Annotated in this window: 37 protein-coding genes and 1 pseudogene; 9 read left to right on the forward strand and 29 right to left on the reverse strand. The window is 58.3% G+C overall.

Annotation, left to right across the window (positions count from 1 at the left end):
• The coding region (gene uxuA / locus LJ738_RS19400; RefSeq protein WP_227788007.1) for a mannonate dehydratase at window positions 1–492 on the forward strand (492 nt) is incomplete at its 5' end.
• A gap of 84 nt (window positions 493–576) precedes the next feature.
• Here uxuA and LJ738_RS19405 read toward each other — a convergent pair.
• Both LJ738_RS19405 and LJ738_RS19410 read right to left on the reverse strand, forming a co-directional pair.
• Window positions 577–1,122, reverse strand: coding sequence for a DUF4890 domain-containing protein (locus LJ738_RS19405; RefSeq protein ID WP_227788008.1), 546 nt, complete (start codon window positions 1,120–1,122; stop codon window positions 577–579).
• Between the two features lie 91 nt (window positions 1,123–1,213).
• On the reverse strand, window positions 1,214–1,666 hold the full coding sequence (locus LJ738_RS19410; protein WP_227788009.1) for a hypothetical protein: 453 nt from the start codon (window positions 1,664–1,666) through the stop codon (window positions 1,214–1,216).
• A gap of 326 nt (window positions 1,667–1,992) precedes the next feature.
• Here LJ738_RS19410 and LJ738_RS19415 point away from each other — a divergent pair, with 326 nt between their 5' ends.
• Complete coding sequence (locus LJ738_RS19415) at window positions 1,993–3,570, forward strand: M28 family metallopeptidase (RefSeq protein ID WP_227788010.1); 1,578 nt, start codon at window positions 1,993–1,995, stop codon at window positions 3,568–3,570.
• Between the two features lie 111 nt (window positions 3,571–3,681).
• Here the strand turns inward: LJ738_RS19415 and LJ738_RS19420 are convergent, their stop codons facing one another.
• From LJ738_RS19420 to LJ738_RS19445, 6 genes are all read right to left on the reverse strand, one after another.
• Entirely contained in the window at window positions 3,682–3,954 is a 273-nt protein-coding gene (locus LJ738_RS19420; protein WP_227788011.1) for a hypothetical protein, read from the reverse strand.
• Window positions 3,955–4,031: 77 nt separating this feature from the next.
• On the reverse strand, window positions 4,032–4,889 hold the full coding sequence (locus LJ738_RS19425) for a dienelactone hydrolase family protein (protein ID WP_227788012.1): 858 nt from the start codon (window positions 4,887–4,889) through the stop codon (window positions 4,032–4,034).
• Window positions 4,890–4,937: 48 nt separating this feature from the next.
• Complete coding sequence (locus LJ738_RS19430) at window positions 4,938–5,369, reverse strand: ACT domain-containing protein (protein WP_227788013.1); 432 nt, start codon at window positions 5,367–5,369, stop codon at window positions 4,938–4,940.
• Window positions 5,370–5,374: 5 nt separating this feature from the next.
• Window positions 5,375–5,746, reverse strand: coding sequence for a cupin domain-containing protein (locus LJ738_RS19435; RefSeq protein WP_227788014.1), 372 nt, complete (start codon window positions 5,744–5,746; stop codon window positions 5,375–5,377).
• A 243-nt stretch (window positions 5,747–5,989) separates the two neighbouring features.
• The gene (locus tag LJ738_RS19440) at window positions 5,990–6,928 is read right to left on the reverse strand and encodes a GNAT family N-acetyltransferase (protein WP_227788015.1); all 939 of its coding nucleotides are present in this window, start codon (window positions 6,926–6,928) and stop codon (window positions 5,990–5,992) included.
• A gap of 14 nt (window positions 6,929–6,942) precedes the next feature.
• Entirely contained in the window at window positions 6,943–7,209 is a 267-nt protein-coding gene (locus LJ738_RS19445; RefSeq protein ID WP_227788016.1) for a Kazal-type serine protease inhibitor family protein, read from the reverse strand.
• A gap of 262 nt (window positions 7,210–7,471) precedes the next feature.
• On the opposite strand from LJ738_RS19445, the gene LJ738_RS21555 reads away from it, so the two are divergent.
• Both LJ738_RS21555 and LJ738_RS19455 read left to right on the forward strand, forming a co-directional pair.
• Window positions 7,472–7,909: a YtxH domain-containing protein gene (locus LJ738_RS21555; protein ID WP_317206813.1), complete on the forward strand. Its 438-nt coding sequence runs from the start codon at window positions 7,472–7,474 to the stop codon at window positions 7,907–7,909.
• A 174-nt stretch (window positions 7,910–8,083) separates the two neighbouring features.
• A complete protein-coding gene (locus tag LJ738_RS19455; RefSeq protein WP_227788017.1) occupies window positions 8,084–8,440 on the forward strand; it encodes a YtxH domain-containing protein in 357 nt (118 codons plus the stop codon).
• 429 nt (window positions 8,441–8,869) lie between these two features.
• Here LJ738_RS19455 and lysS read toward each other — a convergent pair whose 3' ends face one another.
• From lysS to LJ738_RS19485, 6 genes are all read right to left on the reverse strand, one after another.
• The gene (gene lysS / locus LJ738_RS19460) at window positions 8,870–10,420 is read right to left on the reverse strand and encodes a lysine--tRNA ligase (protein ID WP_227788043.1); all 1,551 of its coding nucleotides are present in this window, start codon (window positions 10,418–10,420) and stop codon (window positions 8,870–8,872) included.
• A gap of 195 nt (window positions 10,421–10,615) precedes the next feature.
• Window positions 10,616–11,704, reverse strand: coding sequence for a hypothetical protein (locus LJ738_RS19465; RefSeq protein ID WP_227788018.1), 1,089 nt, complete (start codon window positions 11,702–11,704; stop codon window positions 10,616–10,618).
• A 275-nt stretch (window positions 11,705–11,979) separates the two neighbouring features.
• Window positions 11,980–14,148: a carboxy terminal-processing peptidase gene (locus LJ738_RS19470; protein WP_227788019.1), complete on the reverse strand. Its 2,169-nt coding sequence runs from the start codon at window positions 14,146–14,148 to the stop codon at window positions 11,980–11,982.
• 235 nt (window positions 14,149–14,383) lie between these two features.
• Window positions 14,384–15,244, reverse strand: a complete 861-nt coding sequence (locus tag LJ738_RS21560) for a hypothetical protein (RefSeq protein WP_317206814.1) — start codon at window positions 15,242–15,244, stop codon at window positions 14,384–14,386.
• 168 nt (window positions 15,245–15,412) lie between these two features.
• Window positions 15,413–15,781, reverse strand: coding sequence for a hypothetical protein (locus LJ738_RS19480; protein WP_227788020.1), 369 nt, complete (start codon window positions 15,779–15,781; stop codon window positions 15,413–15,415).
• A gap of 191 nt (window positions 15,782–15,972) precedes the next feature.
• Complete coding sequence (locus tag LJ738_RS19485; RefSeq protein WP_227788021.1) at window positions 15,973–17,172, reverse strand: proline dehydrogenase family protein; 1,200 nt, start codon at window positions 17,170–17,172, stop codon at window positions 15,973–15,975.
• Window positions 17,173–17,317: 145 nt separating this feature from the next.
• Here LJ738_RS19485 and LJ738_RS19490 point away from each other — a divergent pair, with 145 nt between their 5' ends.
• Entirely contained in the window at window positions 17,318–18,445 is a 1,128-nt protein-coding gene (locus LJ738_RS19490) for a chorismate mutase (protein ID WP_227788022.1), read from the forward strand.
• 7 nt (window positions 18,446–18,452) lie between these two features.
• Here the strand turns inward: LJ738_RS19490 and LJ738_RS19495 are convergent, their stop codons facing one another.
• The gene (locus LJ738_RS19495) at window positions 18,453–18,863 is read right to left on the reverse strand and encodes a lipocalin-like domain-containing protein (RefSeq protein WP_227788023.1); all 411 of its coding nucleotides are present in this window, start codon (window positions 18,861–18,863) and stop codon (window positions 18,453–18,455) included.
• Between the two features lie 111 nt (window positions 18,864–18,974).
• Here LJ738_RS19495 and aroB point away from each other — a divergent pair, with 111 nt between their 5' ends.
• On the forward strand, window positions 18,975–20,021 hold the full coding sequence (aroB, locus tag LJ738_RS19500) for a 3-dehydroquinate synthase (protein ID WP_227788025.1): 1,047 nt from the start codon (window positions 18,975–18,977) through the stop codon (window positions 20,019–20,021).
• Between the two features lie 105 nt (window positions 20,022–20,126).
• The gene (locus LJ738_RS19505; RefSeq protein WP_227788027.1) at window positions 20,127–21,374 is read left to right on the forward strand and encodes a 3-phosphoshikimate 1-carboxyvinyltransferase; all 1,248 of its coding nucleotides are present in this window, start codon (window positions 20,127–20,129) and stop codon (window positions 21,372–21,374) included.
• Here the strand turns inward: LJ738_RS19505 and LJ738_RS19510 are convergent.
• The 14 genes and pseudogenes from LJ738_RS19510 to LJ738_RS19575 all read right to left on the reverse strand — a co-directional run bounded on the left by LJ738_RS19510 (window position 21,355) and on the right by LJ738_RS19575 (window position 42,736).
• Entirely contained in the window at window positions 21,355–22,158 is an 804-nt protein-coding gene (locus LJ738_RS19510) for an ABC transporter substrate-binding protein (protein ID WP_227788028.1), read from the reverse strand. The two genes, LJ738_RS19505 and LJ738_RS19510, sit on opposite strands and share 20 nt — an antisense overlap.
• Before the next feature lie 116 nt (window positions 22,159–22,274).
• A complete protein-coding gene (locus LJ738_RS19515) occupies window positions 22,275–23,345 on the reverse strand; it encodes a M42 family metallopeptidase (protein WP_227788029.1) in 1,071 nt (356 codons plus the stop codon).
• 119 nt (window positions 23,346–23,464) lie between these two features.
• Complete coding sequence (locus LJ738_RS19520) at window positions 23,465–25,033, reverse strand: acyl-CoA carboxylase subunit beta (protein ID WP_227788045.1); 1,569 nt, start codon at window positions 25,031–25,033, stop codon at window positions 23,465–23,467.
• Window positions 25,034–25,306: 273 nt separating this feature from the next.
• A complete protein-coding gene (locus LJ738_RS19525) occupies window positions 25,307–27,454 on the reverse strand; it encodes a S9 family peptidase (protein WP_227788030.1) in 2,148 nt (715 codons plus the stop codon).
• A gap of 137 nt (window positions 27,455–27,591) precedes the next feature.
• A pseudogene (locus LJ738_RS19530) lies at window positions 27,592–27,897 on the reverse strand (ATP-dependent Clp protease ATP-binding subunit); the annotation flags it as partial.
• A gap of 27 nt (window positions 27,898–27,924) precedes the next feature.
• Window positions 27,925–28,899 carry a glycosyltransferase family A protein gene (locus tag LJ738_RS19535; protein WP_227788031.1) on the reverse strand — a complete coding sequence of 325 codons (975 nt, stop codon included), beginning with the start codon at window positions 28,897–28,899 and terminating at the stop codon, window positions 27,925–27,927.
• On the reverse strand, window positions 28,817–29,776 hold the full coding sequence (locus LJ738_RS19540) for a polysaccharide deacetylase family protein (RefSeq protein ID WP_227788032.1): 960 nt from the start codon (window positions 29,774–29,776) through the stop codon (window positions 28,817–28,819). The genes LJ738_RS19535 and LJ738_RS19540 overlap by 83 nt, the downstream gene beginning before the upstream one ends.
• 59 nt (window positions 29,777–29,835) lie before the next feature.
• Window positions 29,836–31,440 carry a glycosyltransferase gene (locus LJ738_RS19545; RefSeq protein WP_227788033.1) on the reverse strand — a complete coding sequence of 535 codons (1,605 nt, stop codon included), beginning with the start codon at window positions 31,438–31,440 and terminating at the stop codon, window positions 29,836–29,838.
• A gap of 31 nt (window positions 31,441–31,471) precedes the next feature.
• Window positions 31,472–32,503, reverse strand: coding sequence for a glycosyltransferase family 2 protein (locus LJ738_RS19550; protein WP_227788034.1), 1,032 nt, complete (start codon window positions 32,501–32,503; stop codon window positions 31,472–31,474).
• Between the two features lie 164 nt (window positions 32,504–32,667).
• On the reverse strand, window positions 32,668–35,274 hold the full coding sequence (locus LJ738_RS19555) for an ATP-dependent Clp protease ATP-binding subunit (protein WP_227788035.1): 2,607 nt from the start codon (window positions 35,272–35,274) through the stop codon (window positions 32,668–32,670).
• Between the two features lie 179 nt (window positions 35,275–35,453).
• Window positions 35,454–36,128, reverse strand: coding sequence for a WbqC family protein (locus LJ738_RS19560; RefSeq protein ID WP_227788036.1), 675 nt, complete (start codon window positions 36,126–36,128; stop codon window positions 35,454–35,456).
• 304 nt (window positions 36,129–36,432) lie between these two features.
• Window positions 36,433–37,614 carry an efflux RND transporter periplasmic adaptor subunit gene (locus tag LJ738_RS19565; protein WP_227788037.1) on the reverse strand — a complete coding sequence of 394 codons (1,182 nt, stop codon included), beginning with the start codon at window positions 37,612–37,614 and terminating at the stop codon, window positions 36,433–36,435.
• 49 nt (window positions 37,615–37,663) lie between these two features.
• Complete coding sequence (locus tag LJ738_RS19570) at window positions 37,664–42,172, reverse strand: CusA/CzcA family heavy metal efflux RND transporter (protein WP_227788038.1); 4,509 nt, start codon at window positions 42,170–42,172, stop codon at window positions 37,664–37,666.
• Window positions 42,173–42,319: 147 nt separating this feature from the next.
• On the reverse strand, window positions 42,320–42,736 hold the full coding sequence (locus LJ738_RS19575; RefSeq protein ID WP_227788039.1) for a hypothetical protein: 417 nt from the start codon (window positions 42,734–42,736) through the stop codon (window positions 42,320–42,322).
• 189 nt (window positions 42,737–42,925) lie between these two features.
• On the opposite strand from LJ738_RS19575, the gene LJ738_RS19580 reads away from it, so the two are divergent.
• Entirely contained in the window at window positions 42,926–43,795 is an 870-nt protein-coding gene (locus LJ738_RS19580) for a hypothetical protein (RefSeq protein WP_227788040.1), read from the forward strand.
• Complete coding sequence (locus LJ738_RS19585; RefSeq protein WP_227788041.1) at window positions 43,792–44,694, forward strand: lysophospholipid acyltransferase family protein; 903 nt, start codon at window positions 43,792–43,794, stop codon at window positions 44,692–44,694. Before LJ738_RS19580 ends, LJ738_RS19585 begins: the two co-directional genes overlap by 4 nt.
• Window positions 44,695–44,875 lie beyond the last annotated feature (181 nt).

Consider the following 44,875-nt stretch of genomic DNA (forward strand, 5'->3'; position numbering starts at 1 on the left):
GTGGGCCTCCACCTGGCCATTCACCCCGACGACCCGCCGTATGCCATCCTGGGCCTGCCCCGGGTGGTGAGCACCGCCGCCGACGTGGCGGCCCTGGCCGCGGCCGTGCCCTCGCGCCACAACGGCCTGTGCTTTTGCACTGGCTCGTTCGGCGTGCGCCCCGACAACGACCTGCCCGCCATGGTGCGCCAGTTTGCCGACCGCATCCATTTCCTGCACCTGCGCAGCACCCAGCGCGACGCCGACGGCAACTTCTACGAGGCCAACCACCTGGAAGGCGACGTGGACATGTACGCCGTCATGCGCGAGCTGGTGCAGGTGATGCGCCAGCGCCAGGTGAGCCTGCCCATGCGCCCCGACCACGGCCACCAGATGCTCGACGACCTGCACAAGCGCACCAACCCGGGCTACTCCGCCATCGGCCGCCTGCGCGGGCTGGCCGAACTGCGTGGGCTGGAGCTGGGCATTACGCGCAGCCTTCCTGCCGCCTAAACCCCAGGCCATTCTTGAGCTGATTTTAAAACAAAAAAGCCCCTGCCAATCGGCAGGGGCTTTTTTGTTGCAGCGATGTGGAAATTACATGCTGGCTTTCTTAGCGGCTTTGGCCGCTTTCTTGTCGGCTTTGCTGGCCTTGATTTTTACTTTGTCGGCTTTCATCTTCACTTTGCCAGCCTCGGTGCCATCGGCTTGGCCGTAGCCACGTCCGCCTCCGCCACCGCGGTTCATGCGGTCGCCTTGCATGGTGGTGTACTTGGTGTACTGCTCGGGGGTCAGCACGGCTTTAAACTGCTCCTCGTATTTGGTGCGGCTGGCTTCCATCTGCGTGCGCATCTGCTCGCGGTTGCTCTCGTCGCGGGCTTGGCCGCGCATGGCCTGCATTTCCTGGCCCCGCGCCAGCAGTATTTGCTGCACTTTGGCGGTTTGGTCGGCGCTCAGGCCCAGTTCCTGGGTCATGCGCTGGCTCTGGCGGGTGGCCATTTCTTCAGGGGTGCCCTGCATGCGGCCGTAGCCACGGCCTTCCATCTGGCCCGGAGCCGGAGGAGTGGTGGGGGTGGTTTGGGCAGCAGCCGTGCCAATGGTGAGAGCAAAAGCGGCCAGCAGGGGCAAGAAGGAGGTTTTCATTGATTGGGTTGGGGTTGGTTGGGTAAAGAAATTAAAGCCTGATTCCGGCGCCCAGGCGGGCGCCGGAATGGATAGGCGAGCTTAGTACGGATTAGCGGCGGTTGCGGTGGGCCGCTTCCCACTGAGCGCGCTGCAGGGCCTCGCGCTGCTGGGCTTCCCGCAGCTTGGCTTCGCGGAGCTGCACCTGGCGCAGTTTAGCTTCGCGTAGTTGGGCTTCGCGCTGTTGGGCTTCCCAGCGGGCTCTTTCCTGGCCTGTTACGCGGTGGTTGCGGTCGTAGCCGTAGTTCTGGTTGCGGTCGAAGTGGTCGTCGCGGCCGTCGTTGCGGTGGTCGGCTTCCCAGCGGGCCCGCTCGTAGTCGGTTACGCGGTGGTTGCGGTCGTAGCCGTAGTTGAAGTCTTTGCTTTTGCGGTCGTTGTACCGGTCATTGTAGCCGTGGTCGTTGCGGTGGTCATCGTAAGATGCGGTGGCCGGAGCAGCAGCGAAAGAAGCCGAAGTAGTGAAGAGAGCAGCGGCAGCGAGGATGGAAAACAAGGAAGCTTTCATGGTTTTTGAATGAAGAAGGTGAAGGTGGGGTTGGAAGATTTTTGGGCTCGGATGCTGCAGGCAGCGGGCTCCTGAAAGAGGGAATCGACTCGTTCTGCTGGGGTATTTGCAAACCATCGGCCGAAAGCAGACCAAAAACCGGAAGCTGGACGGGCAGGGCAGAAGTACCGACCAACCGGCACTATCCCCAGACGGGGCCCGCCTATGGGGTTTTAGCCCAACCAGCCCAGCGGGTAAGCTCCCCTTATTATGTGCTCAGAAGTACGGTTTCAGGCCCTCTATTTTGCCTATCTTGGGCATTCAAACCCCAAGCAAACCGCTTTTATATGAACAAACTAGTTCTCCTTACGCTGGCCGGTGGGCTGGCCTGCAGTGCGCCCGCCGCCGCCCAAGCCACCGAGAAAATAGACGGCGCGGCCCTGGCCAAAATCCGTGACGAGGGCATGAACCGCTCCAAGGTGATGGAAACGGCCTTTTACCTAACCGACGTGAGCGGCCCGCGCCTGGCCAATTCCGACGGCCTGAAGCGTGCCAACGAGTGGACCAAAAGCCAGCTCACCAAGTACGGCCTCGCCAATGCCAACATCGAAGCCTGGGGCGACTTCGGCCGCGGCTGGGACATTGAGAAGTCGTACGTGGCTATGACGGCGCCTTACTACCACGCCCTCATCGGCATACCCAAAGCCTGGACGCCCAGCACCGCCGGCAATCTGCGCAAGCAAGTGGCCTACGTGGACGTGAAAACCGAAGCCGACATGTCCAAGTACCAGGGCAAGCTGCGCGATAAAATTGTGCTGCTGCCCGTGGCTGCTCCGCTCCAGCCCAACTTCGAGGCCGATGCCAAGCGCCTCACTGCCGAAGACTTGCAGAAAATGGCCGACGCGCCCGCCGGTGGCGCTCCCACCGCCGCCAACCGCCCCGCCGAGGCCAACCCCGAAGCCCGCCGCGCCGCCATGATGGCCGCCCGCGAGCTGCGCCAGAAAATGACCGCCATGCTGATGACCGAGGGCGCTGCCGCCGTGCTCAGCCCCGGCCGCGGCACCGACGGCACGGTGTTTACCACCAACGGCGCGCCCTACGCCGCCGATGCCAAGCCGGTGCTGCCCGAGCTGGAAATGTCGAGCGAAGACCAGCTGCGCCTCATTCGCCTGGTCGAAGCCGGCATTCCGGTAGAAATTGAGATGGAAACCAAGACCCGTTTCCAAACCCAGGACCTCAAAGGCTACAACGTGGTGGCCGAAATCCCCGGCACCGACAAGAAGCTGAAAAGCGAAGTGGTGATGCTCGGCGGCCACCTCGATTCGTGGCACGGCGCCACCGGGGCCACCGACAATGCCGCCGGCTGCGCCGTGATGATGGAAGCCGTGCGCATCCTCAAGGCCACGGGCCTGAAGCCGCGCCGCACCATCCGCATTGCGCTGTGGGGCGAAGAGGAGCAAGGCCTGCACGGCTCGCGCAACTACGTGAAAAACCACTTCGCCGACCCCGCCACCATGCAGCTCAAGCCCGAGCACGAGAAGCTGGCGGCTTATTTCAACCTCGACAATGGCGCCGGCAAAATTCGCGGCATCTACGCCCAGGGCAACGAGGCCGTGAAGCCGATTTTCACCGCCTGGCTCCAGCCTTTTGCCGATATGGGCGCCAGCACCGTGACCCTGCGCAACACCGGCAGCACCGACCACGTGGCGTTCGACGCCGTAGGCCTGCCGGGCTTCCAGTTCATTCAGGATGGGTTGGACTACTTCTCCCGCACCCACCACTCCAACCAAGACACCTACGACCGCCTCGTGGCCGACGACCTCAAGCAGGCCTCGGTAGTAGTGGCCTCGTTTGTGTACAACGCCGCCATGCGCGACCAGAAGCTGCCCCGCAAGCCCCTGCCGGCTCCCGCCAAAGCCCAGTAGTATTGCGAACTAATCAGCTCAATAAAAAAGCCCGGCCGGACAGATGTTCGGCCGGGCTTTTTTATTGAGCTGACCGCAGTAGGCTACTCTGTTTCTGAGCTGTTGGAGTAGCTATTCGACTAGGCCCAGCGTACGGGTGATTTTATTCTTCGGAATGCTGATGGTAAGGCTTTGGTCGCCTTTTTCTGAGCGGGCGCGGCGCCGGTCTATCAGCGCCTGCACTTTGTCGCTGCCCGGCTCGCGGGAGAGTACCACCTTCGCCACGTCCGTAATCAGCGAAATGGCCCGGGGCACCGGTACACTCACCTCCTCGTAGTCGGGCGCGGGTGCGGGCGCCGCAGCAGGCGCCGCCTGCGCCAGGCTACTGGAGACTTTAAGCAACAAGGCAACAAGTAAAGCGGGCAGTTTCTTACTCGACATGAAAACCGGGACGAGCCGCAAAGATGCGTCCGGCCGCCGGTTTAGCCCAATTTTTCCTTGAAAAGTCGTAAAGTGCGTTCCCAAGCCAGTTTAGCGGCTTCGGCGTTGTAGCGGGCCGGGGAGGTGTCGTTGTTGAAGGCATGGTTCACGCCTTCGTACACGTACAGCTCATACTTGGTGCCGGCCGCTTTCAGGGCCGCTTCGTAGGCCGGAATGCCGGCGTTGATGCGTTGGTCGAGGCCGCCGTAGTGCAGCATCATGGCCGCTTTTATTTGGGGCACGTCTTCGGCTTTGGGCTGCTGCCCATAGTAGGCCACGCCGGCGTCGAGCTTGGGGTCGTGCACGGCCAGCTGGTTTACCAGGCCGCCGCCCCAGCAGAAGCCCACGGCGCCGGTGCGGCCGTTGCAGTCGGGCCGGGCCCGCAGGTACTCGAGGGCCTTCAGGTAGTTGTTGAGGTTTTTGGTGGGGTCGAGCTGGCCAATGAGCTCACGGCCCTTGTCCTCATCGGCGGGCGTGCCGCCCAGGGGCGAAAGCGCATCCACGCCCAGCGCCAGGTACCCAGCCTGGGCCACGCGCCGGGTTACGTCTTTGATGTGCGGCGTGAGGCCCCGGTTTTCGTGAATCACCACTACCGCACCCCGCTTCTTGCGGCCTTTGGGGTGCACCAGGTAGCCGCGCACCGGCGACCCATCGCCAATCCAGCTCACTTCTTCGGCCACCAGGTTATCGGCTTCGGGCGTAATGGTCGCGGCCTGGGCGTAGCCCGGCTCCAGTGCTGAGAGGGCCGCCAGCGCCAGTGCCGTGCCCCCGGCCAGCTTGCCCAGCCGGTCCAGAAATTCCTTGCGGGTGAGAGGGGCATGGGTGTATTCGTCGAAGAGGTTGATGATGCGCTGGTCCATGGGCTAAATGTACTGGTTGAGTGCAAATTGTGAGCGGGAATCCTGGCGTTATCGGTCGGCCACCTTTTTGGAAGGGCTGCCACCGGCCTCGCCCGAGAAGGCCTGCAGCGCCGCCAATGCTCGCTGCGCATCGGCTTGGGCCACAAACAGGTGGTCGTGGAAATAAGCTGCCACCACATTGCAGCTGATGTTTTCCCGGGCCAAGGCTGCGGCTACGGCCGCCGTCAGCCCCACGGCGGCCAGCGATGAATGCACGTTCAGGGTCAGCCAGGCCGATACATAGTCGTAGCTCAACCCATGGGCATCGGCCGTTTCCCGGGCCACAATCAGGGTGAGGCCTTCGGTTTCACGGAACGAGCCTAGCACCAATTCTGCCGGCACAGTGGTAACCGCGTGAGTCGTGCAAAACACGTATTGGCCAGCGTTCAGTACCGGCTGCATGCTGGCCAGCAGGCGCTGCAGGTTGGTTTCGCCTGCCATGGCTGCTATTCTTCCTCCCGATTCACGGTGTCGGGGCTGAACGCCGGCACGCACACCGACCAGTACTCGCACTCTTCCTCAAACGGGTTGGAGTAGCGCACCCGTGCGCCGCCTTTAATCAGCAGGGCCTGCCCGGCCTGCAGCTCCACCACGTCGCCATCTATTTCAAACCGCTTCCGGCCGCGCACCACAATGGTGATTTCGTCGAAGCTCGGCGTCTGGTACGGCTCGCTCCAGTGCGGGGGCGCCACCATGTGCGCCAGGCTGTAGGCAGCGGTGCCGGTGCTGGCCCCGCCCACGTGCTCTTCAATGAGCTTGCCATCGGTGGTGGGCACTACAAAAGGGGCGGGGTTGAGGACGTAGCGTTTTTCAGACATTATTAGGAGATGAAGGAGGAGGTGTTAGTATGTTGAGGTGAGAAGCAGAACAAAAAACTCCCCTCCTTACCAAGGAGGGGACGTTGCAGCGCCAGCGGCAACTGGGGTGGTTGAGCCGTTGAACGATGGGCGAACGACTGATGCCAGAATCGTTCGGGTGTCGTTCAACGATTCAACCACCCCCGTCCGAGCCGTTGGCTCGAACATCCCCTCCTTGAAAAGGAGGGGAGTTGTCGTTCGGGTTTAGCGCTTCAGCTTTTCCAGTAACTCAAAAGCGCGCGAATTGTATTTCCATACAAAGAAATATGGCGTTTGCACGGCCCCAAATTGCACCCGGATGCGCTCCACGGCCGGCAGCATGCTGCCTTCAAAGTCAAAACACGCCAGCCCGAGCACCTCGCTGGCGTAGCGTATGGCTTCCCAGATGAGCAGGATGCCCGCGCCGCTCTCGCGCAGGGCCGGGTCATCGCCGGAGAGGTGATAATATGCGGCTTGGTTATCCCAGATTAAATAGGCCGCCGAATGAATGCGCTCCTGGGCATCCACGGCGAAGAACATCTGGCGCGCACTGTTGGCGGCCAGTGCGGCATCGTGCCGCTCAAACTGGGCCCACGAATACGGCATGGCCAGGCCCTGCCGGTCGAAGCTCATTTTATTGAGCTGATAAAATTGCTCGGCTGATAAATTATGCACCACCCGGACCTGCTGCTGCGCCTTCTGAATGTTGCGCCGGATGTTGCGGTTCAGCCCATTCTCAATCAGCGGGAGCTGGTGCAGGCCGTTGAGGCGGTAGGTGTAATAAGTGGTCTGGCGGTAGTTGAGCCAATAAAACGGCAGCCAATTGGTGGCAGTCGGGTAGAAGTTCTGCTTGAAGGCAGCGAACCGGGGCAGCTGCTTGATTAAGTCCTCCAGCAACAGGTGCTCCTTTTTCAGCACCCCGCGAAATTCCGGCAGCAGGTACGGTCCCAGCATCTTCACAAAGGGCGGCATGGTAACGTACCGAAACGGCCCTTTCTGCTTGTAGAAATACGGCAGCGCGGCGGCTACGCGGCCGTTGTCCTCGGCCAGCACCACGTCCCACTCGCCGCCGGTGGCGCAGGCATCCAGGTACCACGCTTGAGCAAACACGGGCACATCGGGCGCAGTGCGGCAGAAGTCGCGGTAGCGGGATTTGGCGGGCATTCAGGCAGGTAAGATTACTTGGGAGTGGTGGGGCAGGGCCCATCGGTGTAGGTGCGCACACCGGCATTGCCGGCCACGCAGGCATTGGAGTAGGTTTTGCCGTCGCAACCGCACACGGGCTTGTAGTCCATGGTGCAAATGCCATCCGGCTTGATTTTGCTGGGGTCGATGCAGGCCGTGGCGTCCGTGGCGGGGCTTTGGCCCGCGGCGGTGGGGGGGGCTTGGCGCTGGCACGCGGCGGCCAGCAGCAAGGTGGCGAAGAGAAGGCGGGGCGTTTTCATACTATAAATAGGATAGGAATGGAAGGAATAGAAGCGAATCTACGCCGAGGTGCCCAAACGGACTGTAGCGGCAAAATCCTGCCAACGATGCGACCCCACAGCAGAAAGGAAATTTTGTTCTTCAGCTCAACCCCGTTCGACGCCGTGCGTATAGTCTGCCAGACCAAACGCAGACGCAAAACCAAATATCTAGTTTTGAATTTGCCTCCGCGCTTCCTCTAGAACATCTTTCACCCCCATTCACCCTTCATTACCCATTACCATGTCGTACCAAGAACAAGACAACAACGCCGGCAAAATTCTCTTAGCTGCACTCGCTGGTGCCGGCGCTGGCATCATTGCCGGTATGCTATTGGCTCCCGATAAAGGCACTGCCACCCGCGAAAACTGGAAAGGCGTTGCCTCCAAGTACAGCGGCCAGCTCGGCGAGCAAGCCACGAAAATCGGTTCCGACCTCGAAGCTAAATTCAAAGAATACGCTGGCAAACTCGAAGACCTCGGCGTGACCCTGCCCGGCAGCAGCCTCAAGCTGAAAGGCGAATGGAACGACATCAAAGGCAAGCTGAAGCAGCAATACGCTCAGCTCACCGATGAGGACCTGACCTACACCGAAGGCCAAGGCGACGAGCTGGTGGGCCGCTTGCAGAGCAAGCTCGGCAAAGGCAAAGCCGAAATCACCAAGATGCTGAACGATATGTAAGCTGGCTTCTGCCACTTACCAAAAGCCCCGCGCCACAAGGTGCGGGGCTTTTTTTTGAACACGCGAAAAACGGTTGAATTGAGGCCCGGCAGCAGCTTTTTTGAGCTGACTCTAACAACTGGGCACGTTTTCCGTTAGGTAATTGATTGCGACTAACCCATTTTCCTATATGTCATGAAAGACGACAAAGGCAAAGTCATTCTCTCGCTGCTGGCAGGTGCCACGGCCGGCATTGTGGCCGGCTTGCTACTAGCCCCCGAAACCGGCGACGACGCCCGTTCCAACCTGCGCCGCTCGGCTAGCAAATGGGGCGGCGACCTCGGCAAACTGGTGAAAGACACCCTAGCCAAAGTGCAGGGCGCCCAGCCCGGCCACACCAACCCTGACGCGGCCGTGAGCGAAGACAAAGAAGCCGCCGACCGCCTCCTGGAGGGCCTGGGCGGCAGCAACATCTCCTCCGCCCACACCTTCGATGCCGACCCGGACTACGACGGCTTTGGCGACGATGCCCGGCACCAGGGGCCCAAATAGGTGTTGTTGAGCTAAAAAATATTTTTTCTTTTGGTGTAACCCACTCTGGCGCTTGCACGTAAAATCGTACATAATCGCCTTGAAAGAAGGCCGTAAATTTTATCAGTAAAATTGCCGACCGTAGGACCTTCTATTGAGATTGGTTAAACAACTCAATAGTAAAATCAGACGTGTTCATCGCAAGCTTCTGTTAAGAGTAGCGGTTTGAAGGGTAAGACGATTATAAAAGAAAAGCCCCGCACGACATTTCGTGTGGGGCTTTTCGATTTTTAAGCTATTCCAAATCAACCGTCTGTCCTGCTCATTCAATCGTTTGTCATGCAGAGCGCAGCGAAGCATCTTATTACAGTGGAACGAATTGAGCTAACCTGATAAGATGCTTCGCTGCGCTCTGCATGACAGGTAAGGATGATAGAGGGCGAGAGGAGCTTATTCCTTCTCCTGCTTCTCTTTCTGTACGTTCTCCGGCTTCATCTGCGGGAAGAACAGCACGTCCTGAATAGAGTGGGAGTTGGTCATAATCATGCTCAGGCGGTCGATGCCGATGCCCAGGCCGGCCGTGGGCGGCATGCCGTACTCCAGGGCTCGCAGGAAGTCCTCGTCGAGCACCATGGCTTCGGTGTCTCCGCGTTTGCCCAGCTCCAGCTGGTCTTCGAAGCGCTTGCGCTGGTCGATGGGGTCGTTGAGCTCCGAGAAAGCGTTGCAGATTTCCTTACCGTTGCAAATGGCCTCGAACCGCTCCACCATGCCGGGGCGGTCGCGGTGCTTCTTAGCCAGCGGCGACATCTCCACCGGGTAGTCGGTGATAAACGTGGGCTGAATGAGCTTGGGCTCCACGTGCTCGCCGAATATTTCGTCGATGATTTTGGCCTTGCCCATGCTGGGGTCCAGGTGCACGTGCAGCTCCTGGGCCGTTTCGCGCAGCTGGGCTTCGTCCATCTCGCCGATGGCCTTGCCGGTATACTTCTCAATGGCCTCAAACATGGTGTAGCGCTGCCAGGGCCGCTGGAAGTTGATGACGTTGTTGCCCACCTGCACTTCGGTCTGGCCGTGCAGGGCCATGGCCACGCGCTCTACCATTTCCTCTACCAGGTCCATCATCCAGGCGTAGTCCTTGTAAGCCACGTAGAGCTCCATCTGGGTGAACTCTGGGTTGTGGAACCGGCTCATGCCCTCGTTGCGGAAGTCTTTGCTGAACTCGTACACGCCGTCGAAGCCGCCCACGATGAGGCGCTTGAGGTACAGCTCGTTGGCAATGCGCAAGTACAGCGTCATGTCCAGCGTGTTGTGGTGCGTGGTGAAGGGGCGGGCCGCCGCGCCGCCGTACAGCGGCTGCAGAATCGGCGTTTCCACTTCCAGGTAGCCTTTTTCGTTGAGGAAATTCCGCATCGACTGCACCAACTGCGTGCGCTTGATGAAGGTGTCGCGCACCTGCGGGTTCACCGCCAAGTCTACGTAGCGTTGGCGGTAGCGCTGCTCGGGGTCGGTGAAGGCGTCGTAGGTCACGACTTCGCCGGTAGCTTCATCCTTTTGGGTTTTCACCACCGGCAGCGGGCGCAAGGCCTTAGCCAGCAGTTTCAGCTCCGTCACGTGGATGGACGTTTCGCCCACCTGCGTCTTAAACACGCGGCCTTTCACGCTGATGAAGTCGCCCAAATCAAGCAGCTTCTTAAACACCGTATTGTATAGCTCCTTGTCCTCGCCAGGGCAGATTTCATCCCTGTTCACATACAGCTGAATGCGGCCCGAAGTATCCATCAGCTCCGCAAACGACGCCTTACCCATTACGCGCTGCGACATCAGTCGGCCCGCCAGGCACACGTCCTGAAAGTTGTTGAGCTCGGGGTGGTAGTTGTCGTGAATTTCCTTGGCGTAAAACGTCACGTCGACCAATTCTGACGGATACGCTTCGATGCCCAGCTTTTCCAATTCTTCGAGTTTGTGGCGGCGCTGTAGTTCCTGTTCGCTGAGGTGCTGCATGATAATCTGAACCACGGATTCGCGCGGATTTTCCGGATTCCACGGATTTCGTGGACGATTCTGCCGGAAAAATCAGGCTGCTGGCCGAGGCGAGCAGGGGCGTGGTCAATAAAAGTGAACCACAAAAGTACGGTACGAAAAAAGCCGCTCCGAACCGGAGCGGCTTTACGTTCACAAAATCCACCGAAACCGGCCTTAAGCAGCAATGCGGTACTGCGGAGCCTCGGTGGCAATGGCCGGTGCCGTGGGCGGCGTGGGGGCCAGCACCGGCTCGACGCGGGTGTGCAACCGGTCTTCCACAAAGCCTGCCTGCAAATGCTCGGGCAGCTCGGCCACCAGCTGGCGGTAGCGTTCCAGGCCCAGGGCCTTGGCCACGTACGTTTCGTGGATGCCGTTGAGGTAGCTCACGATGTTCAGCAGCGAGGCGTGGAACAAGCGGAAGTCGATGTCGGCCTCCACGTAGCGCTCTATCTCGCGGCTGGTCTGCGAAATGCGCAGGCGGCCCAGTAGGTCGAAGATGGTGGTGTAGCCCAGGCGCCACGTAATCTGCTGCCAGTGCGCCGCCGTCCACTTATCCAGCGGGCGGCCCGTCTTCTGGCTGCGGATGGCCGTGTTGGGGTTGGCCTGCACCTGCGCGCGGGTCCACTGGGCCTTCATTTTGCGCGTGGTGCGCAAGAACTGCCCAATCTGGGCCTGGGCGTCAATCTCCTTGCTGGCAATGTGCAGCCCGGCCTTGTAGCCGGCCAGCGGCAAGCGGTGAATGCTGAAGTCGCCGTAAGCGCCGGCCGCGTAAAACGACACCGGCCGCGGGTAGGCATTCTTCACCACCAGTCGGCCCACCTCACGGCGGATAAGCTGGCCGTTGTTCGAGCGCACCCCGGTGGTGTACAGGAATGCCTGCAAGCCCGACAGGATGGCGTGGTACGCCTGCGGGAACGTCCAGTGCAGGGCGTTGCGCAGGAAGTTGTCGTCGCCCAGTTCGGCCGTGGCACGCAGCGCGTACTCCGTGCTCCAGCTGGTGTGCAGCAGCTTGGTGAGCGTGGCCACGTCGGCGTCGTTCAGCTCAGCCGTATGGCTGCGGAAAAACGGCAGGTTCTGCAGGCCGCCGAGCAGGTCGTCGTTCTCTTGAATGTGATAGTTAATGGCAAAGAAGTAGTTGAGGAAAACCTGCGCTGGGATTGATTTGCGCCAGGTTTCATCAGCTAGCTTCTGCTGTTGCTCATCACCGGCAGCTTCTACCTGCGGGTTGAGCGGGATGATGCGGGTTTCCTCTGTAGTCTTCATGCTTAGTAAACAGCAATCGGCAGCTTTTTAGTTGCCTGATTGCTAATTTTTTTGTCAAATTAATTGTATGATTAGTAAATTGATTTACAGGTATTTGCATTAGATATTGTAAAAATTGAGCTAATGCTTTGGTGCTGTCCGTTTACTAATATAGTTGTCATGCCAAAAAGGTGCCAAAAAAAGCCCCCGCACCATAGTGCACGGGGGCTTTTTGCTAACGTTGGCGCTCAGACCATATTGGCCTAAAATTGAGCCAATTAAAATTGGCCGGACGTTTACTTCAACTCGTCCTGAATCACCGCAACGGCTTCGCCAATGGTGATGTCCTTCTTGAGCGTCTTGGTGATGCGCGAGGCGCGGTTAATCTTCACCGTGTCGCCGCCCGCGGCCCGTACATCGGCTGTGAGCGGGGAGAAGGCTAGCGCGGTGGTGCTTTTCTGGGCGGCTTCGTAGCGGTCCGATATGGCTTGGGCCTGCTGCTGCTCGGTCCGGTAGGCGCTCAGCTTGAGCGAAACCGTGGTTTCGTCTTTGCGCTTGCGCATGCTTTTTACCATCTCGTCCATCACCTTAAAGCTGGGGTTAGCGGCTACGCGGGCTTTGCTGTTGGCGCGTAGCTTGTCGATGGCGGGAGCACCATTCCAGGGGCGGTAGCGGGCGGGCTGAATCTCATCCCACTTCAGCGGATAGTCCGATTCCTTTTCGCCCTGGTCGAGGTACGAATACAGGTCCGGCACCACAATGTCCGAAACCACCCCCTTAAACTGGGTTGAGCCACCGTTCACGCGGTAGAACTTCTGGGTGGTGAGCTTGAGCGAGCCAATGGGCTTCACGTTGTTCAGCTCTGTGGGCAGAGCCTCGTCGAGGTCGAAAATGCGCTGCACAGTGCCTTTGCCGTACGTGCTGGTCGAGCCCATGATGATGCCGCGGTGGTAGTCCTGCACGGCAGCCGCCAGAATCTCCGAAGCCGAGGCGCTGTACTTGTTCACCAGCACCACCAGCGGGCCGCTGTATTGCACGCGGGGGTCGTTGTCGGTCAGTACCTGCGTGCGGCCCTGGCCGTCGCGTACCTGCACCATGGGGCCGCTTTCCATAAACAGGCCGGCCATAGATACCGCATCGGTGAGCGAGCCTCCGCCGTTGAAGCGCAGGTCCAGAATCACACCCTTCACGCCCTCGGCGTTGAGCTTGGCCAGTTCCTTCTTCACGTCATCCGACGAGCTACGGCCGCCGTTGTCGTTGAAGTCGGCGTAGAAGCCCGGCAGACGCAGGTAGCCAATTTTCTGGCCCTTGTCCGTAATAACTGAGGACTGCGCATACTTCTCATCAACCACCACCACGTCGCGGACGATGGGAATAACCTTGGTGCTGCCGTCGGGCTTTTTCACCGTCAGCCGCACTTCCGAGCCTTTCTTGCCCCGAATCAGTGTCACGGCTTTGGTGGTGTGCCAGCCTTCGATGCTCACCGGCTCAGCCTGAGCCTGGGCTACGCGAATAATAGCATCACCCTTTTTCAAGTCGCCCTGGCGGGCCGAAGCCGAGCCGGGGATAATTTCATCCACGTAAATCAGGCCTTCTTTCTCCCGCAGCGTAGCCCCAATGCCTTCAAAACGGCCGGTCATTTCGTAATCGAAATCCTCCTTGGCTTTGGGCGCGAAGTACTCGGTGTGCGGGTCGTAGGTGTTGGCAATGGTGTTGGCATAGGTTGCCAGGCGGTCGTTGGCGTCAATCTCATTGATTTCCGCAAACTGCTCGTCGTAGTACTTCAGCACACGCTTGCGGGCCTCGGCTTCCATTTCGGCAGGCGTGCGGGTGGGCTCAGCAGCGGTTGGGGCGTCCGCGTCGGCGGCACTCGGGGCAGCTGTGGCGCCGCTGGGCTTGGCCTGCTTGGCTTTTTCCTGCGCCTCCATCATTTCCGACATCCGGCTTAGTGTTTCGAACTTCAGCAGCTTGCGCCACATCTCGCGCTGGGCCGCTTTATCGGCCGGGAAGGCGGCTTTCTCAAAATCAGATTGGAAGCTTTCATCCACCGTAAAATCGAAGGGCTTGGCCAATATCTCGCGGTACAAGCCCTGCATTTCCTTGGTGCGGTCAGCCATCAGCTTGGTGCTGAGGTCGAGGAATTCGTGGGAACCGCGCTTTACCTCGTCATCGATTTGGGTCTGGTACCGGCGCAGCTGCTCCACATCGGTGGCCAGCAAGAACTGCTTGCGGTAGTCGAGGTGCTTCAGGTACAGGTCGAACACGCGCTTGGAAAACGCATCATCCACCTTTTCGGGCTGGTAGTGGGCCTCCGTGAGGCCCCGTAGCATAATGCCAATCAGCACCTGGTCTTTACTCGGGGCCACCGAGTCGGACCGGCGCAGCAAGCGGTACGATGCCAGAACAAACACGGCTGCTACCAAAAAGGCATACAGCCCGACTTTCAAGCGGGGAGAAGAAGACATTTGCAGGAAAATAAAACGGGGATGAGAATCAAATGTAAGGAGAGTAGGAGGCAACTCCGGGGCCCCTTACTTACGATGAAAACGCCCTAACGGGTGAAATAAGTGCCCGAATTGCTAAACCCTTACGGCCCACCTGCTACAGACCAGCCACAACGCGAAAGGGTTGCAATAAAAAAGCCTTTCCCGAGCGGGAAAGGCTTTTTTTGGTATTCACAGGCCGAAGCCCGGGACAAGATTAATACTTGTAAACCTTGTCGGCGCTGTGGCGACGGAACTCGTCTTCGAAGTACTTGGCATCCTCGGCATTACGGGGCTTCACACCCATCACAATATTGCCGCTCTTGATGCCGCGCTCGTATTCAGCAGCGTGCTCCTCGGGAATGCCCGAGCCCACCAGGGCGCCTACCAGGCCACCCGTGAGGCCACCGGCACCGGCGCCTGCCAGAGCAGCAGCCAGCGGGCCAGCGATAATCAGGCCCAGGCCGGGCAGCGCTACCGACGTGCCAATGGCCGCGATAGCGCCAATGATAGCACCAGCAGTACCACCGATGGCCGAACCTACGCCAGCACCTTCCATGGCCTTATCGCCCAGGTCGGTATGCGCGGTGTCTTCGCCAAAGTGCGTCTTGCGGGTTTCGTCCGACATCAACACGTTGACGTCTTCTTTGCCGTAGCCACGCGACGAGAGCGACTGGTAAGCCTTCTCAGCGCTGGTGCGGTCGCGGAACATGCCGCTGACGTTGCCACCATCGCGGTAGGGTTCGCCGGTTACGGCGTGAGCGGCGCTGTCGGCCGTATTCTGAATGCCATCAACGGCGCGGCCTACCACGGCACCGGGGGTGCCAGCCATAGCAGCTCCTTTAGCAGTTGCGCTGAAGTCGTCGCCGTCGGTTGAATTAGTTGGGTTACCCAAAGAAGCACCGGAGGTGCTGTTTACACCCGTGCCGCTGCCGGAGCCAGTACCAGCATTGTAGCTGGTGCCTTCGTTGCTCAGGCCGGTGCTGTTGCCCATGCCGGTACCAGTGTTGCTGGTGCCATAGTTAGAGCCTGCGCCGGTACCGGTGTTCTGCGGGTTGTTAGGATCGTTGGTATTCATGGTGAAAGATGTGGAAATGTGGAAATGTAAACCAACCTACCGGCTGGTTGATGTCCTTAACGGGACCACCGCAGTAGAGGTTACATCCCGCTTATTTTCCATTCTTTCCTACCTCTGCACTAACTCCGCTCACATGGTTGGGCTAGGCAACTGGCATTGAGGCGCTTCCTAGGCGTATTTCTGAAAGTTGGCTTCGTCGCGCCAAAAATCCCGGCATTCCTGCACTAAGTCTTTCAAAAAGTCTTCGTTCTGCTTGAGGCTCCGCCACTCGCCCATGCCCATCTTTTCGCACAGTTTATAGAAATTATCTCCCTGGCCCTTCGAGCCTTGCACCTTCACGAGGCAGCTCAGGGGCGGGCGGCCGTCTTCGTGCTCGGCCACGGAGATTTCGGCGAGCATTTCATTCAGGCGGGATTTTTCGTGCGAAATCTCCAGATTTAATCCTAGCTCAGCTTCCTGCACCAGGGTGAGGTAGCTGACGGTACCGGTTTGTTGACGGGAATAACGAATTAAGTACGTGCGGATACGACCAATCATGGCGGGGCATCAAGTAAGCGGAAACCGTTTTAGGGGCTGAAAATTAACGAAATTAAACGGGAAGGCGCTGCGGTGGAGCACCACAGTATGCAGTAACGCATGCCCCTATTGCTTTTGCCCTACTAAAATCGTTCCTGAATTCACTCTAGAGCTTGCTCACAGCCAAAACGAGGGCTCTGGCCAATAGCTGGCTAGCGCCCCTGGCGGCGGCGCAGTTCTTTTTGAATGAGCAGAAACTCGCGGCTGCTTTGCCCGGAGATGGCCGTATTCTCGTCGGCCCGGCGTAGCAGGTACGGCATCACGGCGGCTACCGGGCCATAGGGGAGGTACTTGGCGGTATTGTAGCCGGCGTGGGCCAGGTTGTAGGTGAGGTTGTCGCTCATGCCGTAGAGCTGGGCAAACCACACGCGAGTGTCGCTGGGCGCGAGGCCGGCCTGCTGCATGAGCTGGGTGAGCAGCAGGGAGCTAGCTTCATTGTGGGTGCCGGCGCAAATGCTGATGCGGTCAATATGCTCCACGCAAAAGCGCAGCGCCGCGTCGTAGAGCTCGTCGGTGGCCTGCTTGGTGGGGTTAATGGGGTTGGGATAGCCGCGCTGCTTGGCTACACGGGCTTCCTTTTCCATGTAAGCCCCGCGCACCAGCTTGGCGCCCATGTAGTACCCGGCTTCCACCGCGGCCGCGTGCGCGGCCTTCAAGGCGTCGAGCCGGTCGTGCAGGTAAAGCTGGTAGGTATTCCAGACGATGGCCGTTTCGCGGTTGTACTTGGCCATCATGTCGTAGGCCAGTTGGTCGATGGTGTGCTGAAACCAGCTTTCCTCGGCATCGATAAACAGGCGCACGCCGTGCTGGTGGGCGCGGGCGCACAGGGCCTCCACCCGGGCCACGGCGCGGGAGTGCGCGGTTTCTTCGTCGGCGGTAAGCAGCTGGCCCGCCTGAATTTTCTCGAGAATGGCCACGTTGGCCACGCCCGTTACTTTAAACACCGAAAACGGGATGTGCGTGGAGCGGTGGGCCTCGTCGATGGTGGCCAGGATTTCGTCGCGGGTGTGGTCGTAGCTGCGGTCGCTGCCTTCGCCTTCCACCGAATAGTCGAGGATGGTGCCGATGTTGTACTTGCCCAATTCTTCGGTCACGGGGCGGCACTCGGCAATGGTTTCGCCGCCGCAGAACTGCTCGAAGATGGAATGCTTGATGAGGAACTTGGTGCCGGGTAGGCCCCACTTCAGGGCGGTTTTCATCAGCCCACTGCCCGTTTTCACCAGGGTGCCGTTGTTCATGGCCGCGAACAGCGCATAAACTTTCCGCAGCTGCCCGTCGGACTTGGAAGCGAAGGCCACGCGGGTATCATCGAAGGAAATGGGCGGGGCCTGGGTAGGGGAAACGGGGGACATACGGAGCAGCTTGGGGGTGGGAATTGAGGCGATAAGCAGAAGGCGGGCGAAGGTAACCGGTAAACAACGTTTCGTGGAAACGAGTTACGTTTGCCCAGCTTTTCGGCACCGGCCCGAAACGCGACTTCACCTGCCCAATACTGAAATGCCTTCTGTTGCTGAAACGTTCTTTACCAAGATGCTGGCCCAAAAAGGCCAGCCCATCCTCATTGCCGGCCCGTGCTCGGCCGAAACCGAGGAACAGGTGATGGCCACGGCCCGCGGCCTGCAGGCATTGGGCAACATTGACCTGTTTCGGGCGGGCATCTGGAAGCCCCGCACCCGCCCGGGCTCGTTTGAGGGCATGGGCGTGGTGGCGCTGCCCTGGCTGCAGCGCGTGAAGGCCGAAACCGGCATTCCGACGGCGATAGAGGTGGCCACGCCGCGCCACGTAGAAGAGGCCCTGCGCCACGGCATCGACGTGCTCTGGATTGGGGCCCGCACCACCGTAAACCCCTTTGCGGTGCAGGAACTGGCCGATGCGCTGGCCGGCACCGGCGTGCCCGTGATGGTGAAAAACCCGGTGAACCCCGACGTGGCCCTCTGGGCCGGCGCCCTCGAGCGCCTGGAGCGGGCCGGCATCACCGATTTGGCGGCCATTCACCGCGGCTTCAGCACGTTTGCGCCCAGCCGTTACCGTAACGCGCCTACCTGGATTTTGCCGATTGAGCTGAAAACGCGCTTCCCGCACATTCCGCTCATCTGCGACCCCAGCCACATCGGCGGGCGCCGCGACTTGCTGCTGCCCATCGCGCAGAAGGCCCTCGACCTGGACTACGACGGCCTCATTATCGAAACCCACCCCGACCCCGACCACGCCCTGAGCGACGCCGAGCAGCAGGTGACGCCCGCGCGCCTGGGCGAAATCCTTAGCGAGCTGCAGTACCGCTACCGTTCTTCCAACAACGCCGACTACCTCAACAAGGCCGAGGAGCTGCGCCAGAAAATGGACGTGGCCGACCGCGAGATTGTAGAAGCCCTGGCCCGCCGCATGGCCCTGGTAGAAGAGCTGGCCGAATACAAAAAGGAAAACAACGTCAAAATCCTGCAATTCGACCGCTGGCAGGAAATCTTCAACACCCGCACCGAGTGGGCCAGCAAGCTAAATGTGAACGATAAATTTGTGGCCGAGCTCTACAAGCTGATTCACATCGAAAGCATCCGCAAGCAAACCGAGGTGCTCAATGGGAGGCCGCAAGTAGACGGCATCAGTCATTTGGGGCCGGGGCTATAGCACCTGGCTACCGCAGCCGCTCGTAGGTATCGACGGGCGCGTCCAGGCAGCCGCCGTAGTCCAGCACCAGCTTATCGCCGCTGAGGGTGAAGACGATGTCCCGCGGGCCGGCGTTGGCATTCGCATAGGCAAAACGCGCCATGGGCACCGTGGTTGAGCTGCCGCACGCCTGGCCGGTGGTGTAGGAATAGCTGCCATAAGTGGTGGGCTGACCATCCTTGTAAAAGGAAAAGCCGCTGTCTGTGAACTTCACCAGCTCGTTGGCCAGCGGCGCCTGCGGGCAGTAGCATTGATGGGCCGTGAGCTGCCAGGTACCGGCCAAGCTGGGGAAGGTAGCCGCATCTTTTTTGCAGCCCGCCAACAGGCCGGCCGCTGCGAACAGTACACCAAAGGAAGCCAGGCGAGTCTGCAAAAACATATGGAGAAGGGGTGGGTGAAAGCGCTGCTGCTACTCGCCTGACCCGTGCCGGTTCGCATAGGTTGCACGGCAGTGTAGCAAACCTGCCATTTTTATCCTGACTTTTGCCCCATGGATAGTTCCGTTATTATTGGGCCCGAAGCCCTGCCCGCGCTGGCCGAATTTCTGTACCGGCCGGCCGTGAGCCGGGTGTTTGTGCTGGTCGACAGCAATACGTCGCGCTTGTGCCTGCCACTGCTGGAAAAGCACTTGCCGACCAATTACCACCTCATCGAAATCCCGGCGGGGGAGGAGTACAAGACCCTGGCCACCTGCGATACCGTGTGGTGCCAGCTCACCGAGCAGCGCGCCGACCGGCACGCCGTGCTCGTGAACCTGGGCGGCGGCGTGGTCACGGACTTGGGCGGCTTTGCGGCGGCGCTCTACAAGCGCGGCATCCGGTTTGTGCAAGTGCCCACCACGCTCCTCGCGCAGGTAGACGCCAGCGTGGGCGGCAAAACCGGCATCGACTTCCAGGGCTATAAAAACCAGCTGGGCGTGTTTCAGGCCCCGGCCGCCGTATTCATTGAGCCAGGATTTTTGCAAACCCTGGACCCACGCCAGCTCAAGTCGGGCTACGCCGAGGTGCTCAAGCACTGGCTCATTGCCGATGCGGCCGCCTTCAACGTGCACCGCCGCCTGGGCTGGCTCACCGACGACTGGACGCCGATTATCCGCGAGTCGGTGGCGCTCAAGCAGCGCATCGTGGCGCAAGACCCACTGGAGAGCGGCCCGCGCAAGCTGCTCAACTTCGGCCATACCGTGGGCCACGCCCTCGAAAGCTACCTGCTCACCCAGCCCGGCCGCGAGATTCTGCACGGCGAGGCCGTGGCCGCGGGCCTGGTGTGCGAAAGCTGGCTGTCGGTGCAGCGCGGCCTGCTGAGCGCCGAGGAAATGGACAAAATCGAAACCTTCGTGTTTTCGGTCTTCGATAAGGTGGCGTTCGTGGGGCTGGAAACCGATGCCATTGCCGACCTGGCGCTGCAGGACAAGAAGAATGCGGGCGCCATTATCAACTGCACCTTGCTCAACGGCATCGGCAACGGCGTGTTTGACCAGCCCGTGACGGTGGCCGAAATCGCCGAATCGTTGCGCTATTACCACCGGCTGCAAGCGTAGCCGGTTGTCCGTTGTTAGTTATCTGTGGTTAGATGCGCTGGCTCGCATCTGCTTTCCAATCGACCAACTGACTAACAACGGACAACTAACAACTGACAACCAAACATGCACCTTTCCTGGCCCGGCGGCCCGCTGCGCGGTACTGCCCAACTTCCGGCTTCCAAGAGCGAAGCCAACCGCGCCCTCATCCTGCAGGCCTTAGCCGGCGGCGGCACCCTCGATAACCTGTCGGACGCGCACGACACCCAGCTGATGCGGCGCTTGCTAGCCGCTGCGCCCAGCACCAACCTGCTCGATGCCGAGGATGCCGGCACCGTCATGCGTTTTCTCACCGCCTACCTGTCCGTCACGAACTGGCAGGGCCGCCTCACGGGCACCGCCCGCATGCAGGAGCGGCCCATCGGCGTGCTCGTGGATGCGCTTCGGCAAGCCGGTGCCCGTATCAACTACCTCAACAACGAAGGCTTTCCGCCACTTGAGCTGCAAGGGTTTGCGCCCGCGGCTCACAGTCCAGCTCAACCCACCGAATTGGCCGTGCGCGGCGACATCAGCAGCCAGTACATTTCGGCCTTGCTGATGGTGGGCCCGCGGCTGCCCGGTGGCCTGCGCCTGCGCCTCACCGGCCACGTGGGTTCCCGCCCCTACATCAACATGACGGTGGCGTTGATGCAATTATTCGGCGCTCACTACACCGCCGACGGCGACACGCTGCTGGTAAGCCCCGGCGAGTACCAGCCCACCAACTACACCGTGGAGTCGGACTGGTCGGCGGCCAGCTACTGGTACTCGCTAGTAGCGTTGGCCCCGGCCGGCTCAGAAATCACGCTGCCCGGCCTGCGCCAGCAGTCGCTGCAGGGCGACCAGGCCATTGTGGGCATGATGAAGCCTTTTGGCATCGACACCACATTTCTGCCCGATGGCATTCACCTCAAGCAACTGCCCGTACCGGCGAGCTCCGAGGTGCTGGCGTTCGACTTCACGGACTGCCCGGACCTGGCCCAAACCGTGGCGGTGGTAGCCGCGGCGCGCGGCATCCCGGTTGATATGACGGGACTGGAAAGCCTGCGCATCAAGGAAACTGACCGGATTGCGGCCCTGCAAATGGAGCTGGCCAAGTTCGGCGGGAGCCTGCGCGAAGTGGCGGACGGCCGCTTCCGGGCCGAATCCAGTGGCTTTGCCGTCAATAATCAGTCGGTGGCCACCTACCACGACCACCGCATGGCCATGGCGTTTGCGCCCCTCGCCATGCTGGGCCAGCTCAATATTGAAGCCCCAACGGTGGTGAAGAAATCTTACCCCCAATTCTGGAAAGAGCTGGCCAAAAGCGGCTTCGTTATCGAAGAAGCTGGCTGAAATACGCCGCCGACTTGCGCAGCCGGCTGCCGTACCAGCTAAACAGCTCTCCGTCGACAATCTCAATCCTGGCCGCCGGGCATATTTCCTGGAATTCGGCAATGTGCTTTCCGCCGAAAGGGTAGGGCTCGGAGGATAGCAGAATGCGCTGGGGAGCGGCAGCGGCCAGCTGCTCGGCGGTAATCTCCGGGTAGCGGCCCAAGTCGGCGAAGACGTTGGCAAAGCCGGCCCGGCGCAGCAGGTCGTCGATAAACGTGCCCGCGGCGGCCACCATATACGGCTTCTTCCAAATGAAGTACGCGGCCGGTACAGCCGGGCCACCGGTGGGCAGCGCGGCAAACGAAGCTTCGATTTCGGCTGCCAGCGTCTGGGCACGCTCTTTGGCCCCCGCGATAAAGCCCACGCGCCGAATCATGTCCAACGCTTCCGGCAAGGTGCTGATGTCGCTCAGCCATACCGGGTACTTGGCGGCAAGTAGCTCAATTCCGGTCTGGTAGTTTTCCTCCTTATTGCCAATTATCAAGTCGGGCTTTAGGGCGGCTATTTTGTCGAAATCAAAGTTCTTGGTGCCCCCAATGAGCGCGGCTTTGGTGCGGGCTTCCGTGGGGTGAATGCAGAATTTGGTTACGCCTACCACCTTGTCGCCCAGTCCCAGGTCAAACAGCAATTCCGTTTGCGACGGCACCAGCGAGACTATGCGCTGCGGCGGAAACGGCACCGCCACCCGCCGGCCCATTTGGTCGGTTACGGTGAGGGGTGGGAAAGGAAAGTCGGGTAGTTCCATAGAAAAAAGTCATCCTGAGCCGAGCGAAGTACCTTATTACCATTGAACCAACAGTTCTGGCGAAATAAGGTCCTTTGCTCAGCTCAGGATGACAGACGTTTAACTCAATTAAAGACTTAGCTGAAGTAGCGGAAGTCGTGCCCGTCTTCGATGCGCAGGAGCGTTTCGTAAATCAGGCGGGTTACGCTGTCCACGTCGTCTTTGTGCACGGTTTCGACGGTGGTGTGCATGTACTTCAGCGGCAGCGAAATCAGGGCGGCGGCCACGCCGGACCCGGAATAAGCAAAGGCGTCGGTATCGGTGCCGGTGGCGCGGGTGGCGGCGGCCCGCTGGAACGGAATGTCGGTTAGCTTGGCCGTGTCGATGATGAGGTCGCGCAGGTGATTTTGCACGGCCGGGCCGTAGGTAATCACCGGGCCTTTGCCGCAGGAAATGTCGCCGGAGGTCTTCTTTTCGTACATCGGCGACTGGCTGTCGTGGGTCACGTCGGTGATGATGGCCACGTCGGGGTTGATGCGGTGGGCCACCATTTCGGCGCCGCGCAGCCCAATTTCCTCCTGCACCGCATTCACGATGTAGAGGCCGAAGGGCAGTTTTTTCTTGTTCTCCTTCAGCATGCGCGCCACCTCGGCTATCATGAAGCCGCCCACGCGGTTATCGAGCGCGCGGCCCACGTAGTACTTGTCGTTGAGTACCGTAAACTCGTCCTCAAACGTGACCACGGAGCCCACGTGCACGCCCATTTCCTCTACTTCTTCCTTGGAGGAAGCACCGCAGTCCAGAAACACGGTTTCGATGGTGGGCGCCTTGTCCTGCTCCACCTTGCGCACATGGATGGCGGGCCAGCCAAACACGGCTTTCACAATACCTTTCTCACCGAAGATGTTCACCCGCTTGCTGGGGGCCACCAGCGGGTCGGAGCCGCCGTTGCGGCGCAGGTACAAATAGCCTTCCTTGGTGATGTAATTCACGAAGTAGGAAATTTCATCGGCGTGCGCTTCGATGACCACCTTGTACTTCGCCTCGGGGTTGATGACGCCGACCACCGTGCCGTAAGTATCCACAAAGTACTCGTCGATATACGGCTTGATGTAGTCCAGCCACAGCTTTTGGCCTTCTTTTTCGAAGCCGGTCGGGGAGGGGTTGTTGAGGTAGGTTTGGAGGAACTCGAAGGATTCGGGACGCATGGTAGGTAATTGTCATTCAGAGCGCAGCGCAGAATCTTATCACGTCAGCGCCGCTAGGTAGAAGAGAGAACAAAGGCAGCCGTGATAAGATGCTTCCTTCGTCAGCATGACAAATGGGGTTACAGCGGAATGTTGCCGTGTTTTTTGCGTGGCAATACATCCACTTTGTTCTCCAGCATTTTGAAAGCGCGTATCAATTTCTGACGCGTTTGTGAAGGCAGGATGACTTCATCTACGAAACCGCGGTGGGCGGCGCGGTAGGGCGTGGCAAATTTCTCCTGGTACTCGTCTACCTTCTCCTGCAGCTTGGCGGCGGGGTCGTCGGCCGTGGCAATTTCGCGCTTGAAGATGATTTCAGCCGCACCCTTGGCGCCCATCACGGCGATTTCGGCGGTGGGCCAGGCGTAGTTCATGTCGGCGCCGATGTGCTTGGAGTTCATCACATCATATGCCCCGCCGTAGGCCTTGCGGGTGATGACGGTGATGCGCGGCACGGTGGCTTCGCAGAACGCGTAAAGCAGCTTGGCGCCGTTGGTGATGATGCCGCGCCACTCCTGGTCGGTGCCGGGCAGGAAGCCGGGCACGTCTTCCAGCACCAGCAGCGGAATGTTGAACGAGTCGCAGAAGCGCACAAAGCGCGCAGCCTTGGTGCTGGCGTTGATGTCGAGCACGCCAGCCAGCACAGCCGGCTGGTTGCCCACGATGCCGATGCTACGGCCCGCGAGGCGCGCAAAGCCCACCACGATGTTCTCCGCGAAATTCTGGTGGACTTCCAGGAAGGAATCGGCGTCGATGATGCCTTCAATCACCTCCCGCATGTCGTAGGGCTGGTTGGCGTTGTCGGGTATCAGCTTGTCGAGCACTGGGCGGCTTTCGTCGCCGCTGGCGTCGTAGGGCTGGTTGGGAGCCGTTTCCTCGCAGTTCTGCGGCATGTAGCTCAGCAGCTGCTTGAGGTGCGTGATGCAGGCCACCTCGTTGGCGCAGCTGAAGTGCGTGACGCCGCTTTTGGCCGAGTGGGTGCTGGCGCCGCCCAGCTCTTCGCTGGTCACTTCTTCGTGGGTCACGGTCTTCACCACGTTCGGGCCGGTCACGAACATGTAGCTCGTGTGCTCCACCATCAGAATGAAGTCGGTGATGGCCGGCGAATACACGGCACCGCCCGCGCACGGCCCCATAATGGCCGAGAGCTGCGGCACCACCCCCGAGGCCAGGGTATTCTTATAAAAGATGTCGGCGTAGCCACCCAGGCTCACCACGCCTTCCTGAATACGGGCGCCGCCGGAGTCGTTTAGCCCAATAACCGGGGCGCCGTTCTTCATGGCCAGGTCCATGATTTTGACGATTTTCTCGGCGTGGGTTTCGCTCAGCGAGCCCCCGAAAACCGTGAAATCCTGGGAGAAGACGTACACCAGGCGGCCGTTCACGGTGCCGTAGCCGGTTACCACGCCGTCGCCGAGGTAGTGTTCTTTGTCGAGGCCAAAGTCCTTGGCCCGGTGCATCACAAACTTGCCAATTTCTTCGAACGAGCCTTCGTCCATCAGCAAATCAACCCGTTCGCGGGCGGTGAGCTTGCCTTTTTTGTGTTGGGAATCGATGCGGGCCTGGCCACCGCCGAGCAGGGCTTCTTCGTTTTTACGGGCCAGCAGGTCGGTTTTGGTAAGGTGGGCGTGAGCGTGCGGGTCGGGCATGGAGAGTAGTGAGCGCAGCGCCGGAACTGGCGCGCGGGAGTGGGAACTCAAAGGTAGGTTACGGGTAGATTATGGACGTGTTTCCGTAAGGCCTTACGGGGCGCTACCAAAAAGTAGAACGTCAAGCTGAGGGCAGCAATGCAGTTCGCTAGCGCCTCCTGTCATGCAGAGCGCAGCGCAGCATCTTATCAGGTTCGAACGAGTCGTTCCACGGCGATAAGATGCTTCGCTGCGCTCTGCATGACAGGCGATTATTGACAGGCGATTGAGTTCCTACAGATTCTTGCCCAACAGCTGCAGCATAAACGCATACTGCCGCGCAGTGTCGTCGATGGACTTGAAGCGGCCGGAGGCGCCGCCGTGGCCGGCGCTCATGTCGGTGTGCAGCAGGAGCTGGTTCTTGTCCGTCTTCATGGCGCGCAGCTTGGCCACCCATTTGGCCGGCTCAAAGTATTGCACCTGCGAATCGTGCAGGCCGGTGGTAACGAGGGTGTTGGGGTAGGCCTGGGCCTTCACGTTGTCGTAGGGCGAGTACGAGAGCATGTACCGGAAGTACTCCTCGTCGGCGGGGTTGCCCCATTGGTCGTACTCGCTGGTGGTTAGCGGAATGCTGGGGTCCGACATGGTCGTGACCACGTCCACGAATGGCACGGCCACAATCACGCCCTTGTAGAGGTCGGGCCGCATGTTCATCACGGCGCCCATGAGTAGGCCCCCGGCGCTGCCACCCATGGCAAAAAGCTTGTCGGGCGCGGTGTACTGCTGCTTGGTTTTCGCACCGGCCACTTCCGCCTCATGCGGCTTGGTAAGGTAAAGGGAGCAATCGATGAAGTCGTTGAAGCTGTTTTTCTTGTGCAGCATGCGGCCGTCCTCAAACCACTGCCGGCCCATCTCCTGGCCCCCGCGAATGTTGCAGAGCGCATACACAAAGCCTCGGTTGAGCAAACTCAGGCGGGCAGAGCTGAAAGTAGGGTCCTGCGAGAAGCCGTAGGAGCCGTAGGCGTACTGGAGCAGCGGGGCGCTGCCGTCGAGCTTGGTGCCCTTCTTATACACGATGGACATCGGGATAAAGGCATTATCGCGCGACTTTACAAACACCCGCTCCGTCACGTAGTCGCGCTTGTTGAAGCCGCCCAGCACCGTCTGCTCCTTCAGCAGCGTGCTGGTGCGCGTGCTCATGTCGTACTCAAAGGTGGAGGCCGGCGTAGTCAGCGACGTGTAGTTGTAGCGCAGCAGGGGCGTGTCCTGCTCGGCATTGATGCCGATGGTGGCCGTGTAGGCCGGCTCCTCAAATTGGAGGTAATGTTCCTGCTTGTCCTTCAGGCTGATGACGCGCAGCTGGCGCAGGCCGCCCTTGCGCTCATTGAGCACAAGGAAGTCCCGAAACAACTCGAAGTTGTCGAGGAAGATTTCGGGGTGGCGGGTGAGGGCGTCCTGCCAAGCGGTTTTGGCGGTGTTGGCCACGGGCGTTACCATCAGGCGGTAGTTGGGGGCCTGCCAGTTGGTGCGCACGTAGAACCTGTCGCCCAAGTGCTCCACGTTGTAGAGGTGGTTTTTCTCGCGGCCCAGGAAAGTCTTAAACTGGCCCGTGGGCGTGGCGGCGTCCAAGTAGCGGTACTCGGAAGAAAGTGAGCTGGATAGCTCAATTCCAATGAATTTCTTCGACTTGGTGCGGCTCACGCCCACCCGGAAAGTGTTGTCGTGCTCCTCGTAAATCAGGGCGTCGCCCTTGGGGTTGGTGCCCAGCGTGTGCCGGTACACCTGGTAGGGCAGCAGGGTGGTCACGTCTTTCTTGGTGTAGAACACGGTCTTGTTGTCGGCCGCCCACACCACTTCGCCGCCTGTGTTGGCAATGCGCTCGGGGTAGAGCTGCCCGGTGGCCAGGTTCTTAAACCGAAGCGTGTAGAGGCGGCGGCTCACCGTGTCGGCCGTGTAGGCCAGCAACTGGTTGTTGTCGCTCACGGCCCAGTCGCCGATTTGGAAATACGGCCGGCCGGCGCCCAGCTCGTTGGCGTCCAGCAGCACCTCTTCGGTTTCAATTTCGCTGCCCTTCTTGCGGCAATACACGGGGTATTCGCCGCCCACATCGAAACGGGAATAGTAATAGTAGCCGTTGTCGCGGTACGGCACGGAGGCATCTTCCTGCTTGATGCGCCCTTTTATTTCGGCCACCAGCTTCTGCTGCGTGGCCTGGGCCCCGGCCATTTGCTTATCGTAGTAAGCGTTTTCGGCATTGAGGTACTTGAGCACCTCCGGGCTGCTGGGCTGGTTGAGCCAATAATAGTTGTCGGTGCGCGTGATGCCAAAGTTGGTGAACACCTTCGGCTTGATGGGTGCCACCGGAGCCGATTGCGCCAGCGCCGCCCCGCTGGTGAGCGCCGCACCAGCCCCCGCAAGGGCCGCTTTCTGAAGAAAATTCATGATAAGATTAGAATTGTTTCAAACGAGGCAAAGCTGGTCAATACCAGCATCCAATGTAGCATAAAGGCAACAAAAAAGCCGGCTCCATTTCGGGAGCCGGCTTCTCAATTTGGGTGCAGGCTAGCGCCTGCAGGACCTTACTTCTTCGCGTCCGTGTCGGGCGCTTCCGGCGTTTCGGCCGGGCGCTCGTCGCTGGCCAGGTTCTGGTCTTCGCCACTCTTCGTTACACTGAACACCAGTTCCTCGGCACCATCCACATAGTCGGCCGTGATGACGTCGCCGTGCACCACCTGGGCTTTGAGGATTTCCTCGGCAATCGGGTCTTCGATGTACTTCTGAATGGCGCGGTTCAAGGGCCGGGCACCGTATTTCGGGTCGTAGCCTTTGTCCGCCACAAAATCCTTGGCCTTTTCGGTCAGCTCAACACGGTAGCCCAGGGCCTGCACCCCTTGGCTAAATTTAAGTTGATGTTAAACGGGAAATTTTGAAACAAGGCGCTTTACTCGATTCAAAACTTTATGCACTCGCGGGTATTGATAGGAAAATAAAATCGTTTTCACCCGCTTCATTACCAATGGGTATAAAATTGGTTGTTGCTGTATGTACTCGTAGAGCCATTTAAGGAATCGAACCCGAATGCTCACGTAATCTCCAATGTTATGTGATGTATGCACCAGCGAATCAGGACGTTGTCTGTATACATTAAAACAAGATGAGGACAAATACACTGACGCGTTCAGATAAATTTTAATGAGTAATGTCTGGTCATCGTACATGCCCCTAAAAGATTCATCAAACAGGCCATATTGCATTAAAGTCTTCTTTCTTACTACCATCGCGCAAATACAAGGGGCTGCACCATGCCCGAGAGGGTATAAGTTAAGTATTAATTCATAAGGGGGGATAAGGATATTTTGTGGCCCTCCAACTGGGGTAATTATATCCGTAGTGTTTTGGTCTTTCCAGCTATACCAATAAAGGGTAGCTTCGCAGACCATTTCAGCGTCCGGGTTTTTTTGAAACAGGAGGGCTTGGTTTTGCAAATATTCCGGCAACCAGATATCATCGCCGTCAAGGAAGGCAATGAAATCGCCTTTAGCTAGACTTATGCCAATGTTTCGACTCGCACTAGCGCCTTTGTTTTTGCGACCATCATGTTCATGATAATGTATTTTCTCCGGATACTGTTCTGCATACTCGCGAGCCATAGCCGTGCTGCTGTCTGTTGACCCATCATTAATTAAAATTAACTGCCAATTAGCGTAGTTTTGTCGTAGAACGCTTCTTATACTTTCTTCTAAAAACTTTTCTTGGTTTAAGAAGCATGTAATAATTGAGATAAGAGGAGGCATTTGCGCGTTTTTAATAGTATCTAAACCAATTTTTAATTGTTTTTTTAAAAATGGCCCCCTGCCAATCCTTGACTTGGAACCTTCCCAGTTCAAACAAATCTGAGTTATTATTAACAGTTTGATGGCGAGTGCTTACTCCTGATTGAAAACCACTATTAGAAACTATGTATTTCGTATCTGGAGAAAAGTCTCCATAAGGGTATGCAAAATGCTCTATTACTGTTTTCAATTCTCTTTCGAGGGTTTGTTTGCCTTGTATAACTTCCATAATTTGTTCCTCTATGGGTAATGAGGGTAACGATGGATGCGTGGCGGTATGCCCTCCAATTTGGAACAGCCCATTTGAAGCTAATTGCAGCATTCCAGGAACTGTTATTGTTGTATATTCTTGCCGAGCTTTTTCGGCAGGGGATAACGACCATAAATTCAGCGAATTAATAGTTGATTTGATTTCTTCATGGGGTGCATATTTCAAAGCTTTCCAAAGAAGCATAAATAAAGCCGTTCGCCGAGTAGGAGCGGTTGAAGAGGCAGCCCAACTTTGATGCTGATGACGAATAGTAGGGGTTAATTCTTCTTCTTCTTGCAAGTCATATTCTAAAAGCTCCCCTGCGAGACGAATTGACAATAGTCTAGGTAATTTAATGGTATGAATTATAATTCGCTCTAATTCATCCCACCAAAATTCTTGCTCCGACCCTAATTTATCAGTAGGAATAAAAAAGGTTGCTGGTATCCCATAGTGTTCTAAAAGAGGTTTTGCTAATGTATAATTATCTCTATATCCGTCATCGAACGTTAGCACGATGCTGCCTCGTTTTACATTCTTGCTTTTTAGCTGTTCTATCAAAGTATTATATGGGACAACGCGCCCAGATTGCTTTAAAACTTGGAGGTGTTGCTCGAAATGAAGCGGACTGACTGCTAACTGCCAAGGGTCATAATCTGTATTCTTAATACTGTGGTACATTAGGACAACAGCATTAGGGTTTAATTGATTGTTAATCCGCGTTTTTAGAAGTGAAACCATTATGATTTTGGCTTAAAGGCTTTTGCCGTGATAATAAGTTGATAATGGGGGTCGTTAAAGTTTAAATGTTCATAGCTTATCTCTGGAACACCCATTCCAAAGAGAAATGCTGCTGATGTTAAAACATTTCCATGGGTTTCTATTTCTAATTGAGCCAACGGAAAGCTTTCATTTAGCAATCGTTTTATTGCACCCTTTGTAAATGACCAAAGCCAAGTGTCTTCCCATTCGCCATAATCAATTTGACTTATTCCAGGTACAGTTAACAACAGGGCTCCACCCGGCTTTAATATTCTAAAGCACGTTTCTAATGCACCTTTAAAATCATATATTAAATGAAGGGTCTGAGTCAATATAATGCAATCAAATAAATCACTGGGAATGTGGGGTGCATTACTTAAATCTCCTGTATAAGTTGCTCCCGTATTAGTGTCATCAACATGCAAAATATCGCTCTTAATAACTGATTCACCGCCGAATTTTATAGTATATATATTATCGCCAACTTCCAAAACGTGTCCAGAAATAAGGGTGGCATTTTTTTTCAAAAATGATTCGATGTAGTAGCGGTCAATAGGGCCTCCACGGTCGTAACCAAAAACAGTGCTAAACGGCTGGACACGATTAAGGCTGCCCATATTAACCACCTTCCTGCTTGCTGAAATTTTATATAAATAAGGAAAAAAGGCCTCAGGTGTATATTTCTTTACTAAACGTTTGACATGATAAAGCATGACTGAGAATGCAGTTGAAATGAAAAGAGTAAAATTTTTGAATAAAAGTTGGATTGAGGTTTTACTAAAATTTGTGTAAAACGATTTCCTTGATTCCATCAGCCGACTTGTGAGCTGAATGATATAGCGTTTCTGCGTCTCTCTAATTCCTGTTTGTAAAGCATTATGCTCTTCTTGATTGCGTAAGAATTTAAGCTGGTTTCTTAAGACTTGTCCAATGGTCTTATGCATTAAAGGGATATTGCCTGACATACTACTATCATATGTTCGATAAACCGCAATTTTTTTGGAATGATGAATCACATCATAATTGCGAGCTATCCGTAGGCACAAATCGTAGTCTTCACAAACTAACAAGTCTACGTCATAAGGGTAAAGTGGAAGTGCCCAACGTCGAAACAAAATTGTCGCGTGCATATGAATGTAGTTGCCCCGAAGTAAATTGAGGTAATGGTCTGTTTCTACGGCATCTGAAATAGTGAGGAGCCAATTCCCGTTTCTATCTACTCTATCGTGCGCACCCGATACGAAAGCAGCTTTAGGATTTTCTTGTAAATAGGTCAGGTTAATACTTATCGCATCAGGGAAGAGCCAGTCATCTGCATCTAAAAAAACTAAAAAGTCACCTTTGCTCTCTTGAAACCCCTTGTTTCGGGCACTAGAAAGGCCTTGGTTATACTGGTGCACATAAATAATTTCGTTAAATAAAACGCATATCTCATGTGTGTTGTCAGTAGAACCATCATCAACTACTATGACTTCGACATTTTCCCACGTTTGCCCCCTTGCGCTTAATATTGAATCAAGCAAATACTCGCCTTGATTGAAACAAGGGATAATAACAGAAACTAAAGGGCCTTTTTTTTGCATGAATAAAATTTAGAACTTTTGGAATGTATTATTAGACGTGTACTCTTGTGTTCCAGGAGATTAAACTTTTAACGCCAATCTTAAGTTTGGTAGTTAATGATAAAGTGGATTTGAATGGTTTATGACTTAAGAAAACAGGTATAATCAGCCCAGGAGAATACTTTAGTATTTGGTTAAGCGCCATTTCCCATAACTGGGAGAAAAATAGATTTAAATCTAATTGTTTAAAAACCTTAAGCTTTAGATTTTGGAAACATATTAAACGTGCCATTTTAATAAAATTGCTGTATTTATCTACGCTATCAGATTCGTCTGCATAAATACTCAAGCAGCCAACAAAATCCGGTGTTAATATACCTAAGTTAAATCCAAGGCCTTGTAGATAATTGTAAATAATTAAGCCAGATTCTTTACGCTGTATAGACTTCTTTGTTGAGCTTACTTGTTGGTTATGAATACGATACTTTAATAGCATTTCGTCGAGATTATGAAACCTAGTTCGGTTTATTAATTGAGTCCACAGGTCATAGTCTTCCGCGTATAAGAAAGCAGTATTATAATTACTGTTGTTTTCTGCCATCAAGCTTTTGCGAATCATTACAGTTGGATGCCATATAGGACAATAACTCATAAGGGCAATTCGAATGCTTTCATGGTCTTTAGGGACCATCATTTTATCCAACCTGTCACCAAATAGCTCAACTTGACTTCCACAAACACCTACGTCAGGGTTTGTAATTAAATAGCTGAGTTGCTTTTGTAACCTATCAGGTTTTGCAATATCATCGGCATCCATGCGGGCTATAAAATCACCTTTAGCTAATTTAAGCCCTTCGTTTAAATGGCGAACATAACCGGTATTTACAGAATGGTGAAAAACAGTAAGCCGTTTGTCTTTATATTTCTTAATTAGGGCCAAGCTGTTATCAGTGGACCCATCGTCAAATATTAAAAACTCAAAGTTTTTATAAGATTGATTTATGATGCTGTTAATTGCTTCCTCAATATATAATTCCGAATTAAAAACAGGCATTATAACTGTAACAAAAGGATTATTGCCCATGTGGATTATTGGCTGCTTATGCTAAGAGTTTGGCAATAATAAGATTTTTTTGTTGAAGAACGTGATATATGGCCTTATCGTCAGTGAAAGAGTATAAAAAAAGCTGACTCTCACCTTGGAGAGTCAGCTTTAGTTTCTTTAACGGATGAGATTATTAGATTTTACTACTTCTTCGCGTCCGTGTCGGGCGCTTCGGGCGTTTCGGCCGGGCGCTCGTCGCTGGCGAGGTTCTGGTCTTCGCCGCTCTTCGTTACACTGAACACCAGTTCCTCGGCACCATCCACATAGTCGGCCGTGATGACGTCGCCGTGCACCACCTGGGCTTTGAGGATTTCCTCGGCAATCGGGTCTTCGATGTACTTCTGGATGGCGCGGTTCAAGGGGCGGGCGCCATACTTGGGGTCATAGCCTTTGTCGGCCACAAAATCCTTGGCCTTCTCGGTCAGCTCAACACGGTAGCCCAGGGCCTGCACCCGCGAGAGCAGCTTGCTGAGGCTGATGTCGATGATTTTGTGGATGTCCTTTTTCTCCAGCGAGTTGAAGACGATAACGTCATCCAAACGGTTGAGGAATTCGGGCGAGAACGTCTTCTTCAGGGCGTTGGTAATGGTGCCCTTGGTCAGCTCGTCCATGTTCTCCTGGCGGGCCTTGGTACCGAAGCCGATGCCGGCGCCGAAGTCCTGCAGGTCACGCGCCCCGATGTTCGAGGTCATGATGATGATGGTGTTCCGGAAGTCCACCTTGCGGCCCAGGCCGTCGGTCAGGATACCGTCGTCCAGCACTTGCAGGAGCAGGTTGTACACGTCCGGGTGCGCCTTCTCAATCTCGTCGAGCAGGATGACCGAGTACGGCTTGCGGCGGATTTTCTCCGTCAGCTGGCCGCCCTCTTCGTAGCCCACGTAGCCGGGAGGCGCACCCACCAGGCGCGATACGCTGAACTTCTCCATGTACTCCGACATGTCCACGCGCACCAGCGCATCTTCCTTGTCGAAGAGGTAGGTAGCCAGCACCTTGGCCAGCTCCGTCTTACCCACGCCCGTTGGGCCGAGGAATACGAACGAGCCAATCGGCTTCTTAGGGTCCTTCAAGCCCACCCGCGTGCGCTGAATAGCTTTTACGAGCTGCTTAATGGCTTTTTCCTGGCCGATTACCTTGCCTTGCAGCTCCTCGTTCATGTTGAGGAGTTTCTGGCTTTCGTTCTGGGCCACTCGCGAAACGGGGATGCCGGTCATCATGGCGATAACCTCGGCCACGTTCTCCTCTTTCACCGTGTAGCGCTTCTTCTTGGTTTCCTCTTCCCAGCCCTTCTTGGCGGCGTCGAGTTGGTCAAGCAGCTTCTTCTCGGTATCGCGGAGCTTGGCAGCTTCCTCGTATTTCTGCGATTTCACCACGCGGTTTTTCTCGCCCTTGATGTTCTCAATCTGCTCTTCGAGCGTGAGAATGTCCTCGGGCACCACGATGTTGTTGATGTGCACGCGGGCACCGGCCTCGTCGAGAATGTCGATGGCCTTGTCCGGCAGGAAACGGTCGCTCATGTAGCGGTCGCTCAGCATCACGCACTGCTCAATGGCCTTGTCGGTGTACACCACGTGGTGGTGGTCCTGGTACTTGTCCTTGATGTTGTGCAGGATTTCGATGGTCTCCTCAGGCGTGGTGGGGTCCACCATCACCATCTGAAAACGACGGGCCAAGGCGCCGTCTTTCTCGATGTACTGGCGGTACTCGTCCAGCGTGGTGGCGCCGATGCATTGAATCTCGCCGCGGGCCAAAGCCGGCTTGAACATGTTGGAAGCGTCGAGCGAGCCCGAAGCACCGCCAGCGCCCACAATGGTGTGCAGCTCGTCGATGAACAGAATCACGTCGGGCGACTTCTCCAGCTCGTTCATCACGGCCTTCATGCGCTCTTCAAACTGGCCGCGGTACTTGGTGCCGGCCACCAGCGACGCCAGGTCCAGGGTTACCACGCGCTTGTTGAACAGCACGCGGCTCACCTTCTTCTGGATGATGCGCAGGGCGAGGCCTTCGGCGATGGCCGTTTTGCCCACGCCGGGCTCACCGATGAGGATGGGGTTATTCTTTTTGCGGCGGCTCAAAATCTGAGCCACGCGCTCAATTTCTTTTTCGCGGCCCACAATGGGGTCGAGCTTGTCGTCTTCGGCCAGCTTGGTGAGGTCGCGGCCGAAGTTGTCGAGCACCGGGGTGCGCGATTTTTCGCCCGGCTTCTTGGCCGAAGCGCTGCCGGAGCCGCCGCGTCCGCCGGGGCCCGACGAGCCAAACAGCTTGTCGTTGTCGTCGTCGTCGGTGTCGGGGCCGGCTTTGGGACTCGGCGAGGCGTTACCATGGTAATCCAGCGAGTCGCGCACAGTTTCGTAGTTCACGTTAAACTTGGAGAGAATTTGAGAGGAAATGTTGTCCTCGTCCCGCAGGATGGACAACAGCAAGTGTTCGGTGCCGATGATTTCGGACTTGAAGATTTTAGCCTCCAAATAGGTTATTTTCAACACCTTCTCGGTCTGCTTAGTGAGCGGAATCGAGCCGGTGATGCTGGTGCCCTGGGTCGCGGTGTTGCGCGTGGCCTGCTCAAGCGAAAACTTGAGCTCATCAATGGACACGCCCAGCTTACGCAAGAGCCCAAGAGCCGTGCCCTCCGCTTCGCGAATCATGCCGAGCAATAAGTGCTCTGTGCCGATATAGTCGTGGCCGAGACGGATGGCCTCTTCCCGACTGAGGGAAATAACCTCTTTGACGCGGTTTGAGAATTTAGCTTCCATGCCAATAAACGTAGTAAAAAAATCAAATAGCCCCGCGTCGGGAGTAATACACGCAAAACGGGTTGGGCCGATGTAGCTTGAAAACAAGCGGGCTCGGGCGAAGGTTCGGGCCAAAAACGGCACGTAAGCACTTAATCTAACGTCGGTGGAAATTTACAGGTTACTGTAATAAATACAGATTATTGTAAATAAGCGCCGGCGGCCGGGCCCTGCGAAAACAGCAGGTCCAGTACACTTAGCCCAGGCTCAAAACCTGGGCCAAATACTTGCGGGTACGGCCGCACCAGGGGAGGGACTGCCGGACTGTCAGGTTCTACCGCTTTTGTATTGGTTTTGGGTGTCAGCCAGTCGCGCCGGTCGGCGATGAGCAGCTGCGTACTAGGAAGACCAAAATTCTCGAGAGAAGGTTGCGCGGAGTAGTCGGGAAGGTATTCGTCGGTGAGGTGGAGGGGCAGGGTCAGTCGAAAACAACGCAGCAATAACCGCAGGAATTGCAGGTTCAGGTCAAAAAGCAGAGCAGGCTTACGTACGTAAATATCGTGCAAGTAGTCGGCATAATACTCAAAATACGGACTGTTGCCGTAGGCCGTCTGCAAGGTGCGCCAGTGCCGGTGAATCCAGTTTTGCCGGTAGTCGATTTCAATAGCCGAAGAACTCACTTTTTCGGCCCGGTTGCCATCGATAACCGGCACCGTGAGCGGCTGTACCCCCTGCGCCGTGCGAATGAGGCAGCGGTTGCGGAAAGTCTGCTTGCGGTAGTGCTCGTGGGCTTCCAGTAGAATACCATCGGCACGCAGCAGCTCAGCAAAGAGGGCAGCCGGCGGGTGGTAGTGCAGTTCGGTGAGGAGAATCATAGGTGGATGGGGTGGCGGGGAGTAGCTCAAGTGTCGGCTGGCACAAATAACAGCACGTCCTGCTGAGCTTGCCGAAGCATCTCTACTGCGCCTTTTGTCATGCTGACGCAGGAAGCATCTTATCACGCCTGGGTCGTTCCTCGGTGATAAGATGCTTCCTGCGTCAGCATGACAGACGATTAAAGACAGGCGATTGGGATTACTCTCGTAGTAGAGATGCTTCAACAAGCTCAGCATGACGTTCTTCCTGCTTCACGTTTTATTCCGTTCCGCATTTTATTCTGTGCCTGCTTTATTTCCCCTTTTACTCATCACCGCCCTGGCCCTTGCTGCGCTCGGCATCAATGAAATAAGCGCCTTTTACCACAAGGTGCGTGGTATCAGCCAGCTTATCAAGCGAGCGCACGGCCACTTGGCCTTGGTCGGTGGCGCCGGGGCGTAGGCTGAAGCGGCGGAAGGTGCTGCCCTTCGCATCGGTTTTTACCTGGTAATAAGCATAGCTGACTTCGCCGCCGGGCACCAGAGCGTCTTCGGGCAGGGTGCGCTGGGGCGTGCGGCCGGTGAGGATGCGGGCGCTCACGTACTGGCCAGGGAGCAGGGCCGCCGTGGCAGCGGCATCGGGGCCAGTTTCGTGCAAATGGGCGTGGATGCTGACGGTGTGGCCACCGTCGTCGAAGGCTTTACCGACCAGGAAAATGGTGGCCGGCAGGGGGCGGGCGTCGGGGCCTTGGGCCGGCACGCGAAACAGGATGTCCTGGCCCTCTTTTACCTTGGCAATGTCGCGCTCGAAGACTTTAAGCTCCAGGTGTAAATCGGAGCGGTCGACCAGCTCAATCAGCACATCCTGGGGGTTTACAAACTGGCCGGGGTTCACCAGCACGGCCTTCACGTAGCCACCGATGGGCGCCGTGAGCGCCACACTGGGCCGGATGTTGCCCGCGCTGATGGCGGCTGGTCGCAGCCCAATGAGCCGGAGCTGGGCGGCGAGGCTGCCGGCGGCGGCCTGCTCGGTGCGCAGCTCAGAAGTGGCCTGCTGCAGCTTGCGGCGGGCGCCCACGTCCTCATCGGTGAGGGTTTGTTGGCGGGCGGTTTCCTGCTTGAGAAATACGATGCGGGCCTGGCTTTGGAGGTAGTCCTGCTGCAGCTTGAGGTAGTCGGGGTGGCGCAGGGTGGCCAGCACGCTGCCGCGCGCCACGTGCTGGCCGGGCAGCACCGGCAGGCGCTCCACGTAGCCGCCCATGATGGCCGTGACGGACACGCGGTGGCTGGGCGGCACGTCAATCTGGCCGGTGGCCTGCACCTCGGTGCCGAGGTCGCGGCGCGTGAAAGTGCCCAGCTCAATGCCGGCTGCCTGCATCTGGGCCGTGGTAAGAAACACTTCATTGGGCGCGCGTGGAGGCGGCGCGGGTTTTTCGGCAGCGGTATCGGGCTTGCTGCCGCAGGCGGTGAGAAACAGGCAGCACAATAGAATTTGTAGGGATTTCATGGGGAAGTGTGGGAAAGGAGAAGCAGCGTGAGCAAGGTGATTAACCAGCTCAATCGGTGCCGCTCAGCGCCTGAAGGTTGGCCACCAGCTCGTTGGATAGCCGCAATTGTTCGAAGTAGGCTTCCTGAATTTGCCAGGCGGGCTGGGTATTCACCACGTACTCGACGTACTCGATGTCGCCGGCCCGAAAGCTTTTTTCGGCGGTGGTCAGAATGAGCCGGGCCTGGGGCAGGCCATAATTCTCGTAGTACAGCAAGGACGCCTGGGCCCGGGTCAGTTGCTGGCGCAGCGTATTAAGCTGGGTGCCAACCTGCGTGTTGGCGTAGGCCAGCTGCACTTCGGCCGCCTGCTCGCCCAGCTTGGCGGCGGCAATGCGGCTGTGCTGCACGCGGCCCAGCAGCGGCACCGCAATGCCCGCCTGGGCTACCTGGAAGCCTTTTTCCTGGTTGATGGTCTGGTTGAAATAGCCGGCCCGCAGGTCGGGCAGGCGGCGGAGCTTTTCAACCTTGGTGAGCTGCTGGCTAAGGGCGAGCTGCTGCTGGTAGTGGGCGAGGGTGGGGTTGGCCGCGGGGGTGAGGGCGGCGGTGTCGGCGGGCAGCAGGGTGGCGCGGGGGCTGGCGGTGGTGTCAATATCAGCCAGGTTGGGCTGGCCCAGGAGCAGGGCCAGCTGGCGGCGCTGCACCAGCAGGTCGGAGCGCAGGGTGGCGAGGCGGTTTTGCAGCTCGCGGGCCCGGGCATCGGCCGATACCTGCTCCAGGCGGTTGGTTTCGCCCACTTTGTAGCGGATGGTGGCGGCCCGGGCGGCGCGGCGGTAGAGGCTGTCCTGTCGGCGCAGCAGGGCCACGAGGCGGTAGTTCACCAGCAGGCCGTAGTAGGCCGAACGGATGCTGCGGCTTAGCTCACGGCGCTGGGCCCGGGCCCGGATGGCGGCGCCCTCGGCGGTGGTTTGCAGCACCTGGCGCTGGGCAGCGTACACCGTTGGGAAAGCCGACTGCTGCATGATGTTGAAGCTGTGGTCGGCCAGGGGGCCGGAAATCTGGCCGTACTGGTAGTCGAATGTCAGGCGCGGTAGGTCGAAGCCGGTGCGGGCCAGAGCGGCCTGCTGCTGGGCCTGCAGGTTGGCGGCCTGCACCAGCGGGCTCTGGGCCAGCCCCATGCTTAGCGCCTGCGAGAGGCTCAGCGGCCCGCTCACCGGGGCCTTGGTGGGCTGAGACAGCCCAATCTTTGGCAGCAGGGCTGCAACGCAGAACAGCACGATGGCAACGGCCGAAGCGCCCGGCGCGCTGGTGCCCTTCGAGCCGGGTGGGCGTTGTGTCCCGCCCTGACCAGTCCCGGCTGGCGCCGCGATGAGGGGAGCGGCTGCTTCCGCGGGAAGGGCCGCGGCGCCGGTCTCTTCCTGCACCTTGGCTTCGTGCCTAGCCTGAGCTTCCTCGGCCGGACTTGGCTCGTCGTCATCCACAAAAAAGGTGTAGAGCACCGGCAGCACCACCAGCGTGAGCAGGGTGGCCGTAATCAGCCCGCCAATGACCACCGTGGCCAGCGGCTTCTGCACCTCCGCACCCGCCGAGTTGGACAAGGCCATCGGCAAAAAGCCCAGCGACGCCACGGATGCCGTGAGCAGCACCGGCCGGAACCGCTCTTCGGTGGCCCGCAGCACCCGCTCGCGCACCGAGGCCACGCCCGCGGCGGCCAGCTCGTTGAGGCTGGCCACCAGCACGATGCCATTTAGCACAGCCACGCCAAACAGCGCGATAAAGCCCACACCGGCCGAGATGCTGAACGGCATGCCGCGCAACCCCAGCGCCAGCACCCCGCCAATGGCCGCCAGCGGAATGCCGGTGAAAATCAGCAGCGCCTCCTTCACCGAGTGGAAGGCCAGAAACAGCAGCATGAAAATGAGCAGCAGCGACACCGGCACGGCCACCGCCAGCCGGTCTTTGGCGTGGTTCAGATTTTCGAACTGGCCGCCGTAGGCCACGCTGTAGCCGGGCGGCAGGTGCAGGCCCTGGTGCAGCTTGCCTTGTATTTCCTGCACCAGGCTCTGGATGTCGCGGTTGCGCACGTTCACGCCGATGTTGACGCGGCGGCGGGCGTCGTCGCGCGAGATTTGGGCAGGGGCGGGCTTCAGAGCCACGGTGGCGACTTCGGACAGCGGCAGCTGGCCGCCGCCGGGCAGCGTCACCAGCAACTGGTTGAGGTCGTCGGGGCCGCGGCGGTGCAGCGAGTCGAGGCGCAGCACTAGGTCGTAGCGGCGCTCGCCCTCGTACACCTGGCCTGTGGTTTGGCCAGCAAAGGCGGTTTGCAGCAGCGAGTTGAGCTCGGATACGCGCAGGCCGTGCTGGGCCAGCCGGGCGCGGTCATAGGTCACGCGCAGCTGCGGCAGGCCAATAACCTGCTCCACTTTGAGGTCGCCCACGCCGGCCAGCGGGCGGATGAGGGCCGCCGCCTCGTCGGCCTTGGCCTTGAGCACGTCGAGGTCGTCGCCGTAAATCTTGACCGAGATGTCGGACTTCACGCCCGAAATCAGCTCATTAAACCGCATCTGGATGGGCTGCTGGAATTCCAGGCTCACGCCGGGCACGCCGGCCAGGGCGGCCTGCATCTTGTTGGCCAGCTCTTCGCGGCTGCGGGCGCTGGTCCACTCGGCGCGGTCTTTCAGAATAACCATCTGGTCGGAATCTTCCAGCGACATGGGGTCGGTGGGGATTTCCGAGGTGCCAATTTTGCCCACCACCTGAATGACTTCCGGGAACTTGCTTTTCAGAATGCGCTGAATGCGGCTGGTGAGCAGGATGCTTTCGTCGAGCGACGAGCCGGGCGACAGGGTCACGTTCACCGCAAAGTCGCCCTCGTCGAGCTGGGGAATAAACTCGCCGCCCATGCGCGAAAACACCAGGCCGCCCAGCCCCAGCAGCGCCACCGCCACGGCCACCACCAGCCAGCGGGCCCCCAGCGCCGCCCCAATCACGGGGGCATACCGCCGGTGCAGAAAGCCCACAATGCGGTCGGCAATGCTGGGCTTTTCGCTGATGTTCTTGCGCAGGGCCCAGGCCGTGACGGCCGGCACGTACGTGAGGCACATGAGCATGGCCCCAAAAATGGCAAAGCTCACCGTGAGGGCCATGGGCCGGAACATCTTGCCCTCCACACCGGTGAGCGAGAGGATGGGCAGGTACACAATCAGGATGATGAGCTGCCCAAACAGGGCCGAGCGCATGAGGCGATTGGTGACGCCCTCGGTGATGTCGTCCATGGTTTCGTGGGCAGCTTTGGCGCGCTCCAGCACGAGGTGGGCAATAACGGCCTCCACGATAATCACGGCCCCGTCCACGATGAGGCCGAAATCCAGGGCGCCCAGGCTCATGAGGTTGGCCGATACGCCGAAGGTCTTCATCATGGCCAGTGCAAAGAGCATGCACAGGGGAATCATGCCCGCCACCACCAGCCCGGCCCGCAGGTTGCCGAGCAGCAATAGCAGCACCACGATGACGATGATGCCGCCCTCAATCAGGTTTTTCACCACCGTGTGAATGGCTTTGTCAATGAGCTTGGTGCGGTCCAGAAACGGCTCAATTACCAGCCCCAGCGGCAGGGTCTGCTGAATTTCGGCCACCCGCGCCTTCACGTTTTTGATGGTGGACTCCGAAGAAGCGCCCTTCAGCATGAGCACCACGCCGCCCACGGTTTCGCCCTGCCCGTCGCGGGTCATGGCGCCGTAGCGCACGGCGTGGCCGAAGCGCACGGCCGCCACGTCGCGCACCAGCAGGGGGGCGCCGCCTTTGCCGGGGCCGTTTGCGGGCTTCACCACGATGTTGCCCACGTCCTGCAGCGAGGTGGCCCGGCCTTCGCCCCGGATGAAGAAGGCCCGCGGGCCGCGCTCCAAGTAGCTGCCGCCGGCGTTGCCGTTGTTGGCTTGTAGGGCCTCGTAGAGCTCGGCCATGCTCACGCCCGCGCCGGCCAGCCGGGTGGGGTCCACGCTCACCTCGTACTGGCGCACGTAGCCGCCCATGCTGCTCACGTCCACCACGCCGGCCACCCCGGCCAGGCGGCGCTTCACCAGCCAGTCTTGCACGTCGCGCAGTTGGGCCAGGCCGTACTTTTTCTCGTAGCCGGGCTGCGCCTTGATGGTGTACTGATAAATCTCGCCCAGCCCGGTGGTGATGGGGGCCATGCCCGGCGCGCCCAGGCCCTGCCCAAGGTCGGCCTCGGCGGTTTTGAGCTTTTCGGCCACCAGCTGCCGGGTCTGGTAGGTGTCCACATGCTCGTCAAACACTACCGTAATCACCGACAGCCCAAAGCGCGAGATGGAACGGATTTCGGCCACTCCAGGGATGGTGCGCAGCTGCAGCTCCAGCGGCACGGTGAGCAGCTGCTCCACTTCCTGTGCCGCCAGCGCCGGGCTTTGGGTGATGACCTGCACCTGGTTGTTGGTGACGTCCGGAATGGCATCGAGCGGCAGGCTGGTGGCCGAGTATGCGCCCCAGACCACCAGCCCGGCCAGCATCAGGCCCACCAGCAGCTTGTTGCGGATGCTGAAATTGATAATTGCCGAAATCATAAAAGTCGGTGCAATGCCGCCTGGCCCGGGCGTAGCTTACAGCCGGCCGGGAAGGCGTAGAAATCCAATCGAAAAGGGGAGAAGGGCCGGAAGGCGGCGCCGGAACCGCTTGGGTATGGGCACACTGCGTCCGGGGGCGCAACGGGGCTAGGCTCGAGGCGGTTGAGCTACCGAGGAGCTGAAACAGCAGGCGTAGCGCGCGGCCGGGGCCGCCCGGTAGGCCGGAGCCAGGGCCAGTTCGGAGCACGCCTCGAATGCCATGCGGGTGGCGGCCGCTACTACAAAACCCACCGCCCCGCAGCCGTGGTGGCAGCGCAGGGGCAGGTTGTGGTGGTCCTGCTGGTGGCGTGGCGAGAGGCTGCACCCGGCGTAGTGCTTGGTGCCGGCGCCGTAGTGCTCCACTATGAATTGGCTGAACGTAAGGCCCCCGCCCGCTGGCGAGTGATGGAACTGGTAATGCTCCAGCAGCTGCGGGAGCTTGGCCAATTCGCCTAGGTCATTTTCGGGCACGAAGCTGCCCAGCAGCATCAGAAAGCCCAAAACAACGGCGATAGCACTACGCATAACAGGAGCTAAACGAGCCGGCACGGTAAATGTTTAAAGGAGTGGCGAGGGGCTTGGGCTGTGCTGTTGGCACCGGCGAAGCATCGCTGCCGCAATTTACTTGCGCCGAAGAAATGCTCCGCCGATTCTGCAGGACGTAAGACAACTCGCTGCACCTAGCTCAACTTCTCCCCACCGTACTTTTGCCCCATGCGCTTCCTTCTGACCTTACTCTTTGCCATCGTCGGCCTGGCTGCCCAAGCCGGCCCACCCCAGCTGCTGCTTGATGTAGCTCGTTTTCGTAACCTGAATAAAGTTGAGAAGGGAGCGGAGGTTGAAATCTACGTCACGGTGCCCACGCAGTCGCTCACCTATCGTCAACGGGCGCCCAAGGCGTTTCAGTCGGCGGCCACGGTCACGCTCGATATTCTGAAGGCCGACGGCAAATCGGCCTACCACGAGGTGGTGACGCTGAAGCCGCCTGTGCTCAACGACACTACTATCGCCATCAAAAACCCGCAAAGCTTCCTCAAGCGCATCATGCTGCCCGATGGAAACTACACCCTGCGCGGCACCGTGAAGGACCAGTATCGTAGCGCCGGCGGCGAAACCACCGTGGAAAAGCCGCTGGTGCTGGAAGCGCCCACCGGCCCGTTTCTGACCGATGTGGTGTTGCTTTCGCGCCCTGCGGCCCGCAGCGGGGGCGACGATAATTTTGCCCGTGGCGGCTACCGCCTCACCCGCGCCCCCGGCGGCGTCTACGGCCGCGGGGCCGATAATATCTTCTTCTACACCGAGCTGCACAACGCTCCCGTGGGCCAGCCCCTGCGCGTACACTACCACCTCACCACGCCCGATGGCTCGGCCGCCGATGCCGACGCCACCCTTACGTCTCAGTCGGGCCGCCCCACCACCGTGGTGGGCCAGCTGCCGCTCGGGCCGCTGCCCGATGGGCCTTTCACCTTATTTGTGGAGGTGTATGGTGGCCCAGGCAATAAAAAGCTGCTGGCCGGGCACCGCGCCATTGGCGCACGCAGCTCTGCTGAATACGCGCCCGCCGGCGCTGCCGTACCCCGATGAGCGAGGGAGTAAAAGCGCCGAAGCGTCCGTATTCCTGGGCTTATGTGCCGCTGCGGTGGCTGCTGCTGGGGCTCGCGCACCTGCCGCTGTCGGTACTGTATGTGGTGGCCGATGGAGTTTATCTGCTGCTGGCATACGTGGTGCGGTACCGCCAGCGGGTGGTGCTGGAAAACCTGCGCAATTCTTTCCCCGACAAACCAGAAGCCGAAATCCAGCGCATTTGCAAAGCGTTCTACCGGCACTTTTCGCAAGTAGTAGTGGAGATAATCCGGCTCCCGGCCATGCCGCCGATGGAGCTGAGGCAGCGCATGGTAATGCGAAACCCCGAAGTAGCAGACCGGCACTTTGCCGAAGGCCGCACGGTGCTTGGGCTGGCCTCGCACGCCGGCAACTGGGAGTGGGTGCTGGCGGCCGGGCCCCTGTGGCTGGCAGCTCCCATTGATGGCGTGTATAAGCCACTGAGCAACCCGTTTTTTGAAGAATTCCTGCGGTTTGTGCGCTCCCGCACCGGCGCCGGCCTGGTGCCGATGAGCTACGTGATGCGCGAAATGGTAGCTCACCGGGGCGAAGCCCACTTGCTGAGTCTGGTGTCGGACCAAGCCGCGGGGCCCGAAGACCGGCCCTACTGGACCCAGTTTCTCAACCAGGATTCCGGCTTCTATACCAGTACCGAGCGCCTGGCCACCCGCTTTCATTGTGCGGTGCTCTACGTCGGCATTCGGCGCCGGCGCCGGGGCTACTACGAGTTCGAGTTTACGGAGCTCTACGACGGCACCTCCCCGCTGCCCACTGGAGATGCGCCTATTATGGAAGCCTTCGCCCGGAAATTGGAAAAAGATATTCAAGCCGCGCCCGAACAGTATCTGTGGACGCACCGCCGCTGGAAGCACAAGCGGTAGGGGTGGGGCTGGCCGGGCCGGTAAGGTGTTCCTGCGCACTACCTGTCATTGCGAGCGCAGCGCGGCAATCCTTCCTCTCTTTGCGACCAACTCTGAGTTGTGACTAGGGTGTGTGAACAGTTTTTAACCAGATTAAAGTAGCTCCCAATTGGAACCAGGCGAAAAAGCACTCGGGTCGTTT

The sequence above is a fragment of the Hymenobacter plasmatis genome, from assembly GCF_020711255.1.
GTDB lineage: Bacteria > Bacteroidota > Bacteroidia > Cytophagales > Hymenobacteraceae > Hymenobacter.

What these genes read in the sequence shown, in the direction of transcription:
- LJ738_RS19405 (WP_227788008.1), bottom strand. Translation starts at nt 1,122, where the DNA reads ATGAAAACCTCCTTCTTGCCCCTGCTGGCCGCTTTTGCTCTCACCATT.
- LJ738_RS19410 (WP_227788009.1), bottom strand. Translation starts at nt 1,666, where the DNA reads ATGAAAGCTTCCTTGTTTTCCATCCTCGCTGCCGCTGCTCTCTTCACT.
- LJ738_RS19415 (WP_227788010.1), top strand. Translation starts at nt 1,993, where the DNA reads ATGAACAAACTAGTTCTCCTTACGCTGGCCGGTGGGCTGGCCTGCAGT.
- LJ738_RS19425 (WP_227788012.1), bottom strand. Translation starts at nt 4,889, where the DNA reads ATGGACCAGCGCATCATCAACCTCTTCGACGAATACACCCATGCCCCT.
- LJ738_RS19430 (WP_227788013.1), bottom strand. Translation starts at nt 5,369, where the DNA reads ATGGCAGGCGAAACCAACCTGCAGCGCCTGCTGGCCAGCATGCAGCCG.
- LJ738_RS19435 (WP_227788014.1), bottom strand. Translation starts at nt 5,746, where the DNA reads ATGTCTGAAAAACGCTACGTCCTCAACCCCGCCCCTTTTGTAGTGCCC.
- LJ738_RS19440 (WP_227788015.1), bottom strand. Translation starts at nt 6,928, where the DNA reads ATGCCCGCCAAATCCCGCTACCGCGACTTCTGCCGCACTGCGCCCGAT.
- LJ738_RS19445 (WP_227788016.1), bottom strand. Translation starts at nt 7,209, where the DNA reads ATGAAAACGCCCCGCCTTCTCTTCGCCACCTTGCTGCTGGCCGCCGCG.
- LJ738_RS21555 (WP_317206813.1), top strand. Translation starts at nt 7,472, where the DNA reads ATGTCGTACCAAGAACAAGACAACAACGCCGGCAAAATTCTCTTAGCT.
- LJ738_RS19455 (WP_227788017.1), top strand. Translation starts at nt 8,084, where the DNA reads ATGAAAGACGACAAAGGCAAAGTCATTCTCTCGCTGCTGGCAGGTGCC.
- lysS (WP_227788043.1), bottom strand. Translation starts at nt 10,420, where the DNA reads ATGCAGCACCTCAGCGAACAGGAACTACAGCGCCGCCACAAACTCGAA.
- LJ738_RS19465 (WP_227788018.1), bottom strand. Translation starts at nt 11,704, where the DNA reads ATGAAGACTACAGAGGAAACCCGCATCATCCCGCTCAACCCGCAGGTA.
- LJ738_RS19470 (WP_227788019.1), bottom strand. Translation starts at nt 14,148, where the DNA reads ATGTCTTCTTCTCCCCGCTTGAAAGTCGGGCTGTATGCCTTTTTGGTA.
- LJ738_RS21560 (WP_317206814.1), bottom strand. Translation starts at nt 15,244, where the DNA reads ATGAATACCAACGATCCTAACAACCCGCAGAACACCGGTACCGGCGCA.
- LJ738_RS19480 (WP_227788020.1), bottom strand. Translation starts at nt 15,781, where the DNA reads ATGATTGGTCGTATCCGCACGTACTTAATTCGTTATTCCCGTCAACAA.
- LJ738_RS19485 (WP_227788021.1), bottom strand. Translation starts at nt 17,172, where the DNA reads ATGTCCCCCGTTTCCCCTACCCAGGCCCCGCCCATTTCCTTCGATGAT.
- LJ738_RS19490 (WP_227788022.1), top strand. Translation starts at nt 17,318, where the DNA reads ATGCCTTCTGTTGCTGAAACGTTCTTTACCAAGATGCTGGCCCAAAAA.
- LJ738_RS19495 (WP_227788023.1), bottom strand. Translation starts at nt 18,863, where the DNA reads ATGTTTTTGCAGACTCGCCTGGCTTCCTTTGGTGTACTGTTCGCAGCG.
- aroB (WP_227788025.1), top strand. Translation starts at nt 18,975, where the DNA reads ATGGATAGTTCCGTTATTATTGGGCCCGAAGCCCTGCCCGCGCTGGCC.
- LJ738_RS19505 (WP_227788027.1), top strand. Translation starts at nt 20,127, where the DNA reads ATGCACCTTTCCTGGCCCGGCGGCCCGCTGCGCGGTACTGCCCAACTT.
- LJ738_RS19510 (WP_227788028.1), bottom strand. Translation starts at nt 22,158, where the DNA reads ATGGAACTACCCGACTTTCCTTTCCCACCCCTCACCGTAACCGACCAA.
- LJ738_RS19515 (WP_227788029.1), bottom strand. Translation starts at nt 23,345, where the DNA reads ATGCGTCCCGAATCCTTCGAGTTCCTCCAAACCTACCTCAACAACCCC.
- LJ738_RS19520 (WP_227788045.1), bottom strand. Translation starts at nt 25,033, where the DNA reads ATGCCCGACCCGCACGCTCACGCCCACCTTACCAAAACCGACCTGCTG.
- LJ738_RS19525 (WP_227788030.1), bottom strand. Translation starts at nt 27,454, where the DNA reads ATGAATTTTCTTCAGAAAGCGGCCCTTGCGGGGGCTGGTGCGGCGCTC.
- LJ738_RS19540 (WP_227788032.1), bottom strand. Translation starts at nt 29,776, where the DNA reads ATGTACCACAGTATTAAGAATACAGATTATGACCCTTGGCAGTTAGCA.
- LJ738_RS19545 (WP_227788033.1), bottom strand. Translation starts at nt 31,440, where the DNA reads ATGCAAAAAAAAGGCCCTTTAGTTTCTGTTATTATCCCTTGTTTCAAT.
- LJ738_RS19550 (WP_227788034.1), bottom strand. Translation starts at nt 32,503, where the DNA reads ATGGGCAATAATCCTTTTGTTACAGTTATAATGCCTGTTTTTAATTCG.
- LJ738_RS19555 (WP_227788035.1), bottom strand. Translation starts at nt 35,274, where the DNA reads ATGGAAGCTAAATTCTCAAACCGCGTCAAAGAGGTTATTTCCCTCAGT.
- LJ738_RS19560 (WP_227788036.1), bottom strand. Translation starts at nt 36,128, where the DNA reads ATGATTCTCCTCACCGAACTGCACTACCACCCGCCGGCTGCCCTCTTT.
- LJ738_RS19565 (WP_227788037.1), bottom strand. Translation starts at nt 37,614, where the DNA reads ATGAAATCCCTACAAATTCTATTGTGCTGCCTGTTTCTCACCGCCTGC.
- LJ738_RS19570 (WP_227788038.1), bottom strand. Translation starts at nt 42,172, where the DNA reads ATGATTTCGGCAATTATCAATTTCAGCATCCGCAACAAGCTGCTGGTG.
- LJ738_RS19575 (WP_227788039.1), bottom strand. Translation starts at nt 42,736, where the DNA reads ATGCGTAGTGCTATCGCCGTTGTTTTGGGCTTTCTGATGCTGCTGGGC.
- LJ738_RS19580 (WP_227788040.1), top strand. Translation starts at nt 42,926, where the DNA reads ATGCGCTTCCTTCTGACCTTACTCTTTGCCATCGTCGGCCTGGCTGCC.
- LJ738_RS19585 (WP_227788041.1), top strand. Translation starts at nt 43,792, where the DNA reads ATGAGCGAGGGAGTAAAAGCGCCGAAGCGTCCGTATTCCTGGGCTTAT.